The organism is Caloranaerobacter ferrireducens, from assembly GCF_001730685.1.
GTDB lineage: Bacteria > Bacillota > Clostridia > Tissierellales > Thermohalobacteraceae > Caloranaerobacter > Caloranaerobacter ferrireducens.
The window spans coordinates 57,672-115,342 of sequence record NZ_MDJR01000002.1 but is presented as its reverse complement, the minus strand read 5'-3'; the positions used below and the strand labels follow the sequence as shown (position 1 = coordinate 115,342).

Here is a 57,671-nt window from a genome sequence, read left to right as displayed (position 1 = left end):
TAACCTCTAAAATTCAAGAATGTATATTAAAAATGGACAAATAAGCTATAAGATTTAGGCAGAAATTGCCCTCTTAAGAAAATTCTTAAGAGGGCAATACTGCTTATATATTACACTACGTTTTATTACAAAATTTTAATGATTATCATGACATGTTTCGACATGTTTTCTATGGTAAATATGTTAATTTTTGTATAAAGTGCATGTGCTTCACATTTATTTCAAACCGGTTTGATTTCAAAATATACATCAAATTTCAAAGGAGGTTTTACCTATGAGAAAAATATTAATATTTAGTTTAATAATCACATTATTATTCAGTATGACAACTGGTGTCTTTGCCATAGAAAAAAATAAAGAAGATATTTATAATACTCATAAGATACTATTAGTTACTGATAAAGGATTACAAGAAATCAGTATAGAAGAATATCTTCAAAAAACTGGCAAAGCATTTAATATTAAAAAAACTACGACTAATAAGATATTTTCATATTCAAATTTTATAATAAAACCTCAAAAAATAACCGATGACTACTATGTATATATAGAAAATAGTACAGGGTATAGAAGTAGACCTGATTTACGAGAAATTGTCAGCAATATTCAACATAATGCTACATCTAGTGAATCTCAATTTAAAATAAAATCTTCTACTACAGTAGGTTATGAATTTTCTGGTAACCTTAATTATGAAGAAAAACAGGCTGTAAAAATTGGTATGTCAATAAATTGGAACAGCTCTGAATCATATGAAGAAACTCATACTATTACATTAAAACCAGGAGAATATGGCTGGGCTGAATTTGAACCTATTATGGAATATACAACTGGAACAGTAAAACACTACAATTGGTTAGGTACTTTACTGGATTCAAAAACTACTACTCTTTATGTACCAGTAGAGAAAAATGGTAAAGCATGGGGATACATTCATTTGATTACATCTTATACAAAACCATTCTAAATTTATTTAATTAAGGGGTGAAATTTTGAAACACTTTGATATATTGGCAGCAATATACATTATAGCAGGTTTATTTTTATCCGCTTTCATATTAGTAGTATCAAAATTTTTAGCATTATACCGATTTTCGTTTATGGAAATCGAAACCTATACATTGTGGGACATGCTACCATCTATCATTTGGACAATACCTTTAATACTGCTAATGTTAGGATTTTACTATATATACAACGCAAGAAAAAACAATTCTAAGTAATATAAAAAAACCGCCCTCTTAAGAAAATTCTTAAGAGGGCAATACTGCTTATATATTACACTACTTTCTTATTATCCAAAAACTTAAACTGCGACATAAATAGGTTATAATAAATCCCCTTCATTTTCATAAGCTCATTATGATTGCCCATTTCTTTAATCTTACCATCATCAATAACAAATATACGATCTGCATTCTGTATTGTTGAGAGACGATGGGCTATAACAAAAGATGTTCTACCTTTTAAAAGTCTTTCTATCCCTTTTTGAACCAACCTTTCTGTATGAGTATCAATACTAGATGTTGCCTCATCTAAAATTAAAATTCTCGGATCTGCTAGTAAAGCACGTGCAAATGCTATTAGTTGTCTTTGTCCTACAGATAATCTTGTTCCTCTTTCATTTATATCTGTATCATATCCTTTTGGCAATTTCATAATAAAGTCGTGAGCATAAGCAGCTTTAGCTGCCTTAATTATTTCTTCATCAGTTGCATCAAGTTTACCATATCTTATATTTTCCTTTATTGTACCTGAAAATAGGAATGTATCCTGAAGCATAATACCCATTTGGCTTCTTAAGGTTTCTAACTTGACATCTGAAACATTGTATCCATCTATTAATACTTCTCCACTATCTACATCATAAAATCTTGCTATTAAGTTTACTATTGTTGTCTTACCAGCTCCAGTTGGACCTACCAATGCTATTGTTTCTCCAGCTTTAACACTAAAATTTATATTTTTCAAAACAACATCATTCTCGTCATAACTAAAATGAACATGTTTAAACACAACGTTTCCTTTTATTTTTGGCATAGTTTTAGCACCTTTTTTATCTTCTATATCAGGTTTTATATCCATTATTTCAAATATTCTCTCTGCTGCCGCCATATTTGTAATTAAGTTATTATAGAAATTGCTTAGATTCATTATAGGTCGCCAGAACATTGATATATAGCTTGTGAAAGCAACTAAAAGTCCTACACTAATTTCTCCAGTATTTAATAATTTTACTCCGTACCAAAATACTATTACTGAACCTATTCCCCATGAAAGCTCAACTGATGGCCAAAATAAATCGCTTGATCTTACTGCCTTAACAAATGCCATCCTGAGCTCTGTTAGTATCTCATTAAACCCTCTACTAGTCTTATCTTCAACAGCAAAACTCTGTATAACTCTAATACCAGAGAAATTTTCATGAATATACCCTTTCATATTGGAATTCTTTTTCCTAAATAACTGCCATCTCTTCCTACAAGTAACCTCTATCAAAAACATAGACACTAGTAAAAATGGTAGTGTTACAAGAGATACTAAAGCTAATTTTAAATTCATAGAAATCATTATTACTACAACTGCTATTAAAGTAACTAAATCTGGAATTAGATTTGTAACGCTACTTGTAAATAAATTGTTTAAAGAGTTTACATCTCCAATAATCCTAGCAATAATCTTTCCATTTGGACGACTATCAAAAAACTCAAATGATAGTTTCTGTATATGCTTATATAACTGATGCCTTATAGTAACTAATATATTATTGGTTATCCTAGCCATCTTCTTAATTCTCCATCTAGAACAAATCATAGAAACTATATTAATTAAAATCATTAATCTTCCCAATGAGAAAAGACCTGTTATATCTCTGTCTACTATAAATTTATCTATACCTAATCTAAGAAAATATGGATTAATAAGATTGACTCCAATAACAGCTCCCATTAAAATAAGCACTTGAAAAACTTGAAATTTATATGGCTTTAAATATGAATATAATCTTTTAATAATATCTATCTTTACAATTTCATTAAGTTTTTCATCTTGTCTTACTGTATTTTTAGCCATTATATCACCTCCTGTGTCTCTATATAGAGACCTTTTGTCTGCTCAAAATATGTGTCATAATATTTACCTTTTTTCTCTAAAAGCTCCTCATGCGTACCTCTTTCAATAATCTCACCGTTTTCCAATATAATTATTTCATCAGCGTTCTTTACTGCTGAAATCCTATGAGCTATTATAAATTTAGTCAATTTCTTTCTATTTTCTATAGCTCTTTCAATTTTGTATTCTGTTTCCGTATCTAAAGCTGAAGTTGCATCATCTAATATTAGAATTTTCGATTCTTTAGCCAATGCTCTTGCTATAGAGATTCTCTGCTTTTGTCCTCCAGATAACCCAACACCACGTTCACCAATTATCGTATTAAATCCATCTTTCATTTCCATAACAAACTCATATACTTGTGCATCTCTTGCTGCCCTCACTATATCTACATTTTCTATATCTTTTATTCCAAATTTTATATTTTCTTCAATGGTATCTGAAAATAAGAATACATCTTGCATTACTACTGATATTTGATCTCTTAAAAAGTTAAGATCAATATTCTTAATATCTATACCATCTAATAATATTCTTCCTTCAGTACAATCATAGAATCTTGGTATTAAATTAACTAATGAACTTTTTCCTGCACCTGTAGTACCCATTATCGCAATTGTACTACCTGGTTTTGCCTCAAGATTTATATTCTTTAGAACTTTTACTCCATCATATTCTAAAGACACATTTTCAAATTTAATATATCCCTCAATAGATTTTGGTACTATAGGATTTTCAACGTTTTTAATAGCAGGCTTCTCATTAAATATTTTGTCAATCTTTTTCAAAGAAGCGTTGCATTGTCCAAGTATATTAGTAAGCCATCCTAACATTCTCATAGGCCAAATAAGCATAAATACATAAAAATTAGCTGCCACTAATGTTCCTATTGAAATATCTTCTTTGATTACTAGAATCCCTCCAACTGTTATTATTAAAACACTTGTCGCATTTGATAAAAACTCTATAATAGGATGATATTTAGCCCAGATATCAGCTCGTTTTACATTCAATTTATAATTTTCTCTATTTTGACTTAAAAACTTTTCAATCTCATATTTTTCTCTAGCAAATGCCCTAACCAATCTTACTCCTGCTACATTCTCTTGAGCTGTTGTATTTAATAAAGCACCTTGGTCACTTATCTTTTCATATACTTCATCTATCTGTTTTTCTAGTGTTACAGCAAGATATGCTATTAATGGCATTGTAGCAAGGCTTAACAAAGCTATTTTCCAGCTTAATGTAAATAACATCACTGTAGCCACTATAAAGTAAATAATTTGTTCAACAAATAGCATAATACCAAAGCCTAAAGCCTGCCATACATTATCTACATCTTCGGAAAGTCTTGCTAAAATTTCACCTGTATTCATACCGTCAAAATATGAAAATGATAAAGTTTGTATATGATCAAATAAATCTTTTCTAAGTGCTTTAACTATTTTACTACTAGTAGTATCAAACAGATACTCCTTAATATATCCCAAAACAGCTCTTGATAAGGTTATTCCAACAAGAGCTAAAAGTAATTTCGCTAAAATTTCAGTCTTGCCCCCAACTATAACATCATCAATTATAGCTTTAGTTAATCGTGGATTAAACATATCAAGTGCCATAGCTATTATCATTGAAAGCATAGCTACTAAATAATACCCTTTGTATTTGCTTATATACTTCCATATTCTTTTCAAATCAATTCCCCCTTTTGCTCAGATAGCCCCAAAAAAGAATAATAAGCCATAGGAAGACCCATGGCTAAACTATTGTGGTATACAAAAAGGCCATAGGGAAAATACCCTATAGCCTAATTTCCACTCTAAGCATAGATATTTATTAGCTCAGACCACCACAAATAGGTAAGGTAGGGCTATCTTCCTTATTCATAATGATAGTGCTATTATTTTGTAACTCTCTGCCATAAATCACTATTTTCTTAATCATAAGTCCTACCTCCCTTTCATAATTATTTGGTTACTTTTTTATAGTAAACCATTTTGTTCCATAAGTCAATATTTGTAATTAAACTGTAATATTAACTATATACTACCTATTTCATATTCAACTATAATAAGTCCTTTTCTATCCTTTCTTAGCATTGCACAAAAACGAGCATATTTCCCATCTACTCTCTTAACCACTGGAGTTAAATAACATTCTGTTATATTACCTTTTTTATAAAAATCTCTATAAGGCTCATAGATTTCAAACAAATTCAATCCTATACTATTTTTCTCTGTTGCACTAACTATTACTCCATTTTGGTCAGTAATCTGGAAATTATCTATATGTAGCTCATCTGCTATTCTTATACAATCTTCTACTGTTAGATCATCTCTAATAATTTTACTTAAAATCTTTATTTGATTCCTTAATATTTTATCGGTAGTATCATCTGCTACATATTTATAAAGTTCTTTTGCCATTACATCAAGATTATTTACAGATTTTGATAAGTCTAAAACGCTGTCTTCTAACAACTTCATAGCATTAAAAGATTCATTCGTACAAGCAACTGTAGCGTTTGTTCTTTGTGAGATAGAATCTATATTTTCTATTATATATGAAATATTTTCCTTAAGCTCACTCAATATATTGAAAGAAGCATTCACCTTTTCTTCTGTAACGTGTGAATTTAGTTTTATCTCATCAAATACTTTCTTAGAATCTTCTGCTTTTTCAAGTGCCTCTTTAGTAACTCTTCTATTCTCTTCTGTTGTTGCTATAGCACTATTGATACTACCAGATATCTCCATCACAATATTTTCTATCTCTTTAAGCGATTTTGTAGTATCTTCAGACAGACCTCTAATTTCTTCAGCAACAACTGCAAAGCCTCTCCCTGCTTCTCCTGCCCTAGCACTTTCAATAGCCGCATTTAATGCCAATAAATTTGTTCTTTTAGCTATATCATTAATAGAATTTACTATTTCTATTATTAATTTTGACTTATCTCCAAGCTCTTTTATTATGCTAAATAAATTTTCTACAGTACTTTGTACTTCATAAAATTTAGCAAAAGTTTCCTGTATTGTAATTTCTCCTTTTTCTGACACATCTCTAGACTTTATAGAAGAATTATTAGCTGCATTTACTATATGTTCAATCTCTTCTATATAGTTTTCTATATCATCCAGTTTGCTTATTGAATTACCAATATTCTCTGCATACTCATTATTATATTCGACTACTTTTTCTATAGCATTTGATATCTCATGTACTTTTTCATCATTAATATCCATAAATTCTCTCAATTTCTTAGTTAATTCTGAAGTCTTAATTGAAACAGCAATTATTTTTTCAAACATATCTCTATAATTTAAACTCAAATTATTTATAGCTTTTATAGTTCTACCGACTTCATCATCACCAAATACTGGTATTCTTAATTTATAATTACCTTCTGTTATTTGGTTCAAATAATTTACAATATCCTTATGGCAAGATATAAGCGAAGTATCTACCACTATATATACTGGTAATAGTAATGTAATAAAATTAACAACTGATATTATAAATACATTAGAAATTTTAAGTAAAAATATTAGTGCAAAATTAGCTAAAAGACCTAATAGCATAGTAAATGCCAAAGTAATTCTAGCTGATTTCTTAGATATTAATTTGAAAAGTATTTTCTTAAAAACATTAATATCACTCATTTGTCCACCTTCCTCTTCTGTTGTTTATTAATAAAAATTATTAATAAAAAATTGACAGCAGTTAATATTAATTCGACGACTGTTTATAGAAATCCTCTAATTGACACAAAAATAAGTAGCAAGACAATATATCGTTATCTTGCTACTTTATGTGAATTAGTACTATATTATAACTCTAGATAATCATATGCATAAACACACTACATTTTTATTAATTAGAATGTGCCAATGAGTAAATTATTGATTTTCTAGTTTCTATTTGTTTTTTGAATAATTGCCTGAAAATATTATCTCTTACTGAATCTGATATATTAATAAAGTTAAAATCGTAATAATTTTTAATACCTACATGATATGATCTGCTTATTTTACCAGTAACCACTACATTACAGTCTTCTTCAAATTGAATGACTACTTTCAATATTTTATCCATTCCTTCTTTATCTATTTTTAAATCATTAATATAGAATGACATAAAGTTTCCACCGACTCTAGTTATATTTATTTTGTAAACTTTCTTCTTATTGTCTATTAAAAATCCCTCTAAATCCCATAGCATACTAAACGAATCTCCAATATGCTTTGCTTCAATTTCTGAAATATAAAGCTCATTTTTATAATATTTATCAATTTTTATATCATATTCACTCACATTCTGGTTTTTTTCTAAATATAATCTAATGTCTGTAATCTTTGATTTTTCTATATCCCTATTAAAGTCAAATGTTTCAGTCATAAATACATATTTATCTTCGTTTTTAACTAATGTTCCTTCAATAAAGTATTCTTTTCCTGATGTTGTAATTAACAATGTTCCCCATATAATAGGTTCCGATAATATTTCCTCATTTATAGCTTTAGATTTCATCAATATTTTAATCATAATCTCTGCAATATTAGGGTCAAATTGTTTACCTTTATTTCTGATAAGCTCATTTATAACAGTATTTATCGATTTAGCTTTTTTATATGTTCTGTTTGACATCATGGCATCTACTGTATCTGCAACACTTATTATCCTGCTTTCCAAAGGTATTTCTTCTCCCTTTAATCCATCTGGATATCCTTTACCGTCATATCTTTCATGATGATGCTTTGCAAAAATCGCTATCTTGTCAAAATTTTCTGTGAATTGTAGCATGTTTTTTATAATACTATAACTGTACACAGAATGTTTCTTCACTTTTTTATATTCCTCATCAGTTAATTTTGTTGGTTTATTTAATATGTCTGCACTTATATAAATTTTACCCAAATCATGTAACACCGCCGATAAATATAATGTTTCTAATCGTTTTTCATCAAATCCTAATTCTTTTCCTATAGCTAATGACCATTGTGCCACATTGTATGGATGAGTTATCATATAAGGTTCTCTTTCCCTTATTATTTGAGACATCATATATATTACATTTAGCATTCTTTTTTTCCTAGATATTTTGATATATTCTAATTGATATAGATTTTGTATAATTGATAATTCTCTAGATATATCTTTATCTAAAAATGTACTACCATCAACTACTTTAGTTTTATCGGTACATCCTAAATATAAACAACCTGTTACTTCTCTATTCTTTCCGTTTCCAGAAAATAGCGGTATATAAATTTCATTTTCCATTTCTTCAATTAAAGGTAAGTACTCAGCTTTATCATCTTTATTTTTACTTAAAAATATAATTTGCTTAGTCTTTATTAATAAACCGAAAACGCAATTTGAAAAATGCTTTATTAAACGCTTAGAATTCTTATAACTTACATTGTAATCTATACCTTCTCTAATAAAAATTCTTTGAAATGTAGCATATGTATTACTTTCATCAAATGTAATCAATTTTGCTACATCGTAACCTAATAGATTAGCAATTCTCCTAATCCCTCCATGCAAATATTCTTCTGTCGAGAGCTGATTATCAAATTTAATCAAGCTTATCATCTAATCAACTCCTCTCTTTTAATAAAAAATAAAACACCTACCGATAAAGGTAACCCTGGTAGGTATATTCTATAAATTTGCAACCTGGCAACCATAGTAAATGCTACCTTAGGCCCATAGCTTTGCGCCCCTACCTTTCGATAGGTTTGCCTTTATCTATATAACAAGCTCTCTCTTTTTTCTCTTCTTTTTATTAGAATTTATATATTTTTTACCCATTTTTATAACTTATAAACATATTTTATCTGTGCCTAAAATTCTCTTAACTCTGGTATAAAGAACATCCATATCCCTAGTAATGAAACTATAATTCCAGAAAATATAAATATAGTTGAAGAAGCTAATTTATCTGAAATATATCCAAGTACAGCTAATCCTAATGGTACTATCCCTTGAGTTAATGTATTCAATATTCCAAAAAATCTACCTCTAAATTCATCAGGCACTATTTTTTGAAATGTTGTATTAATAGGGACATTAACCAAAGCGCTAACAACACCTAGTACTAAAATTAAAAATAAAAATATTACATAAACTCCAAAAGATGAAATCAATGAAAACTTAAAAAATATCAATGGAATACCGAACAGTATTATAATCAAACCATCTGCTATAATACCATTTATCATGAACATATAATATTTTTCTCTAGATGGCAATATTGATAACATAAACATCCCTATTATTGCTCCAATTGGAAATGCAGAACTTAAAATACCATTTTCCTTAGCTGTTAGATTTAATGTGAACTTTATTGTTTTAGGAAATACTATTTGAAAAATTGGATTAAATAGAAAATTAATTACTAATGCAAAGCCTAATAGTACAACTATAGCTTTCTGTCTCTTTAAAAATACTACTCCTTCTTTGAAATCTTTCCAAAAGCTCCATTCATTTTTATTAGTATTATCTATATCTCTTTTAATAGGTGGAATATTTATAAATGTTTCAGATATTCCAGATATAATAAATGAAATTCCATTTAAAATAAATATTCCTAAGATACCTATCCAATAGTATAGAAATCCCGATATAGCTACTCCTACAATCCAAGATAACTGTAAACTCATACCATCTAATGAATTAGCCCTATTTAAATCTTTTTCTTCAACTATATTAGGAATTGTTGCACTTACTGCCGGATTAAAAAAAGTTGCAAAAAAAGCACTTATTGCTGTTATTCCAAATAAGATCCATAGTTTTAACATATCAAAATAAGATAATAAAGCTAATAATAAAATAAGACCTCCACGGATAAAATCTGTTCCTACTATAATTTTTTTCCTATCTATTTTATCAACAAACACACCTGAAATAGGTCCAAAAATTATAGAAGGTATCAATGAACACATTCCAAATATACCCATAAAAACCCCTGCACTTTTCTCACCAACTAGACTCATAATATACCAAGCAACAGCTGCATTATGCAGAGAATTTCCAACATTAGAAACTATTTTACCAATTATAAGCAGCATAAAATCCCTATTTCTAAGTATATTAGGTTTGTTTCTTAGCACTCTTTCCATATTACCCCCCCCAAGTTTTAAATCTTTATTTATTATTTTGAATTGTATTTTGTTTATTTTTTAATATTTTATATTATATGTTTGAATATGTCAATATATATATTAATATTTTTAATTTTACATTTTACATTTTCAATTTTACATTTCTTTTTCCAGTACCTTATACCAAATACCTAGTACCTAAAAATTTGTAATATATTTGATTATCTTTAAATAAATTATAATATGAATATTTACCACAACTTATACATGGTATTTTAAGGGGTGATTATGTGACTAAAATATTTTTTATTAGAAAAAAAATGCTATACACAATAATTACTGTAATAATTGTATTAATAGCATTATTTTTAATCCTTCCAAAATTAATTTAACTACTAACAACAAATGAGTCAGGGCATTGCCCTGACTCATTTGTTTTAATCTTCGTCTTTATCCTTTTCTTCATCTTTATCTTTGTCTTCTTCCTTATCCTTATCTTGTTCTTTTTTATCATGCTTATATTTGTTTTCATATCTATGCTTAGATTTATTTTTTTCTTCTAATTTATCATCTGTATCTTTATTTTCATCATCTTGATCTTTCGCATTATCATCAACCATTAAATTCCCTTCTTTTTCTCTTCTTCTTTCTTTAAGCTTCTCTTGAGTTTTCTTTTCAAAATATTTATTTTGATCTTTTTCTATATATTCTTTTATTTTATCTTTTTCAATTTCTTTTTCCTCTTCCTCTTTTTTTATTTCATCCTTTCTATCTTTCTCAACCTCTTTTCTTTCTATCTTATCTTCCTTCTTTTCTTTTTTGTCTTTTCTAATTTTCATATATAATTTGTCTTTAATAAATCTCATTCTTTCTTTTTTCTCTATTTTAAGTTCTTCTGTTTTTCTCATTTCTTTCTCAGCTTTTTTCTCTAATTTTTTTCTTTCTTCTTCATCTTTTTCTTTTTCCTTTTTAGCTTCTTTAATAATCTTCATTATTTCTTTTACTGGCTTTTTAGCAACTTCTTCAAATTTAATATCTTTATTTAAATCAATTGCTTCTTTAATTAACATTAATTTTCCTGGAGATACTTTATCTTCACTTGCCTTTTTATATACCTTTGTATCTCCCTCTATAAGAACCACTTGAGTATTTTTAACCTTTTGCTTAATATGACTATCTACTGACTTATATATTTTTTTATCATCAACTTTATCTTTCTTCTCTGTTATAGTAATAAGTATTACGTTCTCCTCTTCAGGCTTAACATAAGCTTCTTCTACTGCTGTGTCAATAACCTCATTAATTACATTTTCTATTGGTTTGTTTCTGTAATCTTTTATTTTTGATATCAATATATTGCCGTCTTCATTTAACCCTTTCAAATCTATAACTCTGTTATATAAGTTATAAGCTATCTCTACACTTGGATTAATGTCCACATTTATATATCCATAAGGAGTATAATATCCATAAACTCCATATCCTGTTGTTAATAACAAAATAAATGCAGCTGCTACAGAAACAAATCTTCTTATTATTTGTCTTCTTAGTTTTTTATTAGTATCTATCATTATTTCCTGTCCTATATCTAAAGTTCTATTACCCCTGTTTACTTCTAAAAAACTCCCATCTTTAGCTAATACAATAACCTTATCTTTATGAATTTCCATAACTATACCTTTCACTTTATCACCTCCAGTCTATATACTCCCTTATGTATTGATAATCTCCAATAAGAACTATAACCATTGCTATTATATACTTTCTACCTCTTTCTAATTTTTTTCGGTGTATCGGCATAATTTTCTGTATTTCTTTTATTGGTAATCTTCTAGTAGATAACAAATTTTGTAATACTGTTTTATCCTCCACTATCTTTTTAGCAATCTCTTTATATAAATTTCTGACCTTCTCTTGTTTTGGAGACTCTTTAACTAAATCATAAAAATCTATACCCCAGTCATTTAATTCTTTTTTATATTCTTGTATCTCAATTTTTCTTATCTCGTTTTCTTCTCTATCTCGAAAAATTGTAATAGATTTCTCTAAACTATAATTTATATTGCTATTCTCTTCATTGTTTTCAATTTCATTAAACAATATTATTTTTTTATCCTTTTCTCTCTTCCTATAATAATCTATTATTCTAAGGCCAATTACCATTTTGGCAAAGCTTAAAAATTTACCTTTACTTCTATCATAAGATTCTATAGCTTCTTTAAATGCCATCATACCAATAGTTAGTTCATCATCATATCCATATTTTAAAAATTTACCCGTCTTTTTTTGAATTGTACTAGCTATAAATGGTTTATATTCCTTAATTAAGTTATTTAATTCTTCAGCATCCTCTTTAGCTTTTTCTACTCTATCTTCTAGTGATTTTCTAAACAGCATTTTGTCACCTCACTTATTTAAAAAATTAGATGTGACCATAATAAATATATATTCGATAAACTAATTTACATTTTTAAGGAATTAGAACAATTAAACAATTATATAGAACAAATCTTCGATTTAAATAATTCAAGGTAGATTTTGCCTATATCCATAAACGGAAATTATATTCATAATTACCCATGGTTTAACAAGGAATATAATTTCCTATGTATTATAAAATTAATTTTTTTGCAAAAAATATATTTAAACTATCTTCAATGGAGGTATGAAAATGAAAAGAACATTTGTTATACTGTTAATTTTATCACTTTTTTTAGCATCCTGCACTGCTCCAAGTAAAAAACCTGCACAAATACAAGGCAAAACTTCTTCAATATTTGATACTGCAAATGTTGAAAATATTAAAATAACTGTTAATGATTGTAATGTAAGATCTGGTAAGGGAACAAATTTCCCAGTAGTAGGAAAGCTTAACAAAGGAGATGTAGTAGATGTTATAGGTAAATTCGGAAATTGGTATGTAGTAAAACTTCCTAATAATAAGGTTGGCTGTATAGCCTCAGATAATGCTAAACCTGTTGTTGTAGAAAATGAAGAGAAACAAGTTAAGGAAGTTTATAGACTTACAGATGAAGAACAAAGAATGGTAACATTAATAAACAATGAAAGAATTAAAAGAAATCTAAAACCTTTACAAGTTGACAAAGAACTTACTAGAGTAGCTAGAATTAAATCTCAGGACATGGAGAAAAATGATTATTTCAGCCATTATTCTCCTACTTACGGTAGTCCATTTGATATGATGAAGAATTTTGGGATTAAATTTTTAGCAGCAGGTGAAAATATTGCAGCAAATCGTTCAATAGAGAATGCTCATAATTCTTTAATGAATTCTAAAGGTCATAGGGACAACATTTTAAATCCTAATTTCACTCATATAGGTGTTGGAATTGAAAAAAGCAGCAAATATGGAAATCTAATTACTGAAATGTTTATAAGTAAACCTAAGTAAAAGCGACTGCGTCGCTAGGTACTAGGTACTGGGTACTTGGTACTGGATAAAGAAATTTAAAATTGAGAATGTAAAATTAGAAATTGAAAAACAAATAGCTAACAGCTGATAGCTGTTAGCTATTATATTGCCTGTTTTACTTTTTCTGTCCACATACCACATCTGTCTCCCCACATAGCTATAGGTGTTCCATCCATTTCGACTTTGATAACTTCACACATATTTGAACATCCAGTACAAATAAAGCTTGAAGGTACAAAATTAGTTTTAAGTGAGTCAAAACCTCTAAAATTAGTTTTTCCCTTTTCTTTTACTGCCTCTTTAGCTAATAGGGCTGCACCAATTGCTCCCATTACATTATAATATTTCGGTACTATTACTTCATGTCCTACTTCTCTTTCAAAGGCAGCTTTTATACCAACATTAGCCGCTACTCCTCCTTGAAAAACGTACGGAGGTTCTAGTTTTTTTCCTCTACCTAAATTATTTATGTAATTTCTCACTAATGCATTACATAATCCCTTTATTATATCAGCTTTAGAAAATCCATATTGCTGCTTTGCTATCATATCTGACTCTGCAAATACAGTACATCTTCCTGCTATTCTTACATCATTTTTTGAAGTCAAAGCAAGCTCTCCAAATTCTTCTATAGGTATTCCTAACCTCTCCGCTTGATGATCTAGAAACGAGCCTGTACCTGCTGCACATACAGTATTCATTGCAAAATCTACAACCATCTGGTCTTTTATTAAAATTATTTTTGAGTCCTGTCCTCCAATCTCAAAAATTGTCCTAACATCTGGAACATAATGAACAGTAGCCACTGCATGAGCTGTAATTTCATTTTTAACAATATCTGCACCAATCATAACTCCTGCAAGCTGTCTACCACTTCCAGTAGTGCCTACTCCACTTACAACAATATTTTTTCCTAATTCATCTTTTAATTTTTTTAATCCTTTTTTAATAGTTTCTAGTGGCTGACCATTTGTCCTTTCATACAACTTAAATAAAACTTCATTATTTTCGTCAAGTGCTATAATATTTGTACTTACTGAACCTACATCAATACCTATGTAAGCCCTAACCATTTTGTCCTCCCCCTTCTAAACTACAAACTTACCTAATTTTTTGTTTCTTATTAAATCTATAAAAGCTTCTATTCTGGTTAAATTATTTGCTTTACCAGTCTGTTCATCTATAGATAAAGTAAGGACTGGTATATCATGCTCTTTAGATATTTTAGGTATTATGCTCTGAGACACAAGCTCAGGTAAGCAAGCAAAAGGCATCAAATGAATTACTCCATCAAATCCTCTATCCTTAAAATCAACAATAAAACCAACTGTTTGCTTTGCATGGCCACCGATAATTATCTCTATATATTTTTCACCTTTTTTCAACACTTCTTCTTCATGTGTTTTCTTTAAAAAGCTAGGCATAAGATTAAAATCAACCCATTCAGATAGGTATTGAGATCTTTCTACTTCACATCCTAATTCTCCTAGAACCTTTTCTATTTCCATATTTATAGATGGCTCCATAACTACAAAAATTTCTCCTACTATCCCAATCCTGATTTTCTCTCTTTCATCAACTTTCTTTAAACGAATGGAATTTATTATTTCCCTACTTCTATCAACAGCCTTTTTCAATTGTTTCTTATCATATGCCAAATCAAATTCTTTTTGTATTTCCTGCCAAGCCTTATCTACAGTACCAGGTATTTCTTCGTAAGGTTTTATTCTATGTACTTCCTTATCGAAAATATCTATCTGCTGTAATAAATCATAAGTAAATTTTATCGCCTTGGCTAATTTAAACCATGAATTTTTCCCTTTAACTTTCTTTACATTTTCTATAAATCTATCCTTGTCCCTATTTATTGCATCAAATATAATTACATCTACATCATATCCCATTCTATGTAAAATTCTTTTATGAATTTCCCCATAAAAACCAGCTCTACACGGACCATGTCCGCCACTTGTTACAATAGTATCCACTCCCATTTCACAAGCTTCTATATAACTACCCATTATAACCTTAAATGGAAAACAAGCAAATTCTGGACTGTATTTAACACCTAAATCTATTGTTTTTTGAGACGGCCTTGGAGGAACTACAACTTCATGACCTAAAAGTTCTAAAAGCTTTTTATAAACAACTACTGTCCCCATATAAGGAAATGCTACTTTCAATTTTATCCCCCCATTGCATTGCTTTCACTTTTTTTCTTCTTATCATGTCTACAAAAGCTTCAATTCTCGTTTGTAAATGATTTTCTCCTGTATGCTCATCTACTCTTATAGTCATAAAAGGTATTTTAGTATCATCTGACTCTATTTCAAAGAGTTTTCCTAAAAATGAATCAGGGCCACAACCAAATGCTGTTATATGTATTACACCATCTACTTCATTTTCTCTAAAAAATTTATACCCCGCCCCTAAAAGTTTATTACTGAATGTCCAAAATAATGCCTTATCCATATTATCAACATATTTTTTTAATTCCCTTTCATCTATCATATCAAAAGTTATAAAATCAACATTTAAACTTTTTAGCTTGTCTATTACATTCATATTAACAAAGCTATCATACATATTATATACATACCCTAATATACCTAATTTTACATCACTATCAAATTTTTTCGTACTTTCTGGTTTAATATTGTTATTAACCATATCAATAGCTTCTAAAATATGGTATCCTTTTTTATTATACTCTCTAAATATATACCATTTCTCTGATGCAACCCTACACGCTTTCTTTAATTTGTCATGTGGCAAAGCAAGCTTTTCAGCGATATCGATATAATTTCTGTAATCTGATATATCATCGCTTTTCGATTTTATATGACAAGTAAGTATTTTGCCTCCCATTCCTTCCACTCCATGTATAAGCATGTCCGGAAGCCCCATAAATTTAGGACAAAATACCTCTCCTTTATATATAGAAATCATTCGTGGTACAAATATATAATCTACATCCTTTTTTATTAAATCAATACAATGCCCTATAAAAATTTTTATAGGAACACATATTTCAGGGACAGATGCCTTTATACCTTCATTTATAAGTTTCTTATTCGTGTCCTCTGAAACTACCACTTCCATTCCAAGCTCTTCAAAAAGAGTCTCCCAAAACGGGCCATAGTAATAGTATAAAAGTGCTTTTGGAATTCCAATTTTCACTTATCTTCCCCCCAATAATTATAGTTATTAGTCATTCGCTCTTCGCTATTCGTTAAATTATAAAGTGAAAAGCCAAAAACCAAAAGTTTAAGTTTTAGTTAAATCATTCCCCTAGTACCACTATACGGCATCTCTTAAAATATTATATCAAAAAAAAAGAAAATATGTTTCCACTAAAAGCAGAAACATATTTTATCTATTTTTCTCTTTATTGACACAATAATATTCATATATCAATTCGTCTAATTGCTCACTCAATTCTAAAGCTCTATTTTTGTCTATATTTTTTTTAGATAAAAGCTCATTAAGTTCTTGGCGTTTCTCTTCAATTGTATTTTTTAATCTCTCTCTATTCGAATTATAAGTCATATAAATTCCCCTTCTAATAAATTCGTTTAGCTAAATCCTGGAAGAACATGCACAACTTATATGATATCATTTATATCATTTTAATTCAATCCGTTAAAACTAATAACAGAAATGCCAATATCTTTATTATTCAATTTTATAATATCATTTAAAACTGTCCAAATACTTTCTTTTTCAAACCCCTTTCTCCAACTTGCAACACCTGCTAAATCATATCTGTAAACCATCTTAGCTTTAAGCTCTATAGATTTATCATCTTCTATCCATATTCTATATTTTTTCCCTTCTCTGAAGTATTCTGTATAATACTGTCCTGCCTCTTTTAGCCAAATTACTTCTAGATTGTTCTCTTTTATTATCTTTTCTACATCTTCCATAGTTAATACCTTTGATTTAACTCTAAGTCTTCCTGTATTATCTTTATATTCTTCCCACTGTCTTGTATAAAAAGGTAATCCCATTATTAGCTTTTCTTTTGGTATATATTTAAGACTATTTTCTATTCCATTTATTACCCATCCTATTGAAGCTACAGAACCACTTTTAGGACTTGTTGCCCAATGTTCATCATAGGTCATAACTATACAATAATCTAATATTTTGCTTAATTTTTTTCTATCATAAAACTTAGACCAATTTGGATTTGTTGAAGGTATAGTCATATCCATAGAAACTATTATGTTCTGCTGCTTCAAAGCTTCAGTAAGCTTTTTTACAAATTCTGTAAGTTTATCTTTATCTTCATAATATACATTTTCAAAATCTATATTTATTCCATCTAAATCATATATACTTGAATATACAACTAATTGCTTTATTAAATTTTCTTGTGCTTGTCCACTTTTCAAAAATTGTTTTGTTAAATCCCTATTAAACTGATTATCTATAAGAGCCCATACTTTATATCCTTTTTTATGTGCTTGATTAACATAACTAAAATCTCCGTTGTTTATTATATACCCATTTGAATCAATCGAAAACCAAGTTGGAGATATTATATCTAGTCCTTCTATCTTATTTTCCTTTGATAAATCTTTAGAATACTTATACACATAATCCCAAACTAAATTTATTTTTCCATCTATCTTTACATTCTGTCTAATATTATTAATTTTTCTATCTATCTTCACATTCTCTACTTTTATATCAACTACCTTATTTTGAACATATCCTACATAACCTTTTTGCGTCCTTACTTTAAGCCATTTTTCATTTTCTTCAAAAACTATTACTTCGTCGCCTTCTTGAAGCTTGTCCATTACAAAACTAAAAGAAGATTTTTTAGGTCTAAGATAGGTATTAGACCTAATCTTCCCAACTTTAATAATATCTTTGAGTCTGTCTATTATTAAAGTATTGGTTTCTTGAATATAATTTACATTTATATCAAATATTTTTTCAAGCCCTCGAATATTTAAATACTGTTTACCATCTATATTAACTGTAAGAAAATTTAGCTTCACACCGTCTTTAATCATATTATCTAACTTTTGTGTCTCAAGATTAAATATAGGATTCTTAATTTCTAAATATAACCTATTGTCATCTTCATCTAACACAATACCTGAATTTAAATACTCTCTTATAATGTCAACAGGAATATATATTCTATCGCCTTCTATCACAGAATATACATCTGATTTAAGTGCTATATCTTCTATCACAATATTAGCTTCATTTTGAGGATAGGCCTTAGCGATATTCTGGGGCTCATATGACTTAAAGTACAATAACCCTAATACAGATAAAACTGTCATAATAGTAACTATAAATGCAAATATTAGTCCTTTTTTTAGCATAAAATCACCCCATCCTCTCGCTTGTTCCATCTATTTACATTATACCAATATATTTTAAGATTTTCACAGGAAATTCAAGGCAAATCTATTTCTTAAACAAAAACCATTTAGACGTATCTACTTCATATTTGATTTCGTATACGTCTTTTTCATTATGCATGCAAACAAAAACTATTCTCCTATTCCCTGCTATCTTTTCCTCATATGTCTTTAATATTTTTTGTACCTTAACAGAAATATCCTTATATCTGAACTTAAACGGAGTTATTTTCCCAGTATCCGATTCAAATACAGCAATCATATCTATAGGATGATTTAACACTTTCATAAAATATTCCTCCATTTCAATGTAAACTACCATACAAACTATCAAAGCATACTCGTCATAACAGGATATTCCTCTGCTCCAAAACCACCCACCATAGATTTAAGACCACTATGTAAAAATGTCGCTCTCATTACTGCCTTATCTCCATATTTATCTCTTATAAAATCTACTGCCCTATCTAGTTTTTCAAGTTTTTGTCTGTCATTTCTATCAAATATCGTAAGCTGAGTTATATCATCCGAAATAAGTTCTGACAATCTTACATTAAAATATCTTATATATGAACCGTCCCATAACTCATCAAATAAAGCTTTAGTTACTTCATATACTTCATTTGTTGAATTTGTAGGAGATAGTAGTTTTTTCTGATGACTTAAATAACTAAATTCAGATGTTTTTAGCCCAATAGATACTACACTACACTGCATATTTGCCTGCCTAAGTCTTCTAGTAGTTGTTTCTGTTAAACTCAAAAGTATTTTATAAGCTGTTTGCCTATCATTTACATCAAAAGAAAGTGTACTTCCATTCCCTACACTTTTAAAAGGTATATAATTCGTATATTTTATATTTGAATAATCTATTCCCCAAGCGTACCTATATATTAATCTTCCATGAGATTTAAACTTCGATAAAATAAGATTATAGTCGCTGTTTGCCAAATCCCCTATAGTATATATTCCTATTTTATTAAGTTTTTTCTTAGTCTTTAATCCTACCATAAACAGTTCTTCAACAGGCAGTGGCCAAAGCTTATCTTTTATTTCATTTGGAAAAAGTGTATGTACTTTATTAGGCTTTTGGAATTCACTTGCCTGTTTAGCCAAAAGTTTATTTACTGAAATCCCTATATTTACTGTAAAACCAAGTTCTCTATATATTCTATCCTTTATTTCATGTGCAGCCTCTATAGGGTTCCCAAAATGCTCTTCCATCCCCGTAAAATCTAAAAAACACTCATCTATACTAAATACTGAAATTTTAGGAGAGTATTCCTGGAGTAAAGATATCAACGCATTATGACACTTAATATACAGTCCATAATTAGGTGGCACAACAACTAAATCCTTACATTTGCTCCTTGCTTCCATTATACTTTCACCGGTTTTTATTCCAAACTTTTTTGCAGGTATAGACTTAGCCAACACTATACCATGTCTTGTTTCCTGTCTACCTCCTACTACTGACGGTATCTCTCTTAAATCTACCTCTATACCAATCTGCTTATTATATGCTGCCTGCCAGGATAAAAATGCCGAATTGACATCAATATGCATAATTATCTTAGAATTTTTATTCAGCACTTTAATCCCTCCTTATTTTTTACAGAACATATGTTCGTATTATATTATATCACCAAACCTAGATTTTTAGAAGTATAAATAGAGAACTTTTTAATAATCCATAGGAAATTATAATAAAATCTTATTTAATGTTGATTTTATTGAAACTTTGTCTGGCATGCTTACATGCCAGTGTTGTTATAAACCTTATTAAATTGTGGATAATTTTAAATATAATTTCCGTAATGGATATAGTCAAAATCTTCCTTATAATTTATTTAAATCGGAGATTTTATTCTTTTTAAAAATTTAGAAAAATATGTTCATATATGTTAATATATATGTATACAGATTGCTAGCAAAAAAATAGCTGAAATTTTGTAATTATTCACTTTCATTTTTAGTCATTAGAAAAATAATTTATTTAAAGTTCAAATTATAAATATAGGAAAAGGAGTTATAAAATATGAGATTTATGCCTGTAGTATATGTACGAGAAGGTGCTAAATTAGGAAAACATATATATGATGATGAAGGAAGAATCTTACTGAAAAAAGGTGCTACTCTTACAAGAAAAATTTTAAACAGAATTAACGAAATGGGCATACGCTCAGTGTATATTGACGATGAATTTTCCGACGTCGAGCTTGAAGATGTAATAAAGCCCGAATTAAGAAATAAGGCTATTTCTGCAGTAAAAGAAGCTTTTGCTCATTTCGAAAAGTTTACTAAGTATATGAATGAAAATCCAATCCAAAACAAATCTCAAATAAAAAAGTTCAATCAAAAAAGAGATGAATATCTACAATTTTTAGGAAAAATTTCAGAAGATATCATTAATGATATCCTTTCAAACAAACATGTTATAGTAAACTTGATAGATATAAAAAGTACAGATAATTATACATATCAGCATTGTATCAATGTTGCAGTACTATCTTTAGTTCTTGGTATTGAAATGAAGCTAAACAAAGGAGAGCTTAAAAATCTTTGTTTAGGAGCAATGCTACATGATATCGGTAAAACCATTATTCCTAAAGAAATTTTATTAAAGAAAGGAAAATTGACAAAAGAAGAGTTTGAAATTATAAAAGAACACGCAGCTAAAGGTTACGAATATCTTAAAACTAGTATAGACATACCTGGAACTGCAAGAATTATTACCCTTCAACATCATGAAAAAGTAGACGGTTCGGGATATCCTCAAGGTCTATCAGGCAATGAAATAAATAAATTGTCAAAAATAGTTGCCATAGCAGATGTGTATGATGCTTTAACTTCAGATAGACCATATAGACAAGCTATGCCGCCAAATGAAGCTTTAGAATATATATATGCAAATGGTGGAAGTCACTTTGATTTTGAAATGGTAAAAACTTTTTCTAGCAAAATTATTCCTTATCCTGTTGGAACTCTTGTTAAATTAAGTAATGGAGAAATTGCAGTAGTCGAAGATATTATGCCAAATTTCCCATTAAGACCAAAGGTAAGAATAATTTCAAATGATAATGGAAAAGTTATTGATTTAATGAAGGAAAAAAATTTAGTTATAACAGGAATACAATATGAAGCTCCTGCTTCTTAAAATAATTAATACTCTCAGTTTATTAATAAAGTTATATTTCTTAATGAGTTGAAAAAATAATGCTCATAGACAAACCTTTAGAGAAAACTAAAATTCATAATTTCCAAAAATCCTAACGCACCTAATCAAGACATCCTGTCTTGTAGGATGCTGGCTTAATGTCCTGTTAAGCCTACGGATTTTTCTGAAATTCTTCATCAAGTTTTCTTTGCTAAAGCTTTGTAATTATCCGCTTTTATAATCCATAGGAAATTATATACCTCGTTAAGTTGTGGATAATTTTAAATATAATTTCCGTTTATGGATTTCAACAAAATCTTCCTAAATTTATTTAAATCGAAGATTTTGTTCTTTTTTCAATCATTATAGTTCTATTTTGTCTACAGCCTGTACTTTTAATATTAGTTAAATAGAAGTATAATACTTTTAGAATATAATATTATAATAGTTATAAGGAGGTTTAATATGTCAAAAGTTGTAGAAAGGTTTTTAAAATATGTAAAGTACGACACAAGATCTAACGAGGAATCTACTACTGTTCCAACTACAAATGGTCAAATGGTTCTTGCTAAAGAACTTGCTAGAGAATTAGAAGAAATAGGCTTAAAAGACGTTTCTGTAGATGAAAATGGTTATGTAATGGCTACACTTCCTGCTAATGTAGAAGGTAACATACCGACTATAGGTTTTATCGCTCATATGGATACAAGCCCAGAAATGCCTGGAAAAAATGTTAATCCTCAAATAGTGAAAAATTATGATGGCAAAGATATTATCCTTAACAAGGAAAAAAATATAATTTTATCTCCTAACGATTATCCTGAATTAAGAAATTACATAGGTAAAGACATCATAACTACCGATGGTAATACACTTCTTGGAGCAGATGATAAAGCTGGAATTGCAGAGATAATTACTGCAATGGAATACTTAATAAATCATCCTGAAATACCACATGGTACTATTCGTATTGCTTTTACTCCTGATGAAGAAGTGGGTAGAGGTGCAGACCATTTTGATGTAAAAAAATTTAATGCTGACTTTGCTTACACAATAGATGGTGGTGCAATAGGAGAGCTTGAATACGAAAATTTCAATGCAGCAAGTGCAAAAATATATATAAATGGTATAAATATACACCCTGGTAGTGCTAAAGATAAAATGAAAAACTCAATGCTTATTGCAAATGAATTTATAAATATGCTTCCTGAAACTGAAACTCCTGCACATACACAAGGATACGAAGGTTTCTATCATCTAATCTCAATAAAAGGAAGCGTTGAAAAAACTGAACTTTATTATATAATCAGAGATTTTGATAGAAATAATTTTGAAAAGAGAAAAAAATTAGTAGAAGAAATTGCTAACAAATTAAATAATAAATACGGTGATAATACTATTGAAATAGAAATAAAAGACCAATATTATAACATGAAAGAAAAAATTGAAGAAGTAAAACATGTTGTGGATACTGCGATTGAGGCAATGAAAGCTGTAGAAGTTACTCCTATAGTTGTACCTATCAGAGGTGGTACAGACGGAGCAAGATTATCATTTATGGGACTTCCTACTCCTAATATCTTTACTGGAGGACATAACTTCCATGGAAGATATGAATATATACCAACATTTGCAATGGAAAAAGCAGTTGAAGTTATTTTAAAAATTATAGAAATGTATGCAAAATAATAGCCGAAGGACTAAAGTCCTTCGGCTTATTTATTAATCTTTGAAATTATATCTTCAGCCCATTGTCTAACTTTATTTGCATTTTGTTCTTTATCATATTTTAATGGATCTCTAAAACCTATTTCCCCTAGTATCTGGTTATCCTTTAATTCTTTTCTCATATTTTTAAAAGTGCTTGAGCTTTTGCCACTATAACAGCAAAATAACGCTATATACTTGTCTTTTAGTTTAATGGTATCAAAAAATGTATTAAAAGCTGGAGCATAAGTACCAGCCCATACAGGTGTGCCTATAAAAATCACGTCATAATTATCAGGATTTTTATCAAGAGGAAATAATTTAGGCTTTTCTTTTAAAACAACCTGTTTCCCACCCAAAAAATATCTCATAAGCCCATGAGTACTAATTTCTTTTTCAGTCTTTAATTTTAAAATATCTGCATTAATCACATCTGCAATATTTTCAGCTATAAATTCTGTATTTCCTTCTAGAGAATAATAAATCACTAGCTTTTTTAATTGTCTATCATCCATTTTATACACCTCTCTATAAATATTCGTAAAATTTACTATTTAAGTTATTATAAATCTTTCTATACATTCAAAACATTTCCTTCTTTAAAAAATAAAATTTGTCAACAAGCTAAAATGAGTTGAGGGGCTTTAAATTAGCCCCTCAACTCATTAGTTTACTTTAAACTCATTAACTATTTCTTGTAATTTATCCGCTAAAACTTTTAAATCTTGTGAGTGTGAAGAAATGGTTTCCATAGAAGCTAACTGTTCTTCCGTAGCTGCAGAAACCTCTTCAGTTGCAGCTGATGTTTGCTGTGCAGCAGCTGAAATATTTGATATAATATCTACTATTTCGTTTTTCTTTTTAGCCATATCATAGTTATATTCTTTTATTTCTGAAACCTTGTCTACTAAAGACCTTATAGAAACTAATATTTTATTAAATATTTTTTCAGTTTCTGCTACTGCTATATCTTGCTGTTCAACAATATTTTTTGCATTTGCCATTGCATCTACAGCAACCTTAGATTGATTTTGTATACCTTCTATTAAAGCCTTTATTTCTTCTGCGGCCTTTGATGACTGCTCAGCTAATTTTCTTATTTCCTCAGCTACAACTGCAAAGCCTTTGCCCTGTTCTCCTGCTCTTGCCGCTTCTATAGCTGCATTTAAAGCAAGAAGATTTGTCTGCTCTGCTATTTGTGATATTGTATCAGTAATTACTCCAATTTCTTCTGAACTCTTATCTACTTTTTGAACTATCTCATTTACTCTCATCGCTGCTTCATTATTCTCTCTTGTTTTTTCTATTAAAACTTTGACTTGCTCTAGCCCATCATTGCTAAGTTCACTTGTTTCTTTTGAAATATTATTCATTTCTTCTGTTGTATTTAATACCTTATCAATTCTATCTGCTAATTCACTAACACTCATAGAACCTTTTTCAGTATCTGTAGCCTGATCTACGGTACTTTTTGCGACTTCTTCTATTGTCTTAGCTATTTCATCCGATGCTATTGTTGCCTGCTGAGTTGTTGCAGCCAATGACTCTGATGCTTCATAAACAGTATTTGAAGAATCCTTAACAGCTTTAATTAAATTACTTATATTATCAATCATAAAATTAAAACTATCTGCCATCTGACCAAACTCATCTTTAGCCTTCAATTCTGCTTTCGCTGTTAAATCTCCTGTCGAAGCCTTTTCAATAGCCTCCTTAATTTTATTTAGCTTTTTAGCAATGCTGCCTGATACAATAAATGAGATAATAATAGCTAGTATTAATCCTATCAATATACCATAAATTACAAAATACTTAATAATATTTGTATCTTCTAATAGTTCACTTTCTTTCATGCTAGCCATCAGCTTCCAACCTGTTTTCGTATTTGTTGTAAAGCTTAAGAACTTATTCTCCCCTTTATAAACATATTTGGAAAATCCTTTATTATTTGTTTTCGCAGTTGGCCAAAATTCTAACTTAGGAATTATATCGCTGTTACCTATTAGTTTTGGATCAGGATGCGCTATAACAGTACCTTTTCCATCTGTAACAAAAACATAACCTTTTCTACCAACAGTTATATTTGATAGCTTTTCTGATAAAATTTTGAGGTTCATATCTATACCAATAACTCCTATTACTTTACCATTATTTATAACTGCTTTAGATACTGTTATAGTTACCTCACCTGTAGCTGCATCAGCATAAGGGTTTGACCAAACTGATTTACCTTTATTTTCTAAAGCTGTCTTATACCACGGTCTAATTTTAGGGTTGTAATTTTCGGATAAATCTGCACTTGGATATATATACATATCCCCATTTTCAGTTCCAAAATATGTGTATATTATACCAGAATTATTTTCCTTAACATTTTTTAATAGCTCTATAATTAACTTTTCATTATTTAAACTCCCTTCTTGATTAAAAATAAAATTTTTATTATGGACGTTTTTAAAACTCTCATTATCAGCTAATATTGAAACTAATTTTTCCATCCTTATTAAATGTTCATTTAAATATTCATTGACTTCATCTATATTTTGTTGTGTAGTAATCCTTAATTTTTGGTCTAATACTTGGAAAGCCTTGTGATGAGTAAAGTAACCCAATAGACTTAATGGTAATACAATTGCTGCCATAAAAATTGATAATAATTTAACTCTTACACTACTAAAAATACTTCCTACTTTCAATATAATTCTCCTTTCATTTTTATTTTTCAAAAAAAAACACCCATATCTACAAGGGATCTCTGCCTTTGATATATTTTAAACTTATATCGGCAGCCTGGCAATCATAGAATATATATCCCTTAGACCCATGGCTTTGCGCCCCTACCTTTCGATAGTTTTACCTTTATCAATATATTAAATCGTCAATAAGACTAAAGCCCAAAAACACTGCCTAACAATAATTCGACATATTTTTTCAAATCCCTTCTTGTTTTGATGTTTTTTAATATTTAGACTCAGAAACAAAGAGCCAAAGAATTGCCATCTCTGGCCCTTTATAATTCTCTAATTCAATTACATCTCTTGTAGGTTTTGTTTCTCTTCTTCTGAAAGAGCTTCTTTAAAGTTTAGTATTATAATAATCTCATCATCAACCTTTCCAATACCTGTAATAAACTGTCTATTCCCATTTAGTATCAATTCTGGTGGACTTTCAACATCATCATCATTTATAGTCAATACTTGAGATGCATCATCTACAACGAAACCAACTAATTTCTCATTTATGTTTGTTATAATAATTCTGCTGTTTTTTTCTATTTTAGTAATATCTAAATTAAATCTCTTTTTTAAATTAATAATTGGTACAACATCACCACGTAAATTTATAACTCCATCAACGAAACCAGAAGCATTAGGTACTTTAATCCCCTCTTTATAATCAGTGATTTCTTTAACGTTAGAAATTTCTATGCCGTATTCCTCTTGATTTAATTTAAATATTACATATTGTTTCTCAGCCATATTTTTATCTTCCTTTCACTAAAATTTACAAAGTAAATTCTTCAACAGAAGATCTCATTCTAGCAACCATATAAGTCAACACACTAGTTTTAGCTGTAATCTCTTCCATATTAGCTGTTACTTCCTCTGTTGATGAAGATACTTCTTGTGTTCCTGCTGTAGTCTGTTGAGCAACTGAAGCAACAATATGCGTACTTTCAACTATTTCATCACTATTTGATGCTACTTGTTCTAAACCATCAGCTATTTCTTCTATTTGCTGACTAATCAAATCAATTCCTTTAATAATATTCTGCAATTCTTTTTCTCCTATTCTTGAACGTTCCTGAGCTAAATTCACTTCATTCTTAATATGTTCAATCAATGTAGTCGTTTCGTCAATATTAGTTTGAACAACCTCAATAATATGTGTAATCTCCTCTGTAGCCTTTTGAGTATTTTCGGCTAGTTTTCTTACTTCTTCTGCAACCACAGTGAAACCTTTACCAGCTTCACCTGCTCTTGCTGCTTCTATAGCAGCATTAAGTGCTAACATATTTGTTTGACTTGAAATATTAGAAATAACTTCTACTATCTTATTAATTTTATCTGCATTTTCTTTTAAACTTAAAATACTTTCTACGCTTTTATCAATTGTAGTTTTTAATATTTGAATTCCTTCAATAACATCTATTATCTCTTTACTTCCTCTTTTAGCATCTGCATCTGATTTCTGTGCTAATTCAGTAATTCTTTGACTATTATCTGCCAAATCTTTAATTCTTTCTACTATTTTCCCAATATTAGTTGATGTATTCTCCAATTGAACAGTTTGATTTTCAGCTCCAGTTGCAATTTCTGTAATAGATGCAGCTACTTCTTCCATTGCTGAAGCTGTTTCTTGAATGCTTGCGTTTATAATTTCAATATTTGTCTCTAGTTCATTTGCATTATTTTTAACTTCACCAATTTTTGTACGCAAATCTTCAACTACTTTGTTAATATACTTTCCTATTTCAGCAAATTCATCTTTTGAAGTCACTTGAAGCTTAACAGTTAAATCTCCCTTTGCTAATTTCTCCACTCCATCCTTTAATACTCTTAACTGCTTTGAAATACTGTTAATTAAAATAACACTAACCAATATTGATAATACCAGTGACATTAATACAGCGTATACCATGTTGTCTACAAAATATATTGCTAAAGAAGTTATCATGACACAAATCATTGAAAGTAAAATTAACTTGCTCTTCATGTTCAAACCCCCTAATATATTTTGTAGTTAAGCAATCAATAATTTTTATATAATCTAAATTCTAAGTAATCATCTTCCTTACCATCCCCCTTCATTTGATTCAATATACATTAAGATAATTTAAAGCTCAACTTTTTCAATAAAAAGAGATAAATGTTCTAGAAGATTATATTCCATTTTTTCTGTTCTAACAAAAGGCCTTAATGGAAAACCATTGTTCTGCCTAATTACTATTCCTAGTTCTTGATTGTTTAATTTAACAGGCAAGCCAACTGGATAAATGTGTATTGATTTTCTAAAGGCTTCAAATACTTCATTATCATATTTAACATTAACTAAAGCTTGCACTTTTTCAAAACATTCATGAGGCATTAAATGTTCTTTTCTTATTAAATTTTCATAATGATTAGCAAGACTTAATATTTTAACTAAATCATGCTGCCTCGCCTTAGGCTGCTTTTGAGGTCCATTCCCATCTATAGTTTCGTGATGATATCTAACGGTTGTATATAACAGTACAGAAGTAAATTTTGATTTCAAAAATTCAAAACCAATTTGTTCATGTCTCAAATTGTTTTTATTGTTTTTAATAATTTTTCCTATATCATGTAATAAAGCTGCTTTTGCTAATATCTCTACTTTTTCCATATTAAGACCATATTTTTTACCTGTTGCAATAGATAATAAGCAAACATTTAACGAATGTTCTGCGATACTATTTTCATTTGTTATCTTATCTATGGGTATACTTACTTGTTTACTGCCTATTTCATTTAGAATTTCATTTTTTACTAAAGAATTCAGCTCAGATTCATTAAATATATTTTTAGATATGTCTTGATAAATACAATTCAATTTTTTTATTATTTCTATCCTTTTATCTTCACTAATTGTCTCTTCTAATTTTACATCTGAATTATCGTCCTCTATATATACTGCATTAAGCCCAAAATCCTTCAACCTTTTTAGCAGTCGCTCAGAAATTTGTGTTCCTTCACTAATTAATTTTCTTCCATCTTGTGATTTAATCGGTACAGCTATTCTTTTGTTTATTATCTTTTCATCTACTTTGTATAATCTCATACTCTCGTAGCAATTACTGCTACTTCCCTCCTTTATATAATTCTTTTATTCTAAATCCATATTAAATCTAATTTTTAACCCTTTAATCGCCAGTTTGAAATTATCCTTATCTAAACCTTTAAAAATATTGCTTATACTACCACTTGAAAAATTATTGTATAAATTGTATGCTAACTCTATCAATGCTAAAGAGGTTTCGATAAAATTTACTTGTTCCAAATTGTCTGGTGCTATCCATCTTTTATCCAAATCATATATGTAGTACCTATTATTAAACAGTTCATCATTGCCAGATATTATATAGAACAAAGATTTCCGGTTTAAGTCATTTAAATCTGTACCATCTTTACTGATGATTGTATTAAATCTGTTTTTATGGCTCTGATTAAGGAAATTCATAATAATTTCTCCTTTCTTACCTAAGTAAGAAGAAACTTTTGTTTTTTTATATCACATACTATTTCCCATTAAATATTTCTCCCATTTAGCCCACAAATCACCTATACTCTCAACTAAAAATGGATCAAATTGAGTACCTCTATTCCTGATAATCTCATCATAGCTTTCCTTAAATGTAAATCTATTTCTATATGACCTATTTGATGTCATTGCATCAATAGTATCACAAATAGCTATTATTCTAGAACCTAATGGAATCTGTTTCTCCTTTAAACCATGTGGATATCCTTTTCCATCCCACCTTTCATGATGATGAAGTACTAATTTAGCTATCTTTTTCAATTTATTTGATCTTATTAATATTGAATACCCTATTTCTGGATGAGATTTTATCTTGTCCCATTCATCTTTTGTCAAAGAATCCTTTTTATTTAATATGTAATCAGGAATACCTATCTTGCCTATATCATGCAATTGAGCTGCTATATAAATTATGCTGATTTGATATGTAGGTAAGTCTAATTTTTTACAAAGATCAAAAGTCATCGATGCAACTCTACTTGAATGTCCACCAGTATAAATATCTTTAGCTTCTAGCGATGCAACCAAACATTTCATGATATCATAAGAAATATTATTGTTCATTACAGACTTCATTCTCTCCATCCCCTAAACCTCCTTCCTCTTTTACATAAAAAAAGTACCCTGCATGGGTACCATCTGCCTAAATCAAATAAATCAAAATAATATGGCAGTCTGGCAATCGTAGGACAAAAATCCCTTAGACCCATGACTTTGCGCCCCTACCTTTCGATAGGTTTGCCTTTATCATAATACTATTCAGTATTTAATTGGTGCTTTTTACCTGTTTACAAATTGCCAATTTCATATATTCTACACTAATAGACAAATCCCTTCTTTTTTCGTCAATTTTTTTGCTGTATTTTATATTTTATATAATTTGATATAATCTTTCTTATTCATCGATTTCTTTATACTTTTAAATTTTTGATAATCCATAGGAATTTATATTCCTTATTAAATTGTAGATAATTTTTGAATATAATTTCCGTAATGGATGTGGGCAAAATCTACCTTATACAATTTATTTAAATCGAAGATTTTGTTCTAAAATCATTACAATATTATAATCTAATAACTATTTCCTAGTATATATTGAAATATTAATTTAAAAGATATATGATAGAATAAACTGTTAAAATATTCTAAATTGAGGAGGGATAATTATGGATTTAAGATGGAGTTTAGATGAATTATATACATCTTTTGAATCAGAAAATTTCATCAATGACATGGAAAAGCTTAATAGTATTATTAAAGAAATTAATAACTGGGCTGAACTTAACCTTAATACTAAAGACAATGCAATACAAAAAATAGAAGAATATATAAACATACAAATAGAATTAAATACTCTTTTCGAAAAGCTAATGTCATTCGCAGAGCTTACTTCAAGTGTTGATGCTAAAAACGAAAAAGCTTTAATGGTTATCGACAAACTTCAGACTAAAATAACTGAATTAACAAAACCATCAGTTAAATTTCAAAGATGGCTAAGCTCTATAGACAATCTTGATGAAATAATCTCATCATCTAAAACTTTAAAAGAACATGAATTTTACCTAAAAGAAATTTATAATAAAGCAAAATATCTACTTAGCGATGAAGAAGAAATATTAATCGCTAAAATGTCTAATACAGGCTCAAATGCTTGGACAAAACTTCAAAATATACTTACTTCAACTCTCCTTGTAGATATTAATGTTGATGGAGAAGAAAAACAACTTCCACTTCCTATTGTAAGAAATATGGCATACGATAAAGACCCTAAAATTAGAAAAACAGCCTATGAAGCTGAATTAAAAGCATACAAAAAAATAGAAGAATCTTCAGCAGCATGTCTTAATGGTATAAAAGGTGAAGTCCTTACTATATGTGAAATGCGAGGATATAGTTCTCCATTAGATATGACATTAATTGACTCTAGAATGGATAAAGAAACACTAGAAGCTATGCTTTCTGCAATGAAAGAAAGTTTACCTGCTTTCAGAAAATACTATAAAAGAAAAGCTGAACTTCTAGGTTATAATAATGGTCTTCCTTTCTATGAACTCTTTGCTCCTATGGGAGAAATTGATATGAATTTTACATATGATGAAGCTAAAGACTATATAGTTAAGAATTTTAAAAGCTTCAGTGAAAAATTAGCAGTATTTGCTGATACTGCATTCAAAAATAGATGGATAGATGCAGAGCCAAGAGAAGGTAAAAGAGGTGGAGCGTTCTGTTCAAACCTTCATCCTATAAAACAAAGTAGAATTTTATCTAATTTTACTGGCAGTTTCAGCGATGTTATAACACTTGCTCATGAATTAGGTCACGGCTACCATGGAGATTGTTTAAAGGATGAAAGTATATTAAATAGCGACTACCCTATGCCATTAGCTGAAACAGCTTCTATCTTCTGTGAAACTATAGTTAAAAATGCTGCACTAAAAGAAGCCACTAAAGAAGAAGCATTTTGGATATTAGAACAATCTATCTCTGACGCAGGGCAAGTTATCGTAGATATTTACAGCCGTTTCTTATTTGAATCCAACTTGTTTGAAAAAAGAAAAGATCATGCCTTATCTGTAAGAGAGCTAAAAGAACTTATGTTAAATGCTCAAAAAGAAGCTTATGGTGATGGTTTAGATAGAAGTTTCTTGCATCCATATATGTGGGTTTGTAAACCACATTACTATGAAGCTGCTTATAACTTTTATAACTTCCCATATGCTTTCGGATTATTATTTGCAACTGGATTATATGCAGAGTATTTAAAGAAAGGAGAAGCATTTGTTGAAGAATATGATAACTTACTTGCAGCTACAGGAAAAAATAACGCTGTAGATGTGGCAAAATTAATGGGTATAGATATAAGGTCAGTAGATTTTTGGAGAAGCTCTTTAAAGCTAATAGAAAAAGATATTGAAAAGTTTATTAAATTGAGCAAATCACTATAAAAGGCAGCCAAAAGCTGCCTTTTATTCTTGAGACAATATTTTTTCTGCTACATCATCTAGGTCTTTTCCGTTTATATGTGCTTTTTCATACGCCTTCCCTATTTTTGCAGTTTTACAACCAGCTTTCAAACCTGCAATAATATCTGTATCCATATCCCCTATCATCCAACTTTGACTTAAATCTATATTATATTTTTCAGCAAGATCTAAAATCATGCCAGGTTTAGGCTTTCTGCATTCTGATTTTCTATAAAAGTCAGGGCAAAACTTAATATCTTTAATTTCACAATATGGCTTAAGCTCTTTTATGAGCTTTTTATGTATCTTATCTAAATCTTCTTCTGTTAAATACCCTAATTCAATACCACCTTGATTAGTAACTATAAATAATGTATATCCAGCATCATATAACTTCTTTAACCCTCTTTTAGCCGATTCATAAATTATTAAATCTTCTGGCTTATTTACATGTTTGCTGTTATCATTTATAACTCCATCTCTATCCAAAAATATAGCTTTCATAAGTAAAACCTCTCCTAGAATAAATTTTTTCTTGATTCGATATACTTCTCCATATCATTAATATACCTTAAACTAATTTCTTTTATTATTTTATTATTAACAGAATCTAGCTTAATTTCATCAATAGTTCTTATCGGCAGAACATTTACAGATGTTCCTGTCATGAAAGCCCCATCTAAATTTTTCAATTCATCAACATGTACATGTTTTTTTATAATTTCTATTCCTAGCTCTTTTGAAACTTTAAATATTCTTTCTCTAGTAATTCCCTGTAAAACTTCACCTTCTGGTGCTGTATATACCTTATCCTCTATAACAAAAAATATGTTAGAACGACTGCCTTCAGTAATATATCCATCTTCATTAACCAAAAGAGCCTCAAATGCATTTTTGTCTTCCAGCTCTTTTTTAACCCTTTCTTTAAAACTCATATTTACTATTTTTGCATTAGGATTTTCTCTTATAACATTAAAAAGAATTGTATGTATACCTTTTTCATAAACTTCCTTTTCTGGATAATAGCTTTTTATAAAATATGCTAAAAATAGCTGATTACTTTTATTAAGATTACTAAATACCAATTTTATATTTAAATTTGGAAATTTATTTACAGTAATTAATTTTTTTATTTCATTTAATATTTCATTATCTGACTTTTTTATTTTAAATCCAAGTAGCTGCGCTGATTCTCTCATTCTCAACAAATGCTCTTCTACATACAAAGGAACACCATCTATAACTCTAATTACTTCATATATAGATGGTGAGCTTATTAAGTCAGATATGCTTACTTCTTCAGCCAAACAAACTTTACCATTAACAATACAATAGTTCAAATCTAATTCATTTAACATTTTTGCCACCTCACAGTTTTTCATAAGCCTCAATCATAAGTTCCTTCATATGCTTTAGTGCTCCATTATTCTTAACAAGAAGTATTTCTGACATAATACTTAAAGCTATTTCTTCTGGTGTCTGCCCTCCTAATTTTAAACCTATTGGTGCAAAAACCTTACTTAATATATCATCAGATACTCCTTGACCCCTTAAATTGTCAAATATATATTTTGTTTTATTAACACTTCCTATCATACCGATATACTTAGCCCTACTGTATATTACAGTCTTCAAAGCTATTTCATCATATTTATGACCTCTAGTAACTATTACTATATAGCAATTCTCATCTATAGGATAATTTTTTAAACTTTCTTCGATACTTCCTAATTTTAATTCATCTGCTTCAGGAAATCTATCTTTTCTGCAATACTCTTCTCTGTCTTCAAGTATTACTGTATAAAATCCTAACATTTTACCCATTTTATATAACTTAAGCGCAATGTGTCCGCCACCTACGATTAAAAGTTTATGATTGGGTTTAAAAACCTTAATAAAAACCTCTGCTTCTCCTCCACACTGCATATGCAGACTTCCTTCTTCATCATTAAGCTTAAATCTATATGTTTCATTTTTTCCATTTGCTATACATTTTTTAGCATATTCAGTAACTACTAATTCCAATTTTCCCCCACCTATAGTTCCATATGTTTTACCATCCTCTAACACAGCCATCATCGCACCTTGCTTGCGTGGAGAAGAACCTTCAACTCTAGTAATGACAGCTAAAGCTACTTTTTTATTTAATCTAACCTCTTCAGTTATCTTTTCCAAAACCTTATACTCCATTAAAAACTCCCCCTTATTGTCTTAAAGTAAAGTATTGCTTCTAGAACCCCTCCACCAACAGCTCTAGCTTTATCTGATATTGTAAAACAATACTCTACTACTGCTCTAGGATCTATATCTCCAATTTTAAGCCCCTTGTTAACTAAAGTATTATTCATAATTAATCCCCTTATTATGCCATCAATTAGAGCCTTTACAGGCTCTCCATTTACATATGCAACTATCTGTCCTTTACTAACGTGGTCACCAATATCAAAAATGTTCTCAATAATACCATCACAAGGAGCTCTTAATACTCTTTCTGAAGTATAGCCCATAACCTCTTGTGGTATTTTAGTATCTGGCTCTGCAGATCCATCAAAAATAAGTTTTCCAAGGTTATGCCCTCTATTTGTTTCAACAACTACATGAACATCTTCTCCTGCTTTAAATCCAGGCCCTACACCTATTGTTATTGGTGCCATCGTTTTATTTGTACCTAAATTTCGTTTAGCTAATATAGAATCAACTAAAATATCAGGCTTTATTTTTTCTAAAATATTCAATTGACTATCTATTAGAACTGGTACACAACCTTTATTCCATGACATAAATATTTCTTCTTCATTAGTTACTTTTACAGCTTTTACTCCTTCAACAACAGTTTCGCCATCAAATATTGCCTGGGCAAAAGAAACTTTCCTTCTTACTACAGTAGGCCATTCTATTTCTAATACCAACACTCTAAATCCACATCTATATAATTTATGAGCAATACCAGTTGCAATATCCCCTCCACCTCGTATAAAAACTATATCTCCAGTCATAAATATCAACTCCACTCCCTACAATTCAAATAATCTTCCCAAGTATCTATATCCATCCCAATTTTTCTATTATTAAAATATACAAATCCTACTTTATCACCTAAACCTTGTATTATACCTCTTCCACCAATATCTCCAGATACATTTAATAACTGCTGCCTTAAATCTCTTGAAAAAATAACAGGATTACCTCTTTTGCCATCGAAAATTGGCACTACTACTTGATACTTTCCCGACTTGAATACTTTTATTATATTATTTATTGCTTCTACTTTTAAAAATGGTTGATCTCCCATAAAAAACATATAACCTTTTACATCTTTTGAAGATGAAACAATACCAAGTTTTACAGCCTCACTCTGTCCTAATTTCGCTTTTTTATTGAATACAGTTTTAATACCATATCTTTTAGCTATTTCTCTTATTTCTTCCTTTCTATATATCATTATCACTTCATCAACATCTGATTTGCAAACCATTTTTATAACTCTTTCGATAATAGCCATACCGTTAATATCAAGTAATAGTTTATCTCTTTCCATTCTTCTAGAGAAACCAGAAGCTAATATAATGCCTGAAATCAAATTTTATCACTCCATATATAAGTGATTTCACCATCTCTCATTTGTCCTATCAATATTTTAGATAATGGATATTTACTACTTATTATCTTTTTCACTATATTTATTCCATATCTTTTTTCTCTATCTGTATCGCATTTGTTTAGGATAAGATATCTAGCACAATATTGAGTTGTATTTTTGAAAAGCCCGTTATCTGAAACAACTATTTTAAAAATCTTTTCCTCATCTATAATTTCACCTATATTACTATCTGTAATCTGACAAAATATTTCTGGTCTGTGAACACTGTCATCTTCTATCCTTCTGCCAATACAATCTAATCCTATCACCCCAACTACTTTGGTTGCATTACAAGGCAATACAGGTTCATAGCTTGCAGGAGCTTTGATAGGCTTTCGCTTCGAACCGTCAGCTTCAACTAATATATAATCAAACAGCCTCGAATTATATAATTTCTCAATAAATATCCTATTTAATCCTAAAAGTTTATTTTCTTCAGAAATTTCTCTGCCCAATACTGTTACTGTACCTTTATTAATATTACCGAAATCTTTTAAGTTTAATGAATTTGTAATTATAAGGTTGTCATATTCTTCTTCGGCAGGTTTAAATATAGCTGTCGTTGTAGTAACTAAAACTTTGCATCCTAGTTTTTTTAACTCTCTAGCCAATTTAAACATTGTAGTCGTTTTTCCACCTGCTCCTACGAAACAAATAAGCTCTTTTATTTGAGAATCTATATCTAAAGCTTCAAATAGCTTCATTATTCAATTTTCATCCTCTCCTCAAAGCCTTCAGAATGTCAATCTCATAGCTCTCCTTCACTTTTTTAAGATGCTCTATACCACAATCGCAATAATATTTCAAATCCCTTTTCAAATAATCCTTAAATATCTCGTTCAAAAACTGATTTTTATCCATTTTACCTCTAATCTCAGCCTTAACTCTATATACCAATCCTAATTCATACGGACTTTTTAGCTTTTTAGAAAAAGAATCTGCTCTTTTTAAACATTCCAAGGCTTCTCTATATTTACCTTCTTGCACATATAAAAGTGCCATATATCCTTCAGCAGTTGAACGCCCCCAAAGTGCATCAATCTGCTTATATACCTCTAACGCTTTTCTTAAATACTGTCTCGCCCTATGATAGTCCCCCATATCATAAGCTGCTTGTCCTGCATTTGTCGTAAATATTGTAAGTCCTCTTATTACTTTTTTGTCTTCACAGATTTTAATAGCTTTATCATAAAATACAAGTGCTGTTGAAAAACTCATGTTATGCCTTCTTATCTCACCTATATAGTTATAGGCGGCTGCTATATTTAGTGAATACCTATCTTCATTTTGATTAAGTATTGTAAACATTTTTATAGATTCCTTCAAAAACTCTTCAGCTTTTCTGTATTCACCAGACATAATCTTATTTACCCCTTTAAGCCTTAATAAAATAGCTATATCCTTTTTATATTCCAACTGTCTGGCAAGCTTTAAGCCTAAATCTAGATACTTTTTCATAATATCGTTATTATGAGTTTGAATAGAATAATATATCATCTGTCTATAACCCTTCAATGCGTATTTATATTCTCCAATCTCAATAGACTTACTTATAACCTTCTTTATATAATCAATTCCTTTGTCATATTCACCTTCTTTTATTAAATATCTACCCTTCATATGAAAAAATGCTATCTCAATCTTTACGATATCTTCAGTCAGACCTTCCTTTTCCTTTACTTCTTCAAGTAATTTCTCGATATCATCTAAATACTTAACAGCTCTATCTTTCGTTATATACAAATACCCTTGGTCCTTAACTGGCATATTTGTTAATTCAGGGAAAAGCTCATGACTGAAATCTAAATACTTATTAACATTCTTTATACTATACTTTAAAGTGGCTAACTTATTGCCTCCATTAGAAAAATGATATATAAGCTTTGGATATAAAAGCATATCGCTGTTATTATTCTTTAAACTACCCTCTAATATAAGTCCAACTTTATTATGAAGCAGTCTTCTCATAGCCTGAGATTGTTCAAAATATACAAACTCTCTTAATTTTTGATGAGTAAACTTATAACTTATTTTATCTTCTTGAATTATTTCCTTAATTATATATTTGTTTTTTAATTCTTCGATAATTTCAATAATTTCAAATTCACTCTTTCCACTTACTTCTTTTATGATATCTAGACTTGCCTCATCAAAAAATAGTGAAATGATATTTACTATTTTCCTGCCGCCTTCTGAAATATCTAGCAATCTGCTTTTTAGTATGTCTTGAATTTTTGAAGTCATAAAGTTTATATTACCTTTTTCTTTTACTGTATTTAAAAATTCAACTAGAAAAAAAGTATTGCCTTCTGTTTCTTCATAAATCCTATTTTTTAATTCTTCAGTAAATTTATGTTCTGGAAGAGCTTTATTTAAAAAATCCTCTACCTCATTTTTCGTAAACCTACTTAAGCATATTTTTTCTACCCTATTATATTTACTCAAAAGTGATGTAAACTTCTCAATTTTATAACTACATACATTTCTTAAAGTGCCTAATAGATTTATATTATTATTTTCATCATGCAAAATTATTTTGCCAAGTAAAGATAAACTCATATCATCCATCCAATGTAAATCTTCAAATATAAGTAATATTTTTTTCCTTCTAGAAACTTTTTTAAAAATACTTAAAATTACATCTTCAACAACCTGATATTTTAAACTGTCTATTCTTTCAACTGGATTTATATTAAGCTGTATTGATTCGTCTGCAAATACAGGAAATATACAAGAGATAATATTTTTCCACAAAACTGGAATATCTATTTTTTCACTTTCAATAATATCAGTAAGCTTGTCAAGTATAGTATTCCATGGTTTAAGTAAATAATCTTCTTCCACTTGATAGCAGTTAGCTTCAATTATATATACATCTTTCTTGTCTATCATACTTAAAAACTTATCCTTAAGCTTGGTTTTGCCTATTCCAGCTTCTCCTATTATAAGGACCGACTTTGAATCTTTACCGTATATGAATTGCTTAAAATTTTTTTCTAGAAACTGAAGTTCTTTATTTCTCCCATAGAAAAATTCTTTGTTACTTAAATCTTTCTTTTCCTTCAAATTTCTCATAAGCAAAATATTTTCATAAAGCTCCTTAGTTTCTGACTCAGGAGTTATTCCTAATTCACTGGCTAATCTTTTTAATAACTTGCTATAAATATCAATTGCTCTGTTATAAGCTCCTTTATTACTATAAAGTTTCATCAAAATTCTATGTGCCTTTTCATCAAATTCATCAGCTTCAATCAGTAATTTTGCATATTTTTCAACTAAATCATATTCTTTTTTTAATTGGCTTTCATTTATCCTTTTATAGAGCTTTGATATATATATTTCTTTGAAATTCTCTCTTGTACTTAACAGCCATTCATCAAATTTTTGAGCATCTTTAACTAAAAAACCCTGTAAAAACTCTCCTGAATACGCTTCGATATCATTATCGCTATCAGATAAAAAAACATCCAAATCTGCATGTAAATCTACTTCAGGGTTTAACATAACAATCTGCTTTTGTGGAGATATGATAATATCCATATCAAAAGATTTTCTTATCTTATACATCGTATTTCTCAAATTCTTTTTTGCAATTTTTTCTGAAAGCTCTCCCCACAAAAGTAAAGCTAGCTCATCTCTAGTTGCTTCTTTGTTTACCACTAAATAATAAAACAAAGCTTCTGCTTTTCTTAAAGGAAAAGTTATTTTTTTGCCATCCTTTATTACAGTAGGAGTATTAAACATCTTTACATATATTGAAGCCATATAATCCCACTTTCACTTAATTTATTTAAATCGAAGATTTTATTCATATATTTCGACTAAATATACTAAAATCCTTTTTTTATTTAGGTGCTGGGTACTTGACATTAGGTACTAGGTACTTGGGAAATGTAAAATTGAAAATGAAAAATGTAAAATTATTTGGCTGTTCGCCTTTCGCTATTCGCTCTTCGTATATAATAAATATCGAGTATCGAATTGCGACTGACGAATAGCGAATGACGGTTATAATAAAAAAAGAGCCATAAGTTGGCTCTCTATTCTGCTTTTTTAAGTAATTGTATATAATAATCTTTCGATACGACTATACTTTTATCTTTAATCATAGTTTCAATACTATTTACTTTGTCTTCTATTCTATTTATTTTTTCAGAATTCTGTGTTACTCCATCTGTTAATATATCTATCTTATCAGTTAAAACTTGTTCTAATCTTACTCTATCGTGCCTTCCTTCTTCAAAACCTTGTTTCATTTTTTCTTCCAATTGATGTATCTTTGAATATATATCTTCTTTCATCCGAAGCATTTCTGAATACATTTTTTCTAATAATTGAAAAACTTTATCATCCATCCTGTAACCCCCAGTAAAATACTGTAAATGGTATTTCGCAATTCGCTATTCGTCAAATCAGAAAGCAAAAATGTGCTTTGTTATTATATTTATATTATCATTCCTTACAAAAATATACAACTAATTTTCTATAATCCATAGGAAATTATATTCCTTATTAAACTGCCGGATATTTCTAAATATAATTTCTGTAATGGATTTCAACAAAATCTACCTTAATGTAATTTATTTAAATCAAAGATTTTGTTATACGGAAAAATTGTTCTTTTCTCTTCCTATTGTTGCTGATACTAAAACTGTCAATGGTATAGTTAAAATAAGCCCTATACTTCCAGCTAATGCCCTAACGACTTCTGAAGCAATCATATCTCTGTTTATTATCTCAATAAGTGAGAAGTTATACGCTAAAAACAAAAGCATTAAATGAATTGCCCCACCTGCATATGCTAATATTAAAGTATTTGACATAGTTCCCATAATATCTCGTCCCATATTCATACCAGACTTCATTAGATCCTTTGTACTAATTTCTGGATTAACAGCCTGCATTTCATGCATAGCTGAAGAAATAGACATACTTACATCCATTACAGCCCCTAAGGCCCCTAGTATAATTCCTGCAAAAAGTAGTCCTCTAAAATTAAAACTTATATTCTGAGGAATAAACATAAGCATTTGAGCTTCTTCATTACCTAATCCCGTAAGTCTTGCCATTGTACCAATACCTAAAGCTATCAGTCCAGCAATTAACACTCCACCTGCAGTACCTATAATAGCACATAAAGTTTTTCTATTTAATCCACTTATAATTAACAGAGTTATAACAATAACTCCTATACTGACAACTACAGATACCAATACAGGATTATATCCTTTTAATATCAAAGGTAGTAATATTTTAACAACTGCTAAAATTGTTAAGACCAAAGTTATTACTGTTTTAAAACCTTTAAATCCGCCCACTAATATTAAAAAAAGTATAAAAGCTATAGCTAAATAAAGCAAATATCTATATCTTGCAATTTCACCTATATATCCAACTAAAATATTTCCACTTTCATCTTCTTCTAAAAATAAAAGTACATTGTCACCCTTATTTACAACAATATTGTAAACTACTCTTTCATCAATATAATTATCTACAATAATAGTTTCTCCTTTATGCTTTCCACTTGTAATTCTTACTTTTACTTGCTGATGACGCATTTCATAGTTTTGGTCATAACCTTCAGTTTCCTCGATTTCATCTGACAATATCTCGATTACTTTTCCATGTACAGGTTTTAGCTCTTCTTGACTAATATCTTGCATTTCAGTTTCAAAACCACCGTCATTATCATCGGCAAAAACATTTGCTGTATTAAACACTAAAGTAAATACAATTAACAATAGAGCAATAAAAAGTAGTCGATTGCTGTTATAAATGTTCATTTTGACAACCCTTTAAATAGTTTATAAGACAATATTAAATCACTCCAATTCATTAGTCAATAGAGAATGCAACTTAATTGCATTGAACCTGTTAATAATATATTTATAAGAATAACGATTATAAAAAATATCGATTATCTTGTCAGGTTACTAGGTATAATGATAGATTTAGCAGATATTCTCATAATCCTCATAGAAAAAAGACAATAAAGAAGCTACCCTTCAGGTAGCTTTAAACTGTCAGTAAACTAATTAAAATTTATGAAATAAAAACGAACACTTTAAAGTATTTACGACCATACTTTTATTCTTAATTATAATTTCAATACTATTTACTTTATCTTGTATACTTTCTATTTTTTCAGCATTTTAAATTACTCTATCTGTCACTATATTTATTGTTCTATCTCACCTTGCTTCTTCAAAACCCTGTTTCATCTTTTCTTTCATATGAAACATTTCAAAATACATTTTTTATAATAATTGAAAAAGTTTTTTCATCCATTTACCTCTCCAACTATATATCTAATTATATATTTACACTATTATTCTTAATAGAAATATACAACCAAATTTCTAAATGTGATAGTGTTGAATTATAACTTAAATGTAATAAATTGAAAATCGTTTTAATGCTATACTTAGACAATCATAAAAATCTATTTATGGTTGATGATCTTCACAATAATCTCGGGCATAAACCATAATTGATCCACAACAACATTTAATAACATATGTTCGACATTGACATGGAGGATCTGATAACACTTTCAATTCACAAAAATCATGTAATGGCCCATCATGACAAATATGTGCAATATACATTGGCTTAATAATATCATCTTTTAGTAAATTATGATTATTATCTGCATAAACTGGCATTATCGTACTTAAAACTAATACTATTATGATTAATAATAAGAAAAACTTCTTCATTAAACCTATACCTCCTAAATATCTATCTTTATTTGAAAATATCTTCTATTCTCGGCTATTCAATTCTTTCTCTATTTCTTCAACTAACTTATCACCTATTTCCTCCATTTTTTTCATCTCTTCCTCATATTCTTTTATCAAATCATTTATATTGTCATTAGTAATGGATTTTTTTTCTAAATTCGTACTTTTACTAGTAATTACTTTATTCATCCTATCTATTTCCTTATTTATTTCTTTCAACTTTGTCCTAATATTTATTAATTCATCTTTATTATCTTTATTTACTTTTTTTAGTAATCTATTTTCGGTGCTTATATTTCCCTCTTTTCTCATATTATTAGTAAAACCACTTTTTTCTTTATTACATCCAGTTAAAATTATAGTTAAAATTAATATTAAAAATAAAAAAAAATTTATAATTCTAAAAGATTTTTTATTTGCTAATTCCACAATATCACCTCCAAACTTATATATCTTCTATATTTAGTTTTTCGTAAAACTTTAGATTAATTATCATAACCTAAATATGCTCATCACAAAAATAAATGTGTTCAAAACTCAGAGGCATTAATTGTCCACAACAGCATTTGTATCTTTCAAAACTACATCCACAACTTTTATAAGTTGTAGAATAATACTCACAATACTTATGAGTTGTACCAGTATGACAAATATGTATAACAGTATATTGAGGTCCAACAATATATATTAACGAATTATTATATGCATATATTGTATCAGTGCAAACTGGAAGTATCATACTTAAAACTAATACCATAATAAATAAAAATGACTTAATCCTTTTCAATTTTTTCCCTCCTAATTTTATAAATGCAATTTCCTAAAATAATTCTATTTATGATATTTTAGCAAATTAAAAAAATTTTAATATTTTTCATGCTAAATTAGTAAAAACTAATAAATAAATCAATTAAAAAAATAGAATATGTAACAATTATCTATGACATTAAAGATATATTTTCGATAATTTTCACTCTAGAAAACAAATAAAATTTCCGTTCTATTTTTCCACATTTCTTTTTACATAACTTCTATTCTCTATGTTTATCACAAGGTATTTCAAAAAACTTCATCGTAATTCCACAACAACAAATCCATTTAATTTTTTGACATCCACAATTATATATAGTAGTTACCCATTCACATTCTGCATGTAATGGCCCGTCATGACAAAGATGTGCAATATACATTGGTTTAATAATATTATTTTTAAACAATTCATAATCAAACATTTTACTAGTACTAGCATCAGCATAATCTGAAACAATAATGTTCGAAACCAAAATCATAATAAAAAGCAAGGAAATAATTTTCTTCATTTTTATCCCTCTTTCATTATATTATCAGTAAATTACATAATCGGCATTTTTGAAAATAACTTCATTATCCATATTAACTCTAGGATATTTATTTTAAATTTCAAAACTCACCCCCATTTTATTATCATCTAATTTATTTCTTTATTTACTATATTTGTATGAATTTGAATCTATTGTAACAGCTTTTTTTAGTTCAATCATATTTTTCCAACATAATTTCCTATATTTCGACTTTTACTACAAAAAAACTTCGAGCTTATATGCCCGAAGTCAAACTGTAAATAAATGTTTTTTATAACTCAACTTTTGAAAGTATTTCCTTTTCTATATTGTTTACTTGAGATTCTAAACTTTCAACCTGTTTTGATACCTTAGATACAAATTCCTCATCTTTTATAGAACCTAAATTTATTTTTACATTATATAAAGCTGAAAGAACTGCAGTCCTTGCCATCATAGCTGCAACAGCTCCATCTGTAACTGCATTTTTATTACCCTTTTCTACAACCTTTGCTGCAAACTCTAATAATTTGAAAGCATCTTCAGCTACTTCAAGAGGTACTAATGCAGCAGTTTTAAAGCTTTCTTGTATAGACTTTTTTCTAGCCGCCTTTTCTTCCTCTGTATCCTTAGGTAATTTAAAAGCAGCCATTACTTTATTAAAAGCGTCTGAATCTCTATCTATATCGTTAACAAATTTTTCTCTGTATTTAGAACAAATACTAACTATCTCTTTCATCTCATCCTCTACATCTTCATAGCCTTTTTTACCTATCGTCAAATTACCAACCATTTCGATTAAACTAGCTGATAAAGAAGCACTTAAAGCCGCTACACTTCCTCCACCTGGAACAGGTGATTTAGAAGCTGTTTTTTCTAGAAATTCCTTAAGGTTTAAATCTTGTAACATAATACTGTCCCCCTATCTTCTTTATTAAAAACTAAAACGCCGTTTTTAATCACTTTTTCAACAGTACTTACACCAATATGATACGGAATATACTTATATGACGGAAACTCAAGAATTATAATGTCTCCTTTTTTACCTACATCTATACTTCCTATGCTATCAACCCTGCCTATTGCAGCAGCTCCATTAATAGTAAGTGCTGTAATAGCTTCTTCAGTAGTCATATTCATATAAAGTGTAGCTAATGCGAAAATTAGAGGTATTGACTCTGTATGACAGCTACCAGGATTCATATCAGTAGCTAATGCAACAGCTAAATTCTGGTCTATCATATATCTAGCTCTAGCATAAGGCTCTTTTAAGCTAAATGCAGTGCCAGGTAAAAGCGTAGCAACAACTCCTTTTTCAGCCATCTGTCTTATTCCTTCATCTGATGCCTGCAGTAGGTGATCTGCTGAAACGGCTCCTAATTCAGCCGCTAATTCGGCACCACCTAGCTGCACAATTTCATCTGCATGAATTTTTAGTTTAAATCCATATTCTTTAGCTTTTTTAAGATACCTTCTAGACTGCTCAACGGAAAAAACATTCTTTTCGCAAAAAATATCACAGAATTCAGCTAATTTTCTTTCAGCAACAACAGGCAGTACTTCATCTATCATAAAATCTATAAATTCATCTTCTCTTCCTTTATAATCCTTTGGTACTGCATGAGGACCTAAAAAAGTTTTTGCAATATCAATAGGATGTACATTATCAAGCTTAGCCATTACTTCTAACTGTTTAATTTCTGTTTCATAATCTAATCCATAGCCACTTTTTCCTTCTACTGTTGTCACTCCAAAAGAAAGCATTGAATCTAGTCTCTTTAATCCTGATTGGAATAGTTCATCTTCAGAAGCTTCTTTAGTGGCTTTAACTGTACTTACAATGCCGCCGCCTCTTTTCATAATTTCCATGTAGCTATCTCCACGAAGCCTCCAAGAAAACTCTTCCGCTCTATATCCTCCAAATACAAAATGAGTATGAGAATCTACAAAACCAGGCAATACAGCTTTTCCAGTCGCATCTATTACTTCATAGTTGTTTTCATTATACTGTTTAAGTATTTCTTCTGTCTTTCCTACTGCTTTAATAATTCCATCTTCTATTACTACTGCTCCATCATTAATTATCTTTAAATCAGACATCTCTTTACCATGCTTAGCTTTAAATCCACTACAAGTAACAAGCTCATTGGCATTCTTTATAATAATATTACCTTTCATGTAATCACTCCATTATCCTAGCTTCTAAAACTTGCTCCATAGAAAAGTCTTCTATACCAAGGTAATATACAGCAGTATCAATTAACGCTTCCATTGGTACAAGACCTATAATCTCACTTCCAACTATATTTACACCGTATCTTCTCGCTTCTATTCTTATAAGCTCAAAAACTCTATAAAGTGCTGTCTTAGTATAATCTGTCATGTTCATTGAAACTTGAACAATTCCTCTGTCTTTAAGTTCTATTCCTATAGCCTTGCAATATCTTAAACCACCACTTATATGTCTAACTCTTCTAGCTATTTGATTAGCTATTTCTAAATTATCTGTAGATAAATTAACATTAAATGCAACTAAAGGCATCCTTGCTCCTACAGCAGTTACTCCAGCTGTTGGATGAACTTTATCTGGACCAAAATCTGGTTTCCAATCTGGGTCTTTAAGTTTTTCTTCCATACCCTCAAATTCGCCTTTTCTTATTTTAGCAAGATTTTGTCTTTCTGGTCTTGTAGCTGATTTTTCATATAAGAATATAGGTAAATTATACTTTTCTGCAGCTTCTCTGGCCACTTCTTTTGACAATTCAATAGCTTCTGTCATGCTGACATTCTTAACAGGTATAAAAGGCACAACATCTATAGCTCCCATTCTTGGATGTTGTCCTTCATGTTTTGTCATATCAATTAGCTCGATAGCAACTCCCATAGCCTCAATAACTGCTTCTTTTAAAGGCTCTGGCTCACCAACTACTGTTACAACTAATCTATTATGATCTTCATCCCTTTGATAATCTAAAAGTTTAACTCCATCTTTTCCTCTGAACGGATTTACTATTTTCTCTATCTTTTCTAAATCTCTACCTTCACTAAAATTAGGTACACATTCTATTATCTTTTTCATTGCTGCCATTTTTTCTCCTCCTTAAGTTTAGTTCAATTCTTATCAGCAGTATGAGGGACTTAAAGCCCCTCATACAGATTATTTATTCATTTTCTTAAATGCTTCGTCAACAAGACCTTTTACTAAATCTTCATCAGGAATGTATGGTATTGTAATATGGTCTGTTCCTTCATTCATTTTGTTATATTCGATACAAGTTTCAATAGAATTTTCATTTCTAGCCCATGCACGTCTTGCTACTCCACCCATAACATCCCATGGCATTGCTCTTTTAATTATATTGTCTACTCTTTGACTACCATCTAAAACTAATCCGAAACCACCATTAATAGCTTTACCTATTCCTACTCCACCACCATTATGAAGTGCTACAAGACTCATGCCTCTTGCAGCATTTCCTGCGAAACATTGTGTAGCCATATCAGCCATTATGTTACTACCATCTTTTATATTAGATGTTTCTCTGAATGGTGAGTCTGTTCCCCCAGTATCGTGGTGGTCTCTTCCAATCATTACAGGTCCAATTTCACCTTTTCTTACCATCTCATTAAATTTAAGAGCTATTTTCGTTCTTCCCATTGCATCTTGATATAATATTCTAGCTTGAGTTCCTACAACTAATTTATTCTTATCTGCATCCCTTACCCATATATAATTATCTCTATCTTGGAATCTTCTGTTTGGATCTATACATTCCATAGCAGCTTTATCTGTTTTAAGTAAGTCTTCACGCTTACCACTTAAGCAAACCCATCTGAATGGACCATATCCATAGTCAAATAGAAGTGGTCCCATTATATCCTCTACATATGATGGGAATATAAATCCATCTCTTTCATCCACACCATTTTTACATATTTCTTTAACTCCTGCATCATATACAGCTTTCATAAAGCTGTTACCATAGTCAAAGAAATATGTTCCTCTATCAACTAAAGTCTTTATTAATTCAAAATGATGTCTTAAAGATTTGTCTACTAATTCTCTGAATTTAGCTTTATCAGTTCTAAGAAGCTCTGTTCTTTCTTCAAATGTTAGCCCTTGTGGACAATATCCTCCATCATATGCTGCATGACATGATGTTTGGTCAGAAAGAAGATCTATATCTATATTATTTTCAACTGCATATTCTAATAAATCTACAATATTACCATAGAAAGCTATTGCAATACCTTCTTTTCTATCCATATATTCTTTAGCTAATTTAAATGCTTCTTCTGGGTTGTCTACTATTTTACTTACCCATCCTTGGTCATATCTCGTCTGTATTCTTGAATAGTCAACTTCAGCAATAATACCTACACCATTAGCTATTTCAACTGCCTTACCTTGTGCTCCACTCATACCACCTAAACCAGAAGTCACAAATAGACGACCTCTTAAATCTGCATCGTTTGATAAACCAAATTTAATTCTACCTGCATTAAGTATTGTATTATAAGTACCATGAACAATACCTTGAGGTCCTATATACATCCATCCACCAGCAGTCATTTGACCATAGTTTGCAACTCCTAGTGCAGCTGCTCTATGCCAGTTTTCTTGGTCATCAAACATACCTATCATTAAAGCATTTGTGATTATTACTCTTGGAGCCTCTGGTGATGATTTAAAAAGCCCTAATGGATGTCCTGATTCTATTACTAATGTTTGATCTTGAGTCATCACTTCAAGATATTTTTTGATAAGTCTATACTGCATCCAGTTCTGACAAACCTGACCTGTTTCTCCATAAGTAACAAGCTCATAAGGATAAAGAGCTATATCAAAGTCAAGGTTATTGTCTATCATAACTTGAAATGCTTTTCCTTCTATACAGTTACCCTTATATTCATCTATTGGTTTTGCTTTTATATTTCCTTCAGGTCTAAATCTATAACCGTAAATCCTACCTCTAGTTAAAAGTTCTTCTAAAAACTCTGGCGCAAGTTTTTCATGCCACTTTTCAGGTATATATCTTAGTGCATTTTTTAATGCTAACTCTGTTTCTTTTTGTGTTAAAGTAAACTCTCTCTTAGGTGCTCTTCTTATACCTTCAACGAATTTTGGCATTTCTGGTAGTTCATCAAACATATCTTCTAGTTTAATAGTCATTGCCTTGGAAATATCAATATTTGATATCATATTAACACCCCTTTATAAATTATCGTCAATAGTCTTTCGCTATTCGCTATTCGTCATTATTATTAGAATAATCCATACTGTAACAAATTTATCTTTTTAAATATTTATGAAAATATAAGCAAATACTTGAAAGAATTTAGTTAAAAAACTAGGTGAAAATTTTGAAGAAAATCCGTAGGCTTAGCAGGACGCTAAGCCAGCATCCTACAAGACAGGACGTCTTGATTAGGTGCGTTAGGATTTTCTAAAAATTTGAACCTTTAGTTTTTTCTAAATTCTTTCGCATGAGCGTTATTTTCATATATATACTTTGACTAGCTCCATTATTATTAGAATAGTCCTGTTATTTCACCATCTTTAGATATATCCATGTTGTTAGCTGCAGGTACTTTAGGTAATCCTGGCATTGTCATAATATCTCCTGTTAAAGCTACTAAGAACTTAGCTCCAGCAGATACTTTTATTTCTCTAACAGTTACTCTAAAGCCTGTAGGTCTTCCCTTTAATGTTGGATCATCTGATAATGAATACTGAGTTTTTGCCATACATATAGGCATCTTATCTAAACCTAATTCTTCTATCTGTTTAATTTGTTTTTCACACTTCTTAGTAAAGTCAACTCCATCTGCACCATAAACTTCTTTAGCTATTATTTCTATTTTTTCTTTTATTGGCAAATTAACATCATATAAAGGTTTGAAATTAGAAGGTTTATTTTCTATAGTCTCTACAACTTTCTTAGCAAGTTCTACTCCACCTTCTCCACCTTTTGCCCATACTTTTGATAAAACTACTTCTGCTCCAGCCTCTTTACATTTATCGAATAATAAGTTTAATTCTTTTTCAGTATCTGTTGGGAATTCATTGATAGCTACTACAACTGGAACACCGAATTTTTGAACATTTTCTATATGTTTTTCAAGGTTTCCAAAACCTTTTTCTAAAGCTTCAAGGTTTTCTTCATTTAATTTATCCTTTGGTACTCCTCCGTGGTTCTTAAGTGCTCTTACTGTAGCTACTATTACAGCACAATCTGGTTTTAATCCTGCAAATCTACACTTAATATTGAAGAATTTTTCTGCACCTAAATCAGCACCAAATCCTGCTTCTGTTACAACATAGTCTGCTAGTTTTAATGCAAGTTTTGTAGCCATGATACTGTTGCATCCGTGTGCAATATTTGCAAATGGTCCTCCATGTATAAATGCAGGTGTATTTTCTAATGTTTGTACCAAGTTTGGTTTTATAGCATCTTTAAGCAATATTGTTAATGCTCCTGTTGCATCTAAATCGTTTGCAGTCACTGGTTTATTATCATATGTATATGCTACTATCATATTCCCTATTCTTTCTTTTAAATCTTCTAAACTAGTTGCTAAACAAAGAATTGCCATAATTTCAGAAGCAACAGTTATATCGAATCCGTCCTCTCTAGGAACTCCGTTTGCTCTTCCACCTAACCCTACTACGATATTTCTTAAAGCACGGTCATTCATATCAAGTACCCTTTTCCAAACAATTCTTCTAGGGTCTATATTCAATTTATTTCCTTGATGTAGATGGTTATCAAGTAATGCTGCTAATAAGTTATGTGCTGTAGTTATCGCATGGATATCTCCTGTAAAATGTAAGTTTATATCTTCCATAGGAACAACCTGAGAATATCCTCCACCTGCTGCTCCTCCCTTTACACCAAAACAAGGACCTAATGAAGGCTCTCTAAGTGTTGTTATAGCTTTTTTACCTATCTTATTTAATCCCATGCTTAAACCTATGTTTGTTGTAGTTTTTCCTTCTCCTGCTGGAGTTGGATTTATTGCTGTAACTAATATCAACTTACCATCTGGTTCATTTTCTAGTCTTTTTAATACATCTAATGATACTTTTGCCTTATACTTTCCATATAGCTCTAATTCATCCTCTAAAATATCACATTTTTTTGCAACCTCTGTAATTGGCTGCATTTTAGCATTTTGTGCGATTTCAATATCACTCGGTACTTTAACCATTTTTCCCACCCTCTCCTTTTTTTTAACTCTAATTGTTATTATAATGTTTTATCGTCACCAATTCGTCTAATTTTAATCTTTATTTAAAATTTTCTGATATTTTTGTGCAAAAAATACAGCCAAAGACAAAATAGCCTTTGGCTTTTACTTAGCTGCTTCTTTTAAAGTATCCAAATTTTGAAGTGCTATATCTCTTTTAATCTTCAATAATTCAACATTCTTCTTATCTATAACACTTTTTAAATCCTGTATAGAAGCTTTTAGTTTTTCTTTAAGCTTTTCATCTTTTTTATCCAATTTTATTTTTTGGCTAAGTCTTTCGAAAATAGGTTCTAGATATTTTGACATATCCATAGCCTTAGCCCATTCGTTAATTTCTCCATACAAATGTATCTGCCTGATATTATACTTTAATTTTTCAACCTCACCATCAGGGTTTCCTTTATACATATTTAAAAAGTTCGAAAGACGTAAAGTTACACTATTTGTATTAAACAAAGAGTTAATTTCATTTTTAGCATCTACTGATATTGTCAAATTATCAAGAGCTTCTTCAAATTTCTTTATATCTTCTTCTCTTATACCATCTTTTACAACATCTAACTCATACTCATTCCATTTCTTATGAACATTAACAATTACTTTATTTACAGCTTCCCATGCTTTTTTTACTTTCTCTTCTATATCAGCTTCTTCTTTTCCTTCCTCAGACTTTTTCTCTGATTGTCCCATCTTGTCTTTTGACTCATCTTGCTTTTCATCTTTCTGCTGTTTATCTTTTTCCTCTTCCTTCTTTTTATCTTCTTTTTTAGATTCAGCTGCCTTCTCTTTCTCTTCTTTTATTTTTTCTATTTCTTTAAATATATTTTCTACATCTTCTACCATAGCCTTCAATGAAGTAGGTATTTCATCTTTTTTTGTCTTAGGCGACGGTTTTTCTTGTTGTTTACTGCAGGATATACTAACTGGTAAAATTATCAAAATAAGTATTAAGACAAAAATTATTTTTTTAAACTTTACTGTCTTTCTCAACTCAATCACCTCAAAGTTAGTATATCCCAATCTTTATATTTTTAATGTTTTTTCTTAATTAATCTTCAATAATTTTTACATAAACCTTTCTAACTCTGGGGCCGTCAAACTCACAAAAATATATCCCCTGCCATGTACCCAAAAGTAATCGTCCATCTTCTATAAAAACTGTTTCTGAAAAACCCAACAAACTAGCTTTTATATGTGCTGAAGAATTCCCCTCAATATGCTTATAATTATCATCAAATGGTATTATTTTATTAAGCTCCATCAACATATCAGACTTTACATCAGGATCAGCATTTTCATTTATTGTTATTCCAGCTGTTGTATGTGGTATAAAAATATAACAAACGCCACTTTTAACTTTTGAATTCATTATTATTTCTTGTACTTTTCTTGTTATATCTATAAACTCTGTATGCTTTTCTGTTTTTATCTGCAAAGTTTTTATCAAGCAAATCACCCCTTAAAGTTATTACTAAACATCTTATCAACCATATTCTTAAACTCTTTAAAAAGAATTATACCACTGTTTAAATTTTCTTCTGTACATAACACCTCTACTAAACTTTTATAATACCACTCTTGTTTATCCCTTCCTCTTTTAAATCGCTGCCATACTTTTTCACCCATTTTTTTATATGCTTCATACATAGTACTAATATTATGTAATTTATCTGCACATGAAACAACCTGTTCTTCAAACGAAGCAGTCTTTAGATATTCAATAGTATGTTTTTTTCTATCTTCCCATGGTAATGTTTTATCAGGTTCTGAGCATCCTTTTACAATTTTAGCTACTTTCTCACCGAATTCCCTCTGTATAAATTCTAATGTAATAGATGTATCTTCTACAGTATCATGTAAAATCCCAGCAGCAACTATCTCTTCAGATAATCCCTCTCTTAAAAGCATCATACCTACTGTATACGGGTGTGTAATATATGGAATATCTGTACACTTCCTAGTTTGATTTTTATGCGCCTTAGCTGCTACTTTAATAGCACGCTCAATCATAATAATTATCGCTCCTTCATTGCATATTTATATATTACATAATACCCACAACAACCATAAAAATGCAAATTTATTATCTTTAGTTACAATAAAAAAGCAAAAAAAATAAGACAATGAACCTAATCCATTGTCCTAGTGGTTCATTGCCTTAGTTTTTATCCTCTTATTACATTGCTCTTTTATATATTTCCATAATTTCTTCCAAACTTGCCTGTTTTGGATTTGTAAATCCGCATGCATCTTTTAATGCATTTTCTGAAAGTGTTTTAATATCTTCTTCTTTAGCTCCTAATTCCTTCAAACCTGATGGAATACCTACATCAGCAGATAATTTTTTAATCGCTTCTATAGCTTTTTCAGCTGCTTCTTTTACTGAAAGACCCTCGATGTTTTCTCCCATAGCCTTAGCTATATCTGCTAATCTTTCAGGTACTACCTTAGCATTATATTCTTGAACGTGAGGTAATAATACCGCATTACATACTCCGTGTGGTAAGTCATAAAAACCTCCTAACTGATGAGCCATAGCATGAACATAACCTAAACTTGCATTATTAAAAGCCATACCAGCTAAAAATTCAGCATAAGCCATTTTATCTCTTGCTTCACGGTCTTGACCATTTTCAACTGCTTTTCTCAAGTATTGAGAAATTAGCTCAATAGCCTTTAACGCACAAGCATCAGTTACAGGAGTAGCTTCAGTTGATACATAAGCTTCTACTGCATGTGTCAAAGCATCCATTCCTGTAGCAGCAGTTAATGATTTAGGCATTTCTAACATTAATAAAGGATCATTTACTGCTAAGTTAGGTGTTGTACGCCAGTCCACAATAGCCATTTTTATGTGTCTTTCTTCATCTGTTATAATGCAGAATCTTGTCATTTCACTTGCTGTTCCAGCTGTTGTATTTACTGCCACTAAAGGTAACATTGGCTTAGTTGATTTATTTACACCTTCGTAGTCCTTAATTGAACCTCCATTTGTAGCAACTAAACCTATACCTTTAGCACAATCATGAGGAGAACCTCCACCAAAAGATATGATGAAATCACAAGCATTTTCTTTTAATAATTTTAAGCCATCTTCTACATTTTTAACAGTTGGGTTAGGTTGAGTACCATCATAAATAACGTATTCTATTCCCTCTGTGTCTAATACTTCTGTTAATTTGTTTACTAAACCAATTTCTACTAATACTTTATCAGTTACTATTAAAGCTTTCTTGAGCCCTAAAGATTTTATTTCTTTTCCTGCTTCTTTTAAACAACCAGGGCCCATTAAACTTACAGGTGGCATAAAAAATCTGAAAGTCTTATCCATCCTTTATCCTCCTTAAAAATTATTATCTTGAAAATATTCTTTACAATTTGATAATACAATATTAATTTTTAAAAAACTAACTCAAAATTTTAAAAAATAAGCTAAATTTTTAAAATATATATAACAACCATATATTGATAAATAATTAACATAGTGCTTGTTTTATGATATAATTTAATTTATCAGAATTGTAACAATGGAGGTAATAACATGTTGAACAGCTTTGATAGAAATTTAGAATTTTTAGATGGATTCGAAACAGACTATTTAAGAATTTTTTATTATGATTTCACTAAAAAATATAAGGGCAAGTATAAATCATATGAATACAATAGACTCTGTACAATAATTGAAGGTGAGAAAAAAGTTAAAGTTAATGATGATTACACTTTTAAATACGATAGTAATCAATTTATATTGTTACCTCCCCACTCTAGTGTCGAAATGGAAATAAATATTCCTACCAAAGCACTAGTTTTAGAACTAAATAGTAACTTAATTTATAACATAAGTAATAAAATATCTTTGGATTTAAAAATAGAAACAGATAGGTTAATTTATAATGATTTGTTTATTGCTACAAGTGACAATGAGATAAAAAATTGTATATCAAAGATTATAAAAACTTACAATAGTTCTGATAAAAATAAAGAATTCTTAATAGATTTATACGCTCAGGAAGTTATTTATAACTTACTTAAAATAAAAGGCGCTAATCTAATATTAAACACAGAATATAAAAATCCCATTTATAAAGCTATTAGATATATGGAAGAAAACTATAACCAAGCTATAAATATAAAAGACATAGCATGGAGCTTAAATATGTCTGAATCAAACTTCTCTTTGTATTTCAAAAAAATAGTAGGGATTTCACCAAAGGACTATTTGAAAAATATTAGGTTATCAAAAGCAAAGGAACTTTTAAAAGAACATAACGTTACAGAAGTGGCATATAATGTGGGTTATGAAAACATTTCATATTTTATAAAACTGTTCAAAAATAAATATGGTGTTACTCCAAAACAATACAAAAAAACTTCTATCAAAAAAAACTCAAGGAATTTGCATAATATATTTTGATTTCCCTCTTTAAATATTCTATATTATATGTTATAATATACCCGTACAGGGTATATAGAAGGAGGGATTACAATATGAAAAAAGCAGTAATTAACCCAAACAGATGCGACCAATCACCATTTTGCCCTGTTGTTAGAGTATGTCCTGTTAATGCTGTTAAACAAAAAAGAGAAGGATTTTTTAGAGCATCTACTCCTGAAGTAGATCCTGATATCTGTATTGGTTGTGGCAAATGCGTAAATTATTGTCCTCATAGAGCAGTTGAAATGGTTGAAAAATAGACGTATAAAATAAATATGGCTAACAGCTGTCGACTGCCAACTGTTAGCCTAATTTTTATTAATTAAAAACATTTATATTTTTTATATATATTTAATTGATACAACTTTATTCCTTTCAATATAAAACTCATCACTTAACCCATCAACTATTACAAGTCCTCTTCCACCAATTTTCAAATCCATAGGATCATACTCATCTATATTATAATCAACTCCTTTGCCCTCATCAGTTACTTCAATCCTAATCAGTTCATCCTGTATTCTTAAATAAATATTAACTATCTTGCATTCATCCTGTTTATTCCCATGGATTACACTGTTCACTACAAGTTCACTTAAAATGAGTTTTACATCAAATATTATGTTCTCATCACAAATCACTCTATTAACTTCATTAATTATTTCATCTATAATGTTTTTTACTTTGTACAAATCGCTCGAAATGGTCTCTTTAATTATTAGGTTCAACACAATCACATCCATCCAATTGTATTAATTATTTATTTTTTTCACCAAAATTATTATACCCACTTGGACAAACAGTTAATCAAAAGTTTTAAAATCAAATTTATTATAACATATTTATATATCTTGTAGAATCACTTATATTTTCATAAATAATTTGCTTTATCAACATTCTGTATATCATATTTATATATGTTATAATTTATAAAACAAATCTTCTGGAGGGGAATAAAGTGACAAAACAACTTAAAGCTGATTTAGCTCTTTTGTTAGTTACAATCGTTTGGGGATCTACTTTTGTAATAACAAAAAATGCTCTTAAAGATATCCCTACATATAATTTCTTAACTATTAGATTTTTTGTTGCTTTTTTAGTTTCTTATCTAATATTCTTTAAAAATATGAAAAA

The 57,671-nt window shown here is 29.4% G+C and carries 51 protein-coding genes and 3 riboswitches (1 of these 54 only partly in view); of the genes, 8 read left to right on the top strand and 43 right to left on the bottom strand.

The window, feature by feature from the left end:
• The first annotated feature begins 274 nt into the window (after positions 1–274).
• On the top strand, positions 275–967 hold the full coding sequence (locus BFN48_RS05195) for a hypothetical protein (RefSeq protein WP_069649844.1): 693 nt from the start codon (positions 275–277) through the stop codon (positions 965–967).
• Between the two features lie 311 nt (positions 968–1,278).
• Here BFN48_RS05195 and BFN48_RS05190 read toward each other — a convergent pair whose 3' ends face one another.
• The 7 genes from BFN48_RS05190 to sigI form a co-directional block, all read right to left on the bottom strand.
• Positions 1,279–3,072 (bottom strand): ABC transporter ATP-binding protein, encoded by a 1,794-nt coding sequence (locus BFN48_RS05190; RefSeq protein WP_069649843.1) that lies wholly within the window; start codon positions 3,070–3,072, stop codon positions 1,279–1,281.
• Positions 3,072–4,805, bottom strand: a complete 1,734-nt coding sequence (locus tag BFN48_RS05185; protein ID WP_069649842.1) for an ABC transporter ATP-binding protein — start codon at positions 4,803–4,805, stop codon at positions 3,072–3,074. Before BFN48_RS05185 ends, BFN48_RS05190 begins: the two co-directional genes overlap by 1 nt.
• A gap of 345 nt (positions 4,806–5,150) precedes the next feature.
• Complete coding sequence (locus BFN48_RS05180; protein WP_069649841.1) at positions 5,151–6,770, bottom strand: methyl-accepting chemotaxis protein; 1,620 nt, start codon at positions 6,768–6,770, stop codon at positions 5,151–5,153.
• A gap of 211 nt (positions 6,771–6,981) precedes the next feature.
• On the bottom strand, positions 6,982–8,706 hold the full coding sequence (locus BFN48_RS05175; RefSeq protein ID WP_069649840.1) for an HD-GYP domain-containing protein: 1,725 nt from the start codon (positions 8,704–8,706) through the stop codon (positions 6,982–6,984).
• A gap of 75 nt (positions 8,707–8,781) precedes the next feature.
• A riboswitch (cyclic di-GMP riboswitch) is annotated at positions 8,782–8,867 on the bottom strand.
• 90 nt (positions 8,868–8,957) lie between these two features.
• Positions 8,958–10,235 (bottom strand): MFS transporter, encoded by a 1,278-nt coding sequence (locus BFN48_RS05170; RefSeq protein ID WP_069649839.1) that lies wholly within the window; start codon positions 10,233–10,235, stop codon positions 8,958–8,960.
• A gap of 419 nt (positions 10,236–10,654) precedes the next feature.
• The gene (locus BFN48_RS05165; RefSeq protein WP_069649838.1) at positions 10,655–11,902 is read right to left on the bottom strand and encodes an anti-sigma factor domain-containing protein; all 1,248 of its coding nucleotides are present in this window, start codon (positions 11,900–11,902) and stop codon (positions 10,655–10,657) included.
• A 4-nt stretch (positions 11,903–11,906) separates the two neighbouring features.
• Entirely contained in the window at positions 11,907–12,614 is a 708-nt protein-coding gene (sigI, locus tag BFN48_RS05160; protein WP_069649837.1) for an RNA polymerase sigma-I factor, read from the bottom strand.
• A gap of 274 nt (positions 12,615–12,888) precedes the next feature.
• On the opposite strand from sigI, the gene BFN48_RS05155 reads away from it, so the two are divergent.
• Positions 12,889–13,629 (top strand): CAP domain-containing protein, encoded by a 741-nt coding sequence (locus BFN48_RS05155; RefSeq protein WP_083238814.1) that lies wholly within the window; start codon positions 12,889–12,891, stop codon positions 13,627–13,629.
• 122 nt (positions 13,630–13,751) lie between these two features.
• Here the strand turns inward: BFN48_RS05155 and BFN48_RS05150 are convergent, their stop codons facing one another.
• The 7 genes from BFN48_RS05150 to BFN48_RS05125 all read right to left on the bottom strand — a co-directional run bounded on the left by BFN48_RS05150 (position 13,752) and on the right by BFN48_RS05125 (position 20,630).
• On the bottom strand, positions 13,752–14,723 hold the full coding sequence (locus BFN48_RS05150; RefSeq protein WP_069649835.1) for an acyl-CoA dehydratase activase: 972 nt from the start codon (positions 14,721–14,723) through the stop codon (positions 13,752–13,754).
• Between the two features lie 15 nt (positions 14,724–14,738).
• A complete protein-coding gene (locus BFN48_RS05145; protein WP_069649834.1) occupies positions 14,739–15,833 on the bottom strand; it encodes an acyl-CoA dehydratase activase-related protein in 1,095 nt (364 codons plus the stop codon).
• Complete coding sequence (locus tag BFN48_RS05140) at positions 15,790–16,830, bottom strand: acyl-CoA dehydratase activase-related protein (protein ID WP_069649833.1); 1,041 nt, start codon at positions 16,828–16,830, stop codon at positions 15,790–15,792. Before BFN48_RS05140 ends, BFN48_RS05145 begins: the two co-directional genes overlap by 44 nt.
• Before the next feature lie 192 nt (positions 16,831–17,022).
• Entirely contained in the window at positions 17,023–17,199 is a 177-nt protein-coding gene (locus BFN48_RS12095) for an aspartyl-phosphate phosphatase Spo0E family protein (RefSeq protein ID WP_083238813.1), read from the bottom strand.
• An 80-nt stretch (positions 17,200–17,279) separates the two neighbouring features.
• Positions 17,280–18,998, bottom strand: a complete 1,719-nt coding sequence (locus tag BFN48_RS05135) for a glycosyl hydrolase family 18 protein (RefSeq protein WP_176718820.1) — start codon at positions 18,996–18,998, stop codon at positions 17,280–17,282.
• A gap of 85 nt (positions 18,999–19,083) precedes the next feature.
• Complete coding sequence (locus BFN48_RS05130) at positions 19,084–19,326, bottom strand: hypothetical protein (protein ID WP_069649832.1); 243 nt, start codon at positions 19,324–19,326, stop codon at positions 19,084–19,086.
• A 41-nt stretch (positions 19,327–19,367) separates the two neighbouring features.
• Positions 19,368–20,630 carry a DNA polymerase Y family protein gene (locus tag BFN48_RS05125; protein ID WP_242863219.1) on the bottom strand — a complete coding sequence of 421 codons (1,263 nt, stop codon included), beginning with the start codon at positions 20,628–20,630 and terminating at the stop codon, positions 19,368–19,370.
• 445 nt (positions 20,631–21,075) lie between these two features.
• Here BFN48_RS05125 and BFN48_RS05120 point away from each other — a divergent pair, with 445 nt between their 5' ends.
• Together BFN48_RS05120 and pepT are read left to right on the top strand one after the other, a co-directional pair.
• Complete coding sequence (locus tag BFN48_RS05120) at positions 21,076–22,194, top strand: HD-GYP domain-containing protein (protein ID WP_069649831.1); 1,119 nt, start codon at positions 21,076–21,078, stop codon at positions 22,192–22,194.
• Between the two features lie 465 nt (positions 22,195–22,659).
• Positions 22,660–23,883 (top strand): peptidase T, encoded by a 1,224-nt coding sequence (gene pepT / locus BFN48_RS05115; protein WP_069649830.1) that lies wholly within the window; start codon positions 22,660–22,662, stop codon positions 23,881–23,883.
• A gap of 26 nt (positions 23,884–23,909) precedes the next feature.
• Here pepT and BFN48_RS05110 read toward each other — a convergent pair whose 3' ends face one another.
• The 7 genes from BFN48_RS05110 to BFN48_RS05080 all read right to left on the bottom strand — a co-directional run bounded on the left by BFN48_RS05110 (position 23,910) and on the right by BFN48_RS05080 (position 30,765).
• A complete protein-coding gene (locus tag BFN48_RS05110; RefSeq protein WP_069649829.1) occupies positions 23,910–24,416 on the bottom strand; it encodes a flavodoxin family protein in 507 nt (168 codons plus the stop codon).
• Positions 24,417–24,566: 150 nt separating this feature from the next.
• Complete coding sequence (locus BFN48_RS05105) at positions 24,567–26,627, bottom strand: methyl-accepting chemotaxis protein (RefSeq protein WP_141706122.1); 2,061 nt, start codon at positions 26,625–26,627, stop codon at positions 24,567–24,569.
• Positions 26,628–26,682: 55 nt separating this feature from the next.
• Positions 26,683–26,769, bottom strand: a riboswitch (cyclic di-GMP riboswitch).
• A gap of 161 nt (positions 26,770–26,930) precedes the next feature.
• Positions 26,931–27,380 (bottom strand): chemotaxis protein CheW, encoded by a 450-nt coding sequence (locus BFN48_RS05100; RefSeq protein ID WP_069649828.1) that lies wholly within the window; start codon positions 27,378–27,380, stop codon positions 26,931–26,933.
• A 25-nt stretch (positions 27,381–27,405) separates the two neighbouring features.
• The gene (locus BFN48_RS05095; RefSeq protein WP_069649827.1) at positions 27,406–28,617 is read right to left on the bottom strand and encodes a methyl-accepting chemotaxis protein; all 1,212 of its coding nucleotides are present in this window, start codon (positions 28,615–28,617) and stop codon (positions 27,406–27,408) included.
• A gap of 120 nt (positions 28,618–28,737) precedes the next feature.
• Positions 28,738–29,700 (bottom strand): HD-GYP domain-containing protein, encoded by a 963-nt coding sequence (locus tag BFN48_RS05090; protein ID WP_069649826.1) that lies wholly within the window; start codon positions 29,698–29,700, stop codon positions 28,738–28,740.
• Positions 29,701–29,745: 45 nt separating this feature from the next.
• Positions 29,746–30,099, bottom strand: coding sequence for a DUF6075 family protein (locus tag BFN48_RS05085; protein ID WP_069649825.1), 354 nt, complete (start codon positions 30,097–30,099; stop codon positions 29,746–29,748).
• Between the two features lie 51 nt (positions 30,100–30,150).
• A complete protein-coding gene (locus BFN48_RS05080; protein ID WP_083238810.1) occupies positions 30,151–30,765 on the bottom strand; it encodes an HD-GYP domain-containing protein in 615 nt (204 codons plus the stop codon).
• Positions 30,766–30,846: 81 nt separating this feature from the next.
• Positions 30,847–30,933, bottom strand: a riboswitch (cyclic di-GMP riboswitch).
• A gap of 413 nt (positions 30,934–31,346) precedes the next feature.
• On the opposite strand from BFN48_RS05080, the gene BFN48_RS05075 reads away from it, so the two are divergent.
• On the top strand, positions 31,347–33,125 hold the full coding sequence (locus BFN48_RS05075; RefSeq protein ID WP_069649824.1) for a M3 family oligoendopeptidase: 1,779 nt from the start codon (positions 31,347–31,349) through the stop codon (positions 33,123–33,125).
• Between the two features lie 21 nt (positions 33,126–33,146).
• Here the strand turns inward: BFN48_RS05075 and BFN48_RS05070 are convergent, their stop codons facing one another.
• From BFN48_RS05070 to yiaY, 21 genes are all read right to left on the bottom strand, one after another.
• Positions 33,147–33,647, bottom strand: a complete 501-nt coding sequence (locus tag BFN48_RS05070; RefSeq protein ID WP_069649823.1) for a D-glycero-alpha-D-manno-heptose-1,7-bisphosphate 7-phosphatase — start codon at positions 33,645–33,647, stop codon at positions 33,147–33,149.
• 14 nt (positions 33,648–33,661) lie between these two features.
• Positions 33,662–34,525: an aminotransferase class IV gene (locus tag BFN48_RS05065; RefSeq protein ID WP_083238809.1), complete on the bottom strand. Its 864-nt coding sequence runs from the start codon at positions 34,523–34,525 to the stop codon at positions 33,662–33,664.
• Positions 34,512–35,333, bottom strand: coding sequence for an XdhC family protein (locus BFN48_RS05060; protein ID WP_069649821.1), 822 nt, complete (start codon positions 35,331–35,333; stop codon positions 34,512–34,514). Before BFN48_RS05060 ends, BFN48_RS05065 begins: the two co-directional genes overlap by 14 nt.
• On the bottom strand, positions 35,333–36,139 hold the full coding sequence (yqeB, locus tag BFN48_RS05055; protein WP_069649820.1) for a selenium-dependent molybdenum cofactor biosynthesis protein YqeB: 807 nt from the start codon (positions 36,137–36,139) through the stop codon (positions 35,333–35,335). Before yqeB ends, BFN48_RS05060 begins: the two co-directional genes overlap by 1 nt.
• 5 nt (positions 36,140–36,144) lie before the next feature.
• Positions 36,145–36,723 (bottom strand): molybdenum cofactor cytidylyltransferase, encoded by a 579-nt coding sequence (gene mocA, locus BFN48_RS05050; RefSeq protein ID WP_069649819.1) that lies wholly within the window; start codon positions 36,721–36,723, stop codon positions 36,145–36,147.
• Entirely contained in the window at positions 36,720–37,487 is a 768-nt protein-coding gene (gene yqeC / locus BFN48_RS05045; protein ID WP_069649818.1) for a selenium cofactor biosynthesis protein YqeC, read from the bottom strand. Before yqeC ends, mocA begins: the two co-directional genes overlap by 4 nt.
• A gap of 10 nt (positions 37,488–37,497) precedes the next feature.
• Positions 37,498–40,548, bottom strand: coding sequence for an AAA family ATPase (locus BFN48_RS05040; RefSeq protein ID WP_069649817.1), 3,051 nt, complete (start codon positions 40,546–40,548; stop codon positions 37,498–37,500).
• A 275-nt stretch (positions 40,549–40,823) separates the two neighbouring features.
• A complete protein-coding gene (locus tag BFN48_RS05035; protein WP_069649816.1) occupies positions 40,824–41,138 on the bottom strand; it encodes a hypothetical protein in 315 nt (104 codons plus the stop codon).
• A 246-nt stretch (positions 41,139–41,384) separates the two neighbouring features.
• The gene (locus BFN48_RS05030) at positions 41,385–42,569 is read right to left on the bottom strand and encodes a YibE/F family protein (protein WP_069649815.1); all 1,185 of its coding nucleotides are present in this window, start codon (positions 42,567–42,569) and stop codon (positions 41,385–41,387) included.
• 981 nt (positions 42,570–43,550) lie between these two features.
• Entirely contained in the window at positions 43,551–43,958 is a 408-nt protein-coding gene (locus BFN48_RS05020; protein ID WP_069649813.1) for a hypothetical protein, read from the bottom strand.
• A gap of 70 nt (positions 43,959–44,028) precedes the next feature.
• Entirely contained in the window at positions 44,029–44,316 is a 288-nt protein-coding gene (locus tag BFN48_RS05015; protein WP_069649812.1) for a hypothetical protein, read from the bottom strand.
• Positions 44,317–44,560: 244 nt separating this feature from the next.
• On the bottom strand, positions 44,561–44,848 hold the full coding sequence (locus tag BFN48_RS05010) for a hypothetical protein (protein ID WP_069649811.1): 288 nt from the start codon (positions 44,846–44,848) through the stop codon (positions 44,561–44,563).
• A gap of 292 nt (positions 44,849–45,140) precedes the next feature.
• Entirely contained in the window at positions 45,141–45,758 is a 618-nt protein-coding gene (locus BFN48_RS05005) for a cyclodeaminase/cyclohydrolase family protein (protein ID WP_069649810.1), read from the bottom strand.
• On the bottom strand, positions 45,743–47,026 hold the full coding sequence (gene hutI, locus BFN48_RS05000; protein ID WP_069649809.1) for an imidazolonepropionase: 1,284 nt from the start codon (positions 47,024–47,026) through the stop codon (positions 45,743–45,745). The genes BFN48_RS05005 and hutI overlap by 16 nt, the downstream gene beginning before the upstream one ends.
• A 4-nt stretch (positions 47,027–47,030) precedes the next feature.
• Positions 47,031–47,936 carry a glutamate formimidoyltransferase gene (gene ftcD, locus BFN48_RS04995; protein WP_242863218.1) on the bottom strand — a complete coding sequence of 302 codons (906 nt, stop codon included), beginning with the start codon at positions 47,934–47,936 and terminating at the stop codon, positions 47,031–47,033.
• 69 nt (positions 47,937–48,005) lie between these two features.
• Complete coding sequence (locus tag BFN48_RS04990; protein ID WP_069649808.1) at positions 48,006–50,051, bottom strand: urocanate hydratase; 2,046 nt, start codon at positions 50,049–50,051, stop codon at positions 48,006–48,008.
• A 329-nt stretch (positions 50,052–50,380) separates the two neighbouring features.
• Entirely contained in the window at positions 50,381–52,060 is a 1,680-nt protein-coding gene (locus BFN48_RS04985; protein WP_069649807.1) for a formate--tetrahydrofolate ligase, read from the bottom strand.
• 144 nt (positions 52,061–52,204) lie between these two features.
• Positions 52,205–53,092 carry a hypothetical protein gene (locus BFN48_RS04980; RefSeq protein WP_069649806.1) on the bottom strand — a complete coding sequence of 296 codons (888 nt, stop codon included), beginning with the start codon at positions 53,090–53,092 and terminating at the stop codon, positions 52,205–52,207.
• 58 nt (positions 53,093–53,150) lie between these two features.
• The gene (locus BFN48_RS04975; protein ID WP_069649805.1) at positions 53,151–53,549 is read right to left on the bottom strand and encodes a secondary thiamine-phosphate synthase enzyme YjbQ; all 399 of its coding nucleotides are present in this window, start codon (positions 53,547–53,549) and stop codon (positions 53,151–53,153) included.
• A 5-nt stretch (positions 53,550–53,554) separates the two neighbouring features.
• Positions 53,555–54,112 (bottom strand): HD domain-containing protein, encoded by a 558-nt coding sequence (locus BFN48_RS04970; RefSeq protein ID WP_083238807.1) that lies wholly within the window; start codon positions 54,110–54,112, stop codon positions 53,555–53,557.
• A gap of 166 nt (positions 54,113–54,278) precedes the next feature.
• A complete protein-coding gene (gene yiaY / locus BFN48_RS04965; protein ID WP_069649803.1) occupies positions 54,279–55,433 on the bottom strand; it encodes an L-threonine dehydrogenase in 1,155 nt (384 codons plus the stop codon).
• A gap of 210 nt (positions 55,434–55,643) precedes the next feature.
• Here yiaY and BFN48_RS04960 point away from each other — a divergent pair, with 210 nt between their 5' ends.
• Both BFN48_RS04960 and BFN48_RS04955 read left to right on the top strand, forming a co-directional pair.
• Positions 55,644–56,516 (top strand): helix-turn-helix transcriptional regulator, encoded by an 873-nt coding sequence (locus BFN48_RS04960; RefSeq protein WP_242863217.1) that lies wholly within the window; start codon positions 55,644–55,646, stop codon positions 56,514–56,516.
• A gap of 74 nt (positions 56,517–56,590) precedes the next feature.
• Positions 56,591–56,797 (top strand): ATP-binding protein, encoded by a 207-nt coding sequence (locus BFN48_RS04955; RefSeq protein ID WP_069649802.1) that lies wholly within the window; start codon positions 56,591–56,593, stop codon positions 56,795–56,797.
• 81 nt (positions 56,798–56,878) lie between these two features.
• Here BFN48_RS04955 and BFN48_RS04950 read toward each other — a convergent pair whose 3' ends face one another.
• The gene (locus tag BFN48_RS04950; protein WP_176718819.1) at positions 56,879–57,229 is read right to left on the bottom strand and encodes an ATP-binding protein; all 351 of its coding nucleotides are present in this window, start codon (positions 57,227–57,229) and stop codon (positions 56,879–56,881) included.
• Between the two features lie 266 nt (positions 57,230–57,495).
• Between BFN48_RS04950 and BFN48_RS04945 the strand changes: the two genes are divergently transcribed.
• Positions 57,496–57,671, top strand: partial view of a DMT family transporter gene (locus tag BFN48_RS04945; RefSeq protein ID WP_069649800.1) — the 5' end (the start) only. 682 nt of this gene lie beyond the right edge of the window; the window shows 176 of its 858 coding nt (coding positions 1–176); its start codon is at positions 57,496–57,498; its stop codon lies off the right edge, out of view.

Coding starts and splice junctions, on each gene's coding strand:
- BFN48_RS05195 (WP_069649844.1), top strand. CDS start 275: ATGAGAAAAATATTAATATTTAGTTTAATAATCACATTATTATTCAGT.
- BFN48_RS05190 (WP_069649843.1), bottom strand. CDS start 3,072: ATGGCTAAAAATACAGTAAGACAAGATGAAAAACTTAATGAAATTGTA.
- BFN48_RS05180 (WP_069649841.1), bottom strand. CDS start 6,770: ATGAGTGATATTAATGTTTTTAAGAAAATACTTTTCAAATTAATATCT.
- BFN48_RS05175 (WP_069649840.1), bottom strand. CDS start 8,706: ATGATAAGCTTGATTAAATTTGATAATCAGCTCTCGACAGAAGAATAT.
- BFN48_RS05170 (WP_069649839.1), bottom strand. CDS start 10,235: ATGGAAAGAGTGCTAAGAAACAAACCTAATATACTTAGAAATAGGGAT.
- sigI (WP_069649837.1), bottom strand. CDS start 12,614: ATGCTGTTTAGAAAATCACTAGAAGATAGAGTAGAAAAAGCTAAAGAG.
- BFN48_RS05155 (WP_083238814.1), top strand. CDS start 12,889: ATGAAAAGAACATTTGTTATACTGTTAATTTTATCACTTTTTTTAGCA.
- BFN48_RS05150 (WP_069649835.1), bottom strand. CDS start 14,723: ATGGTTAGGGCTTACATAGGTATTGATGTAGGTTCAGTAAGTACAAAT.
- BFN48_RS12095 (WP_083238813.1), bottom strand. CDS start 17,199: ATGACTTATAATTCGAATAGAGAGAGATTAAAAAATACAATTGAAGAG.
- BFN48_RS05135 (WP_176718820.1), bottom strand. CDS start 18,998: ATGCTAAAAAAAGGACTAATATTTGCATTTATAGTTACTATTATGACA.
- BFN48_RS05130 (WP_069649832.1), bottom strand. CDS start 19,326: ATGAAAGTGTTAAATCATCCTATAGATATGATTGCTGTATTTGAATCG.
- BFN48_RS05120 (WP_069649831.1), top strand. CDS start 21,076: ATGAGATTTATGCCTGTAGTATATGTACGAGAAGGTGCTAAATTAGGA.
- pepT (WP_069649830.1), top strand. CDS start 22,660: ATGTCAAAAGTTGTAGAAAGGTTTTTAAAATATGTAAAGTACGACACA.
- BFN48_RS05110 (WP_069649829.1), bottom strand. CDS start 24,416: ATGGATGATAGACAATTAAAAAAGCTAGTGATTTATTATTCTCTAGAA.
- BFN48_RS05100 (WP_069649828.1), bottom strand. CDS start 27,380: ATGGCTGAGAAACAATATGTAATATTTAAATTAAATCAAGAGGAATAC.
- BFN48_RS05095 (WP_069649827.1), bottom strand. CDS start 28,617: ATGAAGAGCAAGTTAATTTTACTTTCAATGATTTGTGTCATGATAACT.
- BFN48_RS05090 (WP_069649826.1), bottom strand. CDS start 29,700: ATGAGATTATACAAAGTAGATGAAAAGATAATAAACAAAAGAATAGCT.
- BFN48_RS05085 (WP_069649825.1), bottom strand. CDS start 30,099: ATGAATTTCCTTAATCAGAGCCATAAAAACAGATTTAATACAATCATC.
- BFN48_RS05080 (WP_083238810.1), bottom strand. CDS start 30,765: ATGGAGAGAATGAAGTCTGTAATGAACAATAATATTTCTTATGATATC.
- BFN48_RS05075 (WP_069649824.1), top strand. CDS start 31,347: ATGGATTTAAGATGGAGTTTAGATGAATTATATACATCTTTTGAATCA.
- BFN48_RS05070 (WP_069649823.1), bottom strand. CDS start 33,647: ATGAAAGCTATATTTTTGGATAGAGATGGAGTTATAAATGATAACAGC.
- BFN48_RS05065 (WP_083238809.1), bottom strand. CDS start 34,525: ATGAAAAACTGTGAGGTGGCAAAAATGTTAAATGAATTAGATTTGAAC.
- BFN48_RS05060 (WP_069649821.1), bottom strand. CDS start 35,333: ATGGAGTATAAGGTTTTGGAAAAGATAACTGAAGAGGTTAGATTAAAT.
- yqeB (WP_069649820.1), bottom strand. CDS start 36,139: ATGACTGGAGATATAGTTTTTATACGAGGTGGAGGGGATATTGCAACT.
- yqeC (WP_069649818.1), bottom strand. CDS start 37,487: ATGAAGCTATTTGAAGCTTTAGATATAGATTCTCAAATAAAAGAGCTT.
- BFN48_RS05040 (WP_069649817.1), bottom strand. CDS start 40,548: ATGGCTTCAATATATGTAAAGATGTTTAATACTCCTACTGTAATAAAG.
- BFN48_RS05035 (WP_069649816.1), bottom strand. CDS start 41,138: ATGGATGATAAAGTTTTTCAATTATTAGAAAAAATGTATTCAGAAATG.
- BFN48_RS05030 (WP_069649815.1), bottom strand. CDS start 42,569: ATGAACATTTATAACAGCAATCGACTACTTTTTATTGCTCTATTGTTA.
- BFN48_RS05010 (WP_069649811.1), bottom strand. CDS start 44,848: ATGAAGAAAATTATTTCCTTGCTTTTTATTATGATTTTGGTTTCGAAC.
- BFN48_RS05005 (WP_069649810.1), bottom strand. CDS start 45,758: ATGTTACAAGATTTAAACCTTAAGGAATTTCTAGAAAAAACAGCTTCT.
- hutI (WP_069649809.1), bottom strand. CDS start 47,026: ATGAAAGGTAATATTATTATAAAGAATGCCAATGAGCTTGTTACTTGT.
- ftcD (WP_242863218.1), bottom strand. CDS start 47,936: ATGGCAGCAATGAAAAAGATAATAGAATGTGTACCTAATTTTAGTGAA.
- BFN48_RS04990 (WP_069649808.1), bottom strand. CDS start 50,051: ATGATATCAAATATTGATATTTCCAAGGCAATGACTATTAAACTAGAA.
- BFN48_RS04985 (WP_069649807.1), bottom strand. CDS start 52,060: ATGGTTAAAGTACCGAGTGATATTGAAATCGCACAAAATGCTAAAATG.
- BFN48_RS04970 (WP_083238807.1), bottom strand. CDS start 54,112: ATGATTGAGCGTGCTATTAAAGTAGCAGCTAAGGCGCATAAAAATCAA.
- yiaY (WP_069649803.1), bottom strand. CDS start 55,433: ATGGATAAGACTTTCAGATTTTTTATGCCACCTGTAAGTTTAATGGGC.
- BFN48_RS04960 (WP_242863217.1), top strand. CDS start 55,644: ATGTTGAACAGCTTTGATAGAAATTTAGAATTTTTAGATGGATTCGAA.
- BFN48_RS04955 (WP_069649802.1), top strand. CDS start 56,591: ATGAAAAAAGCAGTAATTAACCCAAACAGATGCGACCAATCACCATTT.